The 52714-nt window shown below is 73.2% G+C and carries 45 protein-coding genes; 21 read left to right on the top strand and 24 right to left on the bottom strand.

Annotation, left to right across the window (positions count from 1 at the left end):
• Positions 1-390: 390 nt before the first annotated feature.
• The 5 genes from AH6_RS35200 to wecB form a co-directional block, all read right to left on the bottom strand.
• Positions 391-2319 (bottom strand): glycosyltransferase family 2 protein, encoded by a 1929-nt coding sequence (locus AH6_RS35200; protein WP_067488898.1) that lies wholly within the window; start codon positions 2317-2319, stop codon positions 391-393.
• Between the two features lie 237 nt (positions 2320-2556).
• On the bottom strand, positions 2557-4227 hold the full coding sequence (locus tag AH6_RS35195; RefSeq protein ID WP_067488896.1) for a hypothetical protein: 1671 nt from the start codon (positions 4225-4227) through the stop codon (positions 2557-2559).
• Positions 4228-4302: 75 nt separating this feature from the next.
• Positions 4303-6393, bottom strand: coding sequence for a glycosyltransferase (locus AH6_RS35190; protein ID WP_157431915.1), 2091 nt, complete (start codon positions 6391-6393; stop codon positions 4303-4305).
• A gap of 86 nt (positions 6394-6479) precedes the next feature.
• Positions 6480-7169, bottom strand: coding sequence for a hypothetical protein (locus tag AH6_RS35185; protein WP_067488892.1), 690 nt, complete (start codon positions 7167-7169; stop codon positions 6480-6482).
• On the bottom strand, positions 7162-8265 hold the full coding sequence (gene wecB, locus AH6_RS35180; protein ID WP_067488890.1) for a non-hydrolyzing UDP-N-acetylglucosamine 2-epimerase: 1104 nt from the start codon (positions 8263-8265) through the stop codon (positions 7162-7164). The genes AH6_RS35185 and wecB overlap by 8 nt, the downstream gene beginning before the upstream one ends.
• Positions 8266-8307: 42 nt before the next feature.
• On the opposite strand from wecB, the gene AH6_RS35175 reads away from it, so the two are divergent.
• The 3 genes from AH6_RS35175 (at position 8308) to AH6_RS35165 (ending at position 12332) form a co-directional block, all read left to right on the top strand.
• Positions 8308-9819, top strand: a complete 1512-nt coding sequence (locus AH6_RS35175) for a glycosyltransferase family 4 protein (RefSeq protein WP_245679608.1) — start codon at positions 8308-8310, stop codon at positions 9817-9819.
• Positions 9820-9840: 21 nt separating this feature from the next.
• Complete coding sequence (locus tag AH6_RS35170; RefSeq protein ID WP_067488888.1) at positions 9841-11103, top strand: nucleotide sugar dehydrogenase; 1263 nt, start codon at positions 9841-9843, stop codon at positions 11101-11103.
• Between the two features lie 98 nt (positions 11104-11201).
• Positions 11202-12332: a glycosyltransferase gene (locus tag AH6_RS35165; RefSeq protein WP_067488886.1), complete on the top strand. Its 1131-nt coding sequence runs from the start codon at positions 11202-11204 to the stop codon at positions 12330-12332.
• Between the two features lie 121 nt (positions 12333-12453).
• Here AH6_RS35165 and AH6_RS35160 read toward each other — a convergent pair whose 3' ends face one another.
• From AH6_RS35160 to AH6_RS35135, 6 genes are all read right to left on the bottom strand, one after another.
• Positions 12454-13128 carry a winged helix-turn-helix transcriptional regulator gene (locus tag AH6_RS35160; RefSeq protein ID WP_067488883.1) on the bottom strand — a complete coding sequence of 225 codons (675 nt, stop codon included), beginning with the start codon at positions 13126-13128 and terminating at the stop codon, positions 12454-12456.
• Between the two features lie 16 nt (positions 13129-13144).
• The gene (locus tag AH6_RS35155) at positions 13145-13798 is read right to left on the bottom strand and encodes an alpha/beta fold hydrolase (protein ID WP_067488881.1); all 654 of its coding nucleotides are present in this window, start codon (positions 13796-13798) and stop codon (positions 13145-13147) included.
• On the bottom strand, positions 13795-14703 hold the full coding sequence (locus AH6_RS35150; protein WP_067488879.1) for an LLM class flavin-dependent oxidoreductase: 909 nt from the start codon (positions 14701-14703) through the stop codon (positions 13795-13797). Before AH6_RS35150 ends, AH6_RS35155 begins: the two co-directional genes overlap by 4 nt.
• A 51-nt stretch (positions 14704-14754) precedes the next feature.
• Positions 14755-16125 carry a DUF6297 family protein gene (locus tag AH6_RS35145; RefSeq protein ID WP_067488877.1) on the bottom strand — a complete coding sequence of 457 codons (1371 nt, stop codon included), beginning with the start codon at positions 16123-16125 and terminating at the stop codon, positions 14755-14757.
• Complete coding sequence (locus tag AH6_RS35140; protein ID WP_067488875.1) at positions 16122-16757, bottom strand: ABC transporter ATP-binding protein; 636 nt, start codon at positions 16755-16757, stop codon at positions 16122-16124. The genes AH6_RS35145 and AH6_RS35140 overlap by 4 nt, the downstream gene beginning before the upstream one ends.
• Before the next feature lie 91 nt (positions 16758-16848).
• Positions 16849-17979, bottom strand: coding sequence for a GDSL-type esterase/lipase family protein (locus AH6_RS35135; protein ID WP_067488873.1), 1131 nt, complete (start codon positions 17977-17979; stop codon positions 16849-16851).
• A gap of 157 nt (positions 17980-18136) precedes the next feature.
• Between AH6_RS35135 and AH6_RS35130 the strand changes: the two genes are divergently transcribed.
• On the top strand, positions 18137-18631 hold the full coding sequence (locus tag AH6_RS35130; RefSeq protein ID WP_067488911.1) for a MarR family winged helix-turn-helix transcriptional regulator: 495 nt from the start codon (positions 18137-18139) through the stop codon (positions 18629-18631).
• Between the two features lie 319 nt (positions 18632-18950).
• Here AH6_RS35130 and darG read toward each other — a convergent pair whose 3' ends face one another.
• Genes darG through AH6_RS44380 form a run of 3 tightly spaced genes read right to left on the bottom strand, consistent with a single transcriptional unit; the run spans position 18951 to position 22541 of the window.
• Positions 18951-20003 (bottom strand): type II toxin-antitoxin system antitoxin DNA ADP-ribosyl glycohydrolase DarG, encoded by a 1053-nt coding sequence (gene darG / locus AH6_RS35125; protein WP_067488871.1) that lies wholly within the window; start codon positions 20001-20003, stop codon positions 18951-18953.
• The gene (gene darT / locus AH6_RS44905; protein WP_067488869.1) at positions 19993-20688 is read right to left on the bottom strand and encodes a type II toxin-antitoxin system toxin DNA ADP-ribosyl transferase DarT; all 696 of its coding nucleotides are present in this window, start codon (positions 20686-20688) and stop codon (positions 19993-19995) included. Before darT ends, darG begins: the two co-directional genes overlap by 11 nt.
• 56 nt (positions 20689-20744) lie before the next feature.
• Positions 20745-22541, bottom strand: a complete 1797-nt coding sequence (locus AH6_RS44380; RefSeq protein WP_067488867.1) for an outer membrane protein assembly factor BamB family protein — start codon at positions 22539-22541, stop codon at positions 20745-20747.
• A 93-nt stretch (positions 22542-22634) separates the two neighbouring features.
• Between AH6_RS44380 and AH6_RS35110 the strand changes: the two genes are divergently transcribed.
• From AH6_RS35110 to AH6_RS35070, 8 genes are all read left to right on the top strand, one after another.
• Positions 22635-23225 (top strand): HD domain-containing protein, encoded by a 591-nt coding sequence (locus tag AH6_RS35110; protein WP_245679610.1) that lies wholly within the window; start codon positions 22635-22637, stop codon positions 23223-23225.
• Between the two features lie 180 nt (positions 23226-23405).
• Positions 23406-25055, top strand: coding sequence for a serine/threonine-protein kinase (locus tag AH6_RS45160; protein WP_245679607.1), 1650 nt, complete (start codon positions 23406-23408; stop codon positions 25053-25055).
• Positions 25056-25241: 186 nt separating this feature from the next.
• A complete protein-coding gene (locus AH6_RS46265; protein ID WP_067488861.1) occupies positions 25242-26792 on the top strand; it encodes a serine/threonine-protein kinase in 1551 nt (516 codons plus the stop codon).
• A gap of 31 nt (positions 26793-26823) precedes the next feature.
• Positions 26824-27885, top strand: a complete 1062-nt coding sequence (locus tag AH6_RS43075) for a DUF4352 domain-containing protein (RefSeq protein WP_083983779.1) — start codon at positions 26824-26826, stop codon at positions 27883-27885.
• A gap of 8 nt (positions 27886-27893) precedes the next feature.
• Complete coding sequence (locus AH6_RS35085; RefSeq protein ID WP_067488857.1) at positions 27894-28376, top strand: SRPBCC family protein; 483 nt, start codon at positions 27894-27896, stop codon at positions 28374-28376.
• Between the two features lie 43 nt (positions 28377-28419).
• The gene (locus tag AH6_RS35080) at positions 28420-29145 is read left to right on the top strand and encodes an acetoacetate decarboxylase family protein (RefSeq protein WP_174555153.1); all 726 of its coding nucleotides are present in this window, start codon (positions 28420-28422) and stop codon (positions 29143-29145) included.
• On the top strand, positions 29142-29930 hold the full coding sequence (locus AH6_RS35075; RefSeq protein WP_157431913.1) for an SDR family NAD(P)-dependent oxidoreductase: 789 nt from the start codon (positions 29142-29144) through the stop codon (positions 29928-29930). The genes AH6_RS35080 and AH6_RS35075 overlap by 4 nt, the downstream gene beginning before the upstream one ends.
• 114 nt (positions 29931-30044) lie before the next feature.
• Positions 30045-32489: a HelD family protein gene (locus tag AH6_RS35070; protein ID WP_067488855.1), complete on the top strand. Its 2445-nt coding sequence runs from the start codon at positions 30045-30047 to the stop codon at positions 32487-32489.
• Positions 32490-32599: 110 nt separating this feature from the next.
• Here AH6_RS35070 and AH6_RS35065 read toward each other — a convergent pair whose 3' ends face one another.
• The 6 genes from AH6_RS35065 to AH6_RS46845 all read right to left on the bottom strand — a co-directional run bounded on the left by AH6_RS35065 (position 32600) and on the right by AH6_RS46845 (position 38532).
• A complete protein-coding gene (locus AH6_RS35065; RefSeq protein ID WP_067488853.1) occupies positions 32600-33478 on the bottom strand; it encodes a glycosyltransferase family 2 protein in 879 nt (292 codons plus the stop codon).
• Positions 33479-33480: 2 nt separating this feature from the next.
• Positions 33481-34353, bottom strand: a complete 873-nt coding sequence (locus tag AH6_RS35060; RefSeq protein WP_083983784.1) for a CDP-alcohol phosphatidyltransferase family protein — start codon at positions 34351-34353, stop codon at positions 33481-33483.
• Positions 34343-35398 carry an iron-containing alcohol dehydrogenase family protein gene (locus AH6_RS35055; protein WP_067488903.1) on the bottom strand — a complete coding sequence of 352 codons (1056 nt, stop codon included), beginning with the start codon at positions 35396-35398 and terminating at the stop codon, positions 34343-34345. The genes AH6_RS35060 and AH6_RS35055 overlap by 11 nt, the downstream gene beginning before the upstream one ends.
• Positions 35399-35561: 163 nt before the next feature.
• Positions 35562-36296, bottom strand: a complete 735-nt coding sequence (locus AH6_RS35050) for a phosphocholine cytidylyltransferase family protein (RefSeq protein ID WP_067488851.1) — start codon at positions 36294-36296, stop codon at positions 35562-35564.
• Entirely contained in the window at positions 36293-36928 is a 636-nt protein-coding gene (locus AH6_RS46850; RefSeq protein WP_067488849.1) for a DUF5941 domain-containing protein, read from the bottom strand. The genes AH6_RS35050 and AH6_RS46850 overlap by 4 nt, the downstream gene beginning before the upstream one ends.
• A complete protein-coding gene (locus tag AH6_RS46845; protein WP_067488847.1) occupies positions 36925-38532 on the bottom strand; it encodes a CDP-alcohol phosphatidyltransferase family protein in 1608 nt (535 codons plus the stop codon). The genes AH6_RS46850 and AH6_RS46845 overlap by 4 nt, the downstream gene beginning before the upstream one ends.
• 125 nt (positions 38533-38657) lie before the next feature.
• Between AH6_RS46845 and ispD the strand changes: the two genes are divergently transcribed.
• A complete protein-coding gene (gene ispD, locus AH6_RS35035) occupies positions 38658-39356 on the top strand; it encodes a 2-C-methyl-D-erythritol 4-phosphate cytidylyltransferase (protein ID WP_083983777.1) in 699 nt (232 codons plus the stop codon).
• On the top strand, positions 39353-40123 hold the full coding sequence (locus AH6_RS35030) for a glycerophosphodiester phosphodiesterase (RefSeq protein ID WP_067488843.1): 771 nt from the start codon (positions 39353-39355) through the stop codon (positions 40121-40123). Before ispD ends, AH6_RS35030 begins: the two co-directional genes overlap by 4 nt.
• Before the next feature lie 133 nt (positions 40124-40256).
• On the opposite strand, the gene AH6_RS35025 is transcribed toward AH6_RS35030, so the two are convergent.
• A complete protein-coding gene (locus AH6_RS35025) occupies positions 40257-41069 on the bottom strand; it encodes a hypothetical protein (protein ID WP_067488841.1) in 813 nt (270 codons plus the stop codon).
• Positions 41070-41158: 89 nt separating this feature from the next.
• Entirely contained in the window at positions 41159-42217 is a 1059-nt protein-coding gene (locus tag AH6_RS35020; RefSeq protein WP_083983776.1) for a glycosyltransferase family 2 protein, read from the bottom strand.
• Positions 42218-42546: 329 nt separating this feature from the next.
• Between AH6_RS35020 and AH6_RS35015 the strand changes: the two genes are divergently transcribed.
• From AH6_RS35015 to AH6_RS35000, 4 genes are all read left to right on the top strand, one after another.
• A complete protein-coding gene (locus AH6_RS35015) occupies positions 42547-44211 on the top strand; it encodes an LCP family protein (RefSeq protein ID WP_067488839.1) in 1665 nt (554 codons plus the stop codon).
• A gap of 77 nt (positions 44212-44288) precedes the next feature.
• The gene (locus AH6_RS35010; protein WP_067488837.1) at positions 44289-45248 is read left to right on the top strand and encodes a hypothetical protein; all 960 of its coding nucleotides are present in this window, start codon (positions 44289-44291) and stop codon (positions 45246-45248) included.
• A gap of 1 nt (position 45249) precedes the next feature.
• Positions 45250-46035: a hypothetical protein gene (locus AH6_RS35005; RefSeq protein ID WP_067488835.1), complete on the top strand. Its 786-nt coding sequence runs from the start codon at positions 45250-45252 to the stop codon at positions 46033-46035.
• Positions 46036-46220: 185 nt separating this feature from the next.
• Positions 46221-47933 (top strand): hypothetical protein, encoded by a 1713-nt coding sequence (locus AH6_RS35000; protein ID WP_157431911.1) that lies wholly within the window; start codon positions 46221-46223, stop codon positions 47931-47933.
• A 135-nt stretch (positions 47934-48068) separates the two neighbouring features.
• Here AH6_RS35000 and AH6_RS34995 read toward each other — a convergent pair whose 3' ends face one another.
• Together AH6_RS34995 and AH6_RS34990 are read right to left on the bottom strand one after the other, a co-directional pair.
• Positions 48069-48632, bottom strand: coding sequence for an EF-hand domain-containing protein (locus AH6_RS34995; RefSeq protein WP_067488831.1), 564 nt, complete (start codon positions 48630-48632; stop codon positions 48069-48071).
• 149 nt (positions 48633-48781) lie between these two features.
• Entirely contained in the window at positions 48782-49951 is a 1170-nt protein-coding gene (locus tag AH6_RS34990) for an acyl-CoA dehydrogenase family protein (RefSeq protein WP_067488829.1), read from the bottom strand.
• A gap of 103 nt (positions 49952-50054) precedes the next feature.
• Between AH6_RS34990 and AH6_RS34985 the strand changes: the two genes are divergently transcribed.
• The 3 genes from AH6_RS34985 to AH6_RS34975 all read left to right on the top strand — a co-directional run bounded on the left by AH6_RS34985 (position 50055) and on the right by AH6_RS34975 (position 52550).
• Positions 50055-51389, top strand: a complete 1335-nt coding sequence (locus AH6_RS34985; RefSeq protein ID WP_067488827.1) for a UDP-glucose dehydrogenase family protein — start codon at positions 50055-50057, stop codon at positions 51387-51389.
• A 117-nt stretch (positions 51390-51506) separates the two neighbouring features.
• Positions 51507-52085 (top strand): Uma2 family endonuclease, encoded by a 579-nt coding sequence (locus AH6_RS34980; RefSeq protein WP_067488825.1) that lies wholly within the window; start codon positions 51507-51509, stop codon positions 52083-52085.
• A gap of 51 nt (positions 52086-52136) precedes the next feature.
• Positions 52137-52550 (top strand): CoA-binding protein, encoded by a 414-nt coding sequence (locus AH6_RS34975; RefSeq protein WP_067488900.1) that lies wholly within the window; start codon positions 52137-52139, stop codon positions 52548-52550.
• The last annotated feature ends 164 nt before the right edge of the window (positions 52551-52714 follow it).

Genomic DNA, 52714 nt, shown 5'->3' with positions numbered 1-52714 from the left:
TCTACAGCCAACCGCCCACCTCAGCCCCGCACGGGGTTGGCGCACGTGCCCAACAGCCCCAGCCCGCGCGGGGTTAGGGACACCTCCCCGCCGACCTCACCCCGCGCGGGTTTTCCGCACCAGAACACCCACCCCAGCCCCGCGCTCCGCGCCTGACCAACAATCCCAACCCCGCGCTCCGCGCCCGACCAGCAACCCCAACCCCGTGCCCTACACCCAACCACCAACCCCAGCCCGCCCAGGGTTGATCCAGATACCCAACAACCCCAACCCGTGCGGGTTTCCCGCACCCGAGCACCTACCTCAATCTCGCACCCGCCACCCGACTACCGACCCCAGCCCCGCACCCCGCGCCCGCCCTAAAGCCCCCAAACCCGCCCGAAGGGCGGATCAGCCCTTACGTCGACGCGGTCGGCGCAAGTGGCGCAGCCAGCGGCGGCCCGCGGACACCTCCAGTGACAGGTTCCCCTTGATCGTGCGGAAGAGGCGAGCCGATCGGTCGGTCTTCAGAGCGTCCGGCGCAGGCACCCGCAGCGCACCGCTCCCCCCGTCGCCCCCGTCGACTCCCAGGTCGTACCAGATGTCCCAGATCCCCGAAGCGAGAGCGTCCGTCGCGATCTCGGCCTCCACGGCAAGGCGGTCAGGGGCCGCCTTCACCTCGGCCTCGACGCTCCGCGTCTCCTCCGACTCCCGGTGCCGCAGGCTGAAGCCGATCTCCAACGACTTCTCGGCACCCGGCAGCACAGGCGGCAGCGCTCCCGACAGCCGGAGGTGGCCGGACGCCTGGACCGCCTGCCCCTCCGTCGAGAGGGCATGGCCGCCCAGCCCGCCCACCTGGACGGCCAGCGCCGACATTCCCCTGGTCAGGTAGGGAGTGACCACCGGAAGGCCCGACCCCACAGGCGTGATCCGCGGACCGGGGACGTCCAGCTCCCCCGAGCCCCCGGTCAGGCGGTCCTCGTAGTGCAGGTCCTCGATGTCCAGCGTCCCGTACATGTCCCAGCGTCCCGGCGGCAGCGGTCGGCCGTCCGCGATCGTCCACAGGTCCAGTTCGGCCGACATCTCCTCGTCACCGGTCACCTCCAGCGGGACCCGGTAGGCGCGGTCGCCCTCGCGTTCGCGCAGGATCAGCTCGGCCGTCTGCTGCTCTGCCCGGACCCGTTCCACGTACGCGAAGCAGTGCACCACCAGCCGGTCGCCGCGCCACTCCACGCCCTTCAGGCCGTGCCGCCATGTCAGCGGGCCGTCGATCTCGTACACCGAGTCGGGCACGCCGTCGCGGAAGCCCGGGTACGCCAGGAACGCGCGATCGCCCCTGACCACGATCGGCGGCGGGTCGGTCGCGTGCACGCGGGCCGCCTCGTCCACCAGGTCGTCCAGGTCGTGCCGCAGCGCGTGGTCGAGCAACCGGGAGTAGGGCGACATCGGGGCCAGGATCTCGGCGTTGCCGTGGACGCGCACCAGCTCGCGGACCGCGTCCCTGGTCGCCTCGCGCTCCTCCGCCGAGAAGTGCTGGTAGCGCGGGTCGAAGCGGGAGAAGACCTCGATCGCGAAGTGGCGGCGCAGCAGCCGGTCGCGGACCTGGCCGGGCGCGGTGCGTTCGGCCACGTAGTCCAGGAGCTTCCGGATCTCGGGGAAGTAGGTCTCCGCGGGCGCGCCGCCCTGCTGGAGGGCGCTGGTGCCGTCCTCGCGGTTGACCCAGTAGTAGCAGTCGTAGTCCGCCAGCACCGAGACCCCGGACGCCTCGAAGTAGGCGCGGACGGCGAAGATCTGGTCCTCGCCCGACAGGACCCGCTCGGGGAAGCGGATGCCGTGGGAGTCCAGCAGGCTGCGCCGGTAGAGCTTCAGGGCGGTGATGCTGCCGTAGAGGTTGGGGACGGCGTCGAAGATCGTGGTCTTGGCGACCGTGCGGGCGAACAGTTCGGCGTTCACCTTGCGGCCGACGCCGACGTACTTGGGCACGACGACGTCGGTGCCGTTCTCGTCGGCCATCGCGACGCAACGTTCGAGGGCCTCGGGGCCGAGGTAGTCGTCGGCGTCCAGGAAGAAGACGTACTCGCCGGAGGCGTGGTCCAGGCCGACGTTGCGGGGCCTGCCGGGGCCGCCGGACGCCTCCTGGTGGAGCACGGTGAAGCGGGCGTGCGGGGCGGCCAGGCGGTCCAGCTCCGCGCCGCTGCCGTCGGTGGAGCCGTCGTCCACCGCGATGATCTCGATCCGCTCCGCGGGCAGCGTCTGGTCGAAGATCGACTGGAAGGTGCGCCGCAACGAGTCGCGCCCGTTGTGCACGGGCACGACGACGCTCACCTTCGGCTGTCCCATGTCCCTCCCCCGAGAGCGGCGGACGCCCCGTGTCCCCTGACCGGCCGTCCGGATACTACCGTGCGCATTGTCGGCATCACGGGTCCCTTCGTGATCTTTCCAGAAGAGGACAGGTCATCCGGTCGAAACGGATGTCGTGTCGGGGTACCAATGCGCGGGACGGACATCCGGAGCGTGCGGGCCACACCGCTCCACTACCCGTCCGTCCCGGGCGGATCGATCGGATCTGCGGAGCTTTTACGAAGTGCCGGGGACTTGCTGACGCGTGTCATGTTCCTCGCCGTCGCCGCCCACCAGGGCCTCTTCCTTGGCCGGGCCGTCGGGCTCGTCATCGGGGTCGGGCTCTGGGGCTTCTTCGGGCTCCCGGGCCTCGGGTTCTTGGGCCTCCGCCTTCTGGGCCTCGGGCTCCCGAGTCTCATCGGCTTCCGCCTCCGAGTCCAAACCCCGCTCGTCCTCGCCCCCGGTCTCCGCCCGCTCAGCCCCCTCCCCCACAGCCACCACACGCCGCCGCCCCATCCCCGGAATCAGCGCCAGCGCCGCCGCCAAGCACGCGAACGGCACCGCCGGCGTCACGTACCGGTAGTCGAAGTCGGCCGTCGCCGCCGGGATCACCAGCAGTGCCGCCCCCATCGACCACGGCAGCAGCGCCGACCCGCCCCACCTGCTCCGCGGCCGCAACCGCGCCAGCACCCCGAGCAGCCCCACTCCCAGCAGCACCGCCAACACCGGCCCCGGCACCAGCCAGCGTCCCTGGTACTCGCGGATGGTCGTCGCGTCCGGCTCCACCACGCGCACCCGCGCCGTCGAGCCCCCGTACGGCGAGGCGAGCAGCTCCTGCTCGTCGGACCACTCCTCCCCTTCCGGGAAGCTCAGGTTCTGCACCGTCCACGGTGTCGGGTACGGCTCGCGGCCCGGCTTGAACGCGCGGAGCGTGTCGCGCACCACCACGTCCACGTAGCCGCCGAACTGCGCCTCGATCGCCGCGTCCGCGAACTCGCCCGCCAGCCGGTTCCCCTGCTCGCCGTAGATGCCCCCCGGCATCCACTGGAACGGGTTGTCGTCGCTCCACAACATCTGGAACGCCGGGGCCACGCGCGGGTCCGTCCGCGGGCGCGGGCACATCACGGCCAGCTCGGGCGGCGGCTTGATCTTGGCGCAGTCCGCGAAGTCGGCCGTGCGCCCGTACAGCCAGACGTTGCCCGCCTTGGTGATGCCCGGTTCGCCCCAGTGCTTGCCGAACCAGTTCATGTACGCCAGGAACGGCAGCGTGAACACCACGCCCGCCATCGCCACCGCCGCCAGCGTGCGCTTCCAGCCCGACCAGCGCAGCAACATCGCCAGCACGACCAGCGCCAGCAGCGGCAGCCCGGCCAGCCGGGTCAGCGCCGCGCACGAGATCAGCAGCCCCGCCAGCGCCCCCGTCCACCAGCTCACCCGGGGCCGCCACAGCACCACCGCGACGGCCGCCACCAGCAGGAAGGTGAACAGGCTGTCGGCCAGCAGCATGTGCTCGGACTGGAGCAGGTTCCCGTCGTACAGCACGGGGATCGCGGCGGCGGTCGCGGGCACGCCCGGCAGCAGGATCCAGCGCGGCCACGCCGCACGCGCGTGCCGCCACACCACCCCGTACACCAGCGCCCCGGCCGCCACGCCCAGCGCGGCCTGGACGGCGACGATCGCGCCCATGTCCTGGAACGGCCGCAACACCGCCAGGAACACCGAATACCCGCTCGGCCGCCCGATGTGCGGCCGGAACCTCAGCGCCGCGTCGAGGTAGCCGAAGCTGTCACCGCTCCACAGCGGGGCCGGGTACCCGCGCGCCGCGACGACGCGCACGACGACCGCCCCGGCCAGCGCGACCAGGATCAGCAGATGGGCGGCCAGCAGGCGGCCCGCTCTCGTCACCACGGGCGCACGGCCTTCCGGAGGGCGTACCGAAGAGAGGGGAAGTCTGAGCGGGGCACTCACCAGAGCTTACAGAGATCACGAGGCCAGCAGGCCGATCCAGCGGCGGCACACCTCCTCCAGCGTGTAGACGGCGCGGACCTGGTCGCGGGCCGCGCGGCGCTCGTCCTCCCAGCGGCCCTCGCGGACGGTCGCCGCGATCGACTCCGCCATCGCCGCCGGGTCGGCGTGGATCCAGCGCGGGTCATAGATCGTGTCGGCCCCCGGCCACGGCAGCAGCGCCGGGACCGCGCCCGCCGCCATGCCCTCGGCCGGGGCCAGGTGGAAGCTCTCGTCGTCGCTGGTGGACAGCACGAAGCCGATGCGCCGCAACCATCCGGCCACGTCGCGGCCGTAGGAGTCGAAGACCACGCCCCCCGACAGCAACGGCGAGCGGCGGACGCGGCGGAACGCCCGCTCGTAGTGCTCGCGCTCCTCCGGCTTCTTCCAGATCCACCAGTACTCCCACGGCAGCTTCGACTTCACGAACAGCGTGAAGCGCGGGTCGTCGCGGCGCAGGTCCTCCAGCACGTCGAGCGCCAGGTCGAACCGTTTGCGGGACGGCGCGATCCCGATGATCCCCAGGTGGTGCTGCGCGCCCGGCAGCTTGGGCCGGTCCAGGCCTTGGTCGTCCACCCAGTTGGGGACGACGGTGACCTTGTCGGCGGGCCAGCCGGTCTTCTCGCGGGTCAGGTCGGCGTAGTGCGGGCTCACGCAGATGACCTGGTCCACTGCGTCGATGTCCAGCTTGGCCGGCCAGTCCGCGTACAGCTCGAAGCGGTGCAGGCGCACCAGCAGGCGCTGGCCTGGGCGTTTGTGCTCGGCGTACCAGAGCGCGTTGGGGCCGCACCACTCGCAGATGATGACGTCGGCCCACTCCACCAGGGCCTGGCTGCGTTCGGCGTCGTGCACCTTGAGGGCGGCCCAGTGGTCCAGGCGCACCTCCATGTCGGTGCGCGACTGGAAGAACTCCAGCAGGCGCGTGAAGAACTTCAGGTCGTGCCCGGCGACGCCGACGCGCAGCTTTCGGCCCGCCACCGGGATGCGCTCGTCGGGCGGCGGGAACGCCTGCGCCAGGTAGCGGCCCAGGCGTTCGGCGGCGGCCTCCAGGCTGAACCCGGTGGCCGCGTCGCGGCAGCGCGCGGCGGCCAGCGTGTAGGCGTCGGGGTTCTTGCCGATCAGCGTCAGGGCGTCGGCGACGTCGGTCTCGTCCGCGGCGAACAGCGGGTAGTCCTCGCCGAGCAGCCGCTCGTGCATCGGCGTGCGGTTCAGCACGACCGGGACGCCGAGCGCCCCGCACTCCAGGACCTTGGTGGACAACTCCAGGCTGGCGTCCAGGTCGGGATGCCGCCACGACACGCCGACGTCGCAGCCCGCCGTGATCCGCATGGCCTCGGCGCGCGGGTGGCCGCCGTGCCAGACGACGCCCGGCGCGCTCTCCAGCGCCGCGCGCATCCGGGGCGCGTAGCCGGGGTCGTCCGGGTCGTCGTGCACCTTGTCGCCGACCATGTGCAGCTCGGCGTCCACGCCGCGCCGCGCGAGCACGCCCGGCAGGCCGGTCATCTCCAGGGTGTTCCAGCGGGGCGCGAACTTGCCCGTGTAGACCATGCGCAGCGCGCGGCCCTCGGGCGCGCCGTCGGGGCGCGCCTCCAGGCCGTCGGGCAGCACGACGACGGGCGGGAACAGCACGCTCTTGCCCGCCGTCGCCGGGATCGCGCTCTCCATGAAGTCGCGCAGCTCCTCGGTCTGGCACAGCAGCACCCGGGACGCGTCGGCGATGCGCCGCAGCTCGCCGCGGACCATGCCGGTGAACCCGGCGGCCGACTGCGGGACATCGGTCAGGTAGGTCCACAGGCGGCCGGCGAGCGGGCCGTGCGCCAGCTTCCCGGCCAGGCGGCGGCCCCGGACGACGACCAGGTCGTGCGGGTCGGGCGCGTCGATCGAGGCGAGGACGGCGGCGGCGGTGCGCGGGGGCATGCCCTGGTCGCCGGTGACGAGCCCCTCGGCGTGCGGGCTGCGCACGGTGACGTCCGGCAGGGCGCGCAGCGGGTCGACCAGGCGGCCGGTCCGCACCGGGGCCTTCAGCACCAGGGTCACCGCGCAGCCGGCGCGGGACAGGGCCTGCACCATGCCCTGGGCCCAGATCGCCGAACCGTCGATCAGGTTGAGATCGACGTCGCCGTAGACGAGGGCGCGAGGTCGCACGAGGGTTCCTTTCACGGGGCGGGCTGGGGGATCTCGGTGGCGGTGCGCGCGACGGCGTCCCAGTCCAGGACGGCGAGGCCGGGCGGGACGCGCTCGCCCAGCAGGACGCGCGGCAGGCCGCGGTGGCGGGCCAGGTCGCGCAGCTCGTGCAGGGCGCGCTCGCGGTCGTAGACGCCGGGGACGCCGAGGTAGGCCCACGGGTTGCCGGGGTCGCCGGCGGCGGCGTCCACCACGAACAGGTCGGCGTCGGCGGCGGTCAGCACGGTGCGCGCGTCGTGCGGGTAGAGCGGGACGACGGTGGCGTGCCCGGCGAGCACGGCGGCGGTGTCGCGGGCGAACAGCCCCGTGATCACCAGGCCCTCGACCGGCCCGGCGACCAGCAGCCGGTCCTCGGGGCGGTCGAGGTGGTCGGGCTCGATCCGCTCGTCGGACTCGCGGCCGGTCACCGATCCGGTGGTGGGCGCGTGCCGCCGCTTCCACAGCCGGTACAGCTCGCGCGGCAGCCGGGCGGCGCGGCCGCGCGGGTTGCGGGCCGCGCCCGCGACCAGGCGGCCGAACTGCACCGTGGTGGAGGTCTCCAGCGCGGTGAGGCGGCGCTCCAGCTCGTTGACGCGGGAGCGGCTGTCGCGCAGCGCGGCGCGCAGGCGGGCGGCCTGGCGGTGGGCGCGCTCGGCGGAGCGCGGGTCGTCGGGACTAGTCACCCAGGAACTCCATGATGATGTCGGCGATGCGGGGACCGGCCTGCCCGTCCCACAGCGGGGGGCGGCGGCGTTCGTCGTGCGGGCCCGCCTCCAGGGCCTTGCGGGCCTCGGGCACCAGGTCCTCGAAGGAGACCAGGCGGTTGGTGCCGTGCGTGATGGTGATGGGCCGCTCGGTGTTGGGGCGCACCGTCAGGCACGGCACGCCCAGGATCGTGGTCTCCTCCTGGAGGCCGCCCGAGTCGGTGACGACGGCGGCCGCGCCCCGGACCGCCGCGACGAAGTCGATGTAGCCGAGCGGTTCGAGGACGTGCACGGCCGGGTGGTCGGCGAGCCCGGCGGCCAGCAGGGTGGCGCGGCCGCGCGGGTGGACGGGGATGACGACGTCGGCGAGGTCGGCGACGCCGTGCAGGTGGCCGACCAGGGCGGCGGCGGTGTCGGGGTCGTCCACGTTGGCGGGGCGGTGCAGGGTCGCCAGGACGTAGCGCTCGGGGAGGCCGTGCGTCGCGCGGGCGCGCGCGGTGTCGAAGGCGTCGAGGTTGGCCAGCAACGTGTCGATCATCGGGTTGCCGACCAGGTGCGCGCGGTCCGGGGACACGCCCTCGGCGGCCAGGTGCCCGATCGCCTCGGGGCTGGTGACCAGGCACAGGTCGGCGAGCTGGTCGGTGAGGCGGCGGTTGACCTCCTCGGGCATGGTCATGTCGAACGACCGCAGCCCCGCCTCCACGTGCGCGACGGGGATGTGGAGCTTGGCGGCGGCGAGCGCGGCGGCGATGGTGGAGTTCACGTCGCCGTACACGATGACCAGCGCGGGTGAACGGCGCGTGAACTCGTCCGCCAGCCCGGTGAGCAGCGCGGCCGTCTGCGCGGCGTGGCCGCCGGACCCGACGCCGAGATTGACGTCGGGCTCGGGAAGGCTCAGCTCGCGGAAGAAGATCTCCGACATGCGCTCGTCGTAGTGCTGCCCGGTGTGCACGACGACCTGCTGCACACGGCCGTCGAGGGCCCGGATGACGGGGGCCGCCTTGACGAAGTTGGGCCGCGCCCCGAGGACGTGCAGGACGGGGTTCCCCGCCTGGATGACGTGTGGTGCCGACATGATTTCCCTTCCGTTCATCGGGGGCGCCTACGCTCGCCCGCCGTGCGAATCCTGATCCGCCGCCTGAAAGCGGCCGTCTACCTGCTGGGACTCGCGTGGCGGCAGCTCCGCGACGACCCGGGCCGCGCGCCGCGCCTGGCGGTGCGGCTGCTGGGCAAGGCCATTCCGTCGGCGCGGCTGCGCCGCTCGCGCCTGGCGCTGCCGCGCCCACGCGACGAAAACCGCGAGTCCGCAGACCTGCGCGCCCTGCTGGACGCCACTCCCACGCCGTCCCGCCCAACGCGCGGGCGCGCGCAGCGGGCAGACCCAGCCCCCATCGAGCAAACGCGCGGGCGCGCGGAGCGGTTGGTGCCTGATGCGCCGAGCGTGCTCGCCTTTGTCACCAACGCGATGCCGCTCACCAACGCCGGGTACACCGTCCGCACCCACCGCATCGCCCTCGCGCAACGCGAATTGGGCTTCGACACCCATGTCGTCACCCGGCTCGGCTATCCGCTCAGCCAGGGCCTCGGCGACGTGCGCGCGCGCGTGGACGTGGATGGCGTCCCCTACCACCGGCTGCTGCCCTGGCTCCCCGGCGCGAATCCCACCGCCGACGTCCGCAAGAGCGCCGACCTCGCCGGACGGCTCGTCGAGCGGCTCCGCCCCGACGTCCTGCACGCCGTCAGCAACCACCACAACGCGGCCGTCGCCCTGGAAGTGGGCCGCCGCCACGGGCTGCCCGTCGTCTACGAGGTGCGCGGCTTCCTGGAGGACTCCTGGCTCTCGCGCGACCCCGCCCACAGCGAGCGCGACCCCTTCTACCGGCTGACCCGCGAGCTGGAGACGCGCCGCATGGCCGAGGCCGACGCCGTCGTCACGCTCGGCGCGGCCATGCGCGACGAGATCGCCGGGCGCGGCGTCGACCCCGGCAAGATCTTCGTGGTGCCCAACGGCGTGGACGACGCCTTCCTGCGCCCCCTGCCCGACGGCACCGCGACCCGCGCCCGGCTCGGCATCGCCCCGGACGCCGCCGTCGTCGGCCTGACCTCGTCGTTCTACGGCTACGAGGGCATCGACACGCTCATCGACGCCGCCGCGCTGCTGGCGGCGTCCGGCACCCCGGTCACGCTCCTGCTGGTCGGCGACGGCCCCGAGCGCGGCGCGCTGGAGCGCCGCGCCGCCGCCCGCAGGGTGCGCGCCGTGTTCACCGGGCGGGTGCCGATGACGGCCGTTCGTGACTACCACGCGGTCCTCGATGTGTTCGCGGTCCCCCGGCGGGCGGACCGGGTCTGCCAATTGGTCACGCCCCTCAAACCGGTGGAGGCGATGGCCGGGGGAATCCCAGTGATAGCAAGTGATGTCAAGGCTCTCCGCGAAATCGTGGAACCCGGCGTGACCGGCGCGTTAACAGTTCCCGAAGACGCCGAAGCATGGTCGGAATCCCTGGCCTCCCTCATTTACAGTCCGGAACTGAGACGAAAAATCGGACAGGCCGCCCGGGAATGGACCGGGACGGAACGCACCTGGCGTTCCGCGGCGTCCCGCTACCGGGACGCGTATCGGCGAACGTGAACTCGCGAAGGGAGCCACCGGGTGGATCTGGTGGTCATCGGGCTCGGCTACGTCGGGCTGCCGCTGGTGCGTGAGGCCTGCCGCGCGGGCCTCGCCGTCGGCGGCTTGGACCTGGACGCGCGGGTGGTGGCGGGCCTGGAGGCCGGCCGCTCGCACATCGACGACGTGTCGGACGCCGAGGTGGGCGCGATGCTGGCGGCGGGCTTCACGCCCACCGCCGACGAGGCCGTGCTCGACGGCGCGCGCGCCGTCGTGGTCTGCGTGCCGACGCCGCTGTCGGAGGAGGGCGGGCCGGACCTCGCGGCCGTGCGCGGCGCGGCCCGCACGATCGCCGCGCGGCTCGCGCCCGGCGCGCTGGTGGTGCTGGAGTCCACCACCTACCCGGGCACGACCGAGGAGGTGCTGCGGCCGATCCTGGAGGAGTCCGGGCTGGTCGCGGGGGTGGACTTCCACCTGGCGTTCTCGCCCGAGCGCATCGACCCGGGCAACCCGCACTACGGGCTGCGCAACACGCCCAAGATCGTCGGCGGGCTGACCCCGGCGTGCGCGTCGGCGGCCGCGGCGTTCTACGGCAAGATCGTGGACCGGGTCGTGCAGGCGCGCGGCACCCGCGAGGCCGAGATGGCCAAGCTGCTGGAGAACACCTACCGGCACGTCAACATCGCGCTGGTGAACGAGATGGCGGTGTTCTGCAACGAGCTGGGCATCGACCTGTGGGACGCGATCGACTGCGCGTCCACCAAGCCGTTCGGCTTCCAGGCGTTCCGGCCGGGGCCGGGCGTGGGCGGGCACTGCATCCCGATCGATCCGAACTACCTGTCGTACAAGGTGCGGTCGCTGGGCTACCCGTTCCGGTTCGTGGAGCTGGCGCAGGAGATCAACGACCGGATGCCGCGCTACGTCGCCGAGCGCGCCCAGCAACTGCTGAACCGCGAGGGCCGCGCGCTCAAGGGCGCCCGGGTGCTGCTGCTCGGCGTCACCTACAAGGCCGACATCGCCGACCAGCGCGAGTCGCCGGCGCGGCCGGTCGCGCGGCGGCTGGCGCGGCTCGGCGCGGACCTGTCCTTCCACGACCCGCACGTCGAGGCGTGGCAGGTGGACGGGGCGGCGGTGCCGTCGGCCGGGCCGGACCTGGCGGCGGCGCTGCGCGGGGCCGACCTCGCGATCGTGCTGGCCGACCACGCCTGCTACGACGCCGCGACGTTGTCGGAGCACGCGCCGCTGCTGTTCGACAGCCGGGGCGCGACGCGCAGCCTGCACCGCGAGAACGTAGAACTCCTGTGACCGTCCACCCTCCGGCCACTCGGCATTCATCGGCTTTTTCCACGCGACGCCAAGAATCATCGGCAGACGATTTCCGACGCCTTTCCGGAGTGAGTGGAATGCGGGTCTGCGTTTGCACGGTCGTGCACCACCCAGAGGACGCGAGGATTCTGCACCGGCAGATCCGCGCGCTGCTCGACGCGGGCCACGAGGTCACCTATATCGCGCCTTTCCGGGCGTGCAACGCGACACCGTGGCGGGAGGTCAGCCCGGTGGACGTGCCGCGCGCCACGGGCCGCCACCGGCTGCGCGCGCTGCGGGCGGCGCACCGGGCGCTGGTGGAGCACTCGGCGTACGCCGACGTGGTGCTGCTGCACGACCCGGAGCTGCTGGTGGGCCTGCCGAAGGCCGTGCGCCGCCGCACCGCCGTCTGGGACGTGCACGAGGACACGGCGGCGGCGCTCGCGGCCAAGGGCTGGTTGCCCCGGCCGCTCGCGCCGCTGCTGCGCCCGGCCGTCCGGCGGGTGGAGAAGCGCGCCGAGCGCGACCACCACCTGCTGCTGGCCGAGGACGGCTACCGCGGGCGCTTCGCGGCCGAGCACCCGGTGGTGCCGAACACGACCTACGTCGCGGACACGGCCCCGCCGGTGCCCGACGACCGCCGGGTCGTGTACGTCGGGCACCTGTCGGTGGCGCGCGGCGCGCTCGACATGATCGAGACGGCCCGGCTGCTGGCGCCCGAGGGCGTCCTGGTCGAGCTGATCGGCTCGGCGGACCCCGAGGTGCGGCCCGCGCTGCGCGACGCGCAGCGGGAGGGGGCGCTGCGCTGGTACGGGTTCGTGCCGAACGACCGCGCGCTGCGGATCGCCGAGGGCGCGATGGCGGGGCTGTCGCTGCTGCACGACGAGCCGAACTACCGGCACTCGATGCCGACGAAGGTCGTGGAGTACATGGCGCGCGGCATCCCGGTGATCACGACGCCGCTGCCGCCCGCCGTGCGGATCGTGGAACCGGCGGGCAGCGGGCTGGTGGTGCCGTTCGGCGCGCCGGCGGAGGTCGCGGCCACGGTGCGGCGGCTGCGCGACGACCTGGAGCTGCGGACGGCCCTGGGCGCGCGGGGCTACGAGACGGCGCGCGCCCGCTTCCACTGGCCGACGCACGCGGAGCGCTTCGTCGCCCAGCTGGAGGAGTGGGCGGGCCAGGCGCGGGCGGTGCGGCCGGAGCCGAGCACGCAGGTGAGGACGGCCTGAGCGGGGACCTTCCTCACGACTCGTACGGCCGCACGCTCTGCGGACGGGGCGGGCCGAGCGCAGATCGCGGAGCCGGGTGCGCAGGTGCGGACGGCGTCCGGCCGCACGCTTCAGCCTGGTCTCAAGCTCCCAGCCGGTCCCCCATAGGCGGTCGCACGAACATCTCGCCCAGCTTCCGCAACAGCGCGGCGTCGCCGGACGCGCTCGCGCCGCCGTCCGCCAGCCCGGCCGCCAGGGTCGTGCTCCCCTCGCCGAGCCGGACGAACAGTTCCTCGTCCGCCGTGACGACGACGTCGGGCCGCCGGGCGGGGCCGTGCACGGTGTCGATCGCGCCGTCGTCGACGTCGATGTGGAAGACCTCGTCGCCCACCCGGAACTCGTAGGTGGCGCGCACCCCGGCGGCGGCCTGCGGCACGAAGCACGACCGCAGCCCCAGCACGACCCATCCGGCGTGGAAGGTCTCGTCCGCGCGGCGCTCCCCCATCGCCCACCGCATCCCCCAGCGGGCCAGGGCCAGCACCGCCGGGCCCAGCTCCTCGCCCGCCTCGGTGAGGGCGTAGGCGGGGGTCCGGGCCGGCGGCGGCAGGGTGATCTTGCGGGCGAGGCCCTCACGTTCCAGGTGCTTCAGCCGGGCCGACAGCAGGCCGGTGCCGAGGCCGCGCAGGCTGGCCTGGAGGTCGCCGAAGCGCCGGGGGCCGGTCAGCAGCTCGCGGACCAGGAGCAACGTCCAGCGGTCGCCGACGAGGTCGAGGGTGCGCGCGGTCGCGCAGAACTGGTGGTAGGAGCGCTGGTCCACTTCACCATCCTAGGGTTCACGCTTCCGGTTCCCGAACCGCGCGCAGCGCGGCGGCGAGGGCGGCCGGGTCGGTGACCATCACGTCGTGCGGGCCGTCGAAGGCGACCGTCCGGTACCCGAGGGCGCGGCCGAGGTCGGCGAACGGAAGCTGCGTCGCCTTGCCGTACAGGGCGGTGCCCGGAACGCGGTCGACGGCACCGGTGAGGCGCGTGGGTTCGGTGAAGGTGCGCAGGGCCTGGGGGCGCATCCGTTCCTCGGCCCACCGGGCGTCGGCCGGGTCCTCGATCCCCAGCAGGGCGGCGGGCACGGCCGGGAGGAGCCCGTCCGCCTCGGTGCGGAGCAGCGCCTCGCGGAACCAGTCGGGCGCGAGGTCGAACATGCTCGCCCCGTCCGGGCCCGCCCAGCCTTCCACCAGCACCACCTGGGCGATCCGGTCCGGCAGCCGGTCGGCGGCCTGCCGGACGACCAGCCCGGCGTAGCTGTGCCCGACGAGGATCACTTCGCCGTCCACGTCCTGCACGGCGGCCGCGACCTGGTCGGCGTGGTCCGCCAGCCCGACGTCGCCCCCGGCCAGGTCCAGGACGACGGCGGGCGCGTCCAGCAGGGGGACGACGCGCTCCCAGGCCCAAGCCCCATGCCATGCGCCGTGCACCAGAACGTAGGTGGTCATGCGAACTCTCCTGCGCGTAGTAGCGGTAGAACCTGGTCGGCGAACCCGGCGAGGGCCGTCTCGTGGTCGTCCACGGCGAGCCGCACGACGATGTGCCGGGCCCCGGCGGTGACGTAGCGGCCCAGCCAGGCGGCGGTGTCGGCGGCGGTCCCGGCGAACATGGCCTGGATGGAGGAGACGAACTCCAGCGGGGCGTTGTAGTAGCGCTCGATGCTGGCGCGGAGGCGCTGCTGAGCGCGTTCGGGGTCGGCGTCCACGCTGACCGTCGCGTAGAGGGCGGGCGTGGTGCCGGGGCGGACCGCCGTCGCTTCTTCGGCGTAGAGCTGCGGCGTGGGCGGGTAGGGCAGCCAGCCGTCGGCATCGCCCGGCTTGCCCGCCGCCCAGATCGGCGGCCCCTCGGGGCGGACGGGGCGTGGGGCGATCGCGACGTCATGGAACGCGAAGTGCCGTCCCTCGTACGACACCGCGTCCCCGGACCACAGCAGCCGCATGGCCTGGACGCACTCGCGCATACGGCTGACGCGGGTCTTGTAGTCCACGCCGATGGCGGTGAACTGGGCCTCGGTGGCGGGGGCGGGGAAACCGGCCCCCATCCCGGCGACGAGGCGGCCGTCCGAGAGGCGGTCCAGGGTGGCGAGCTGGTGGGCGAGCGGGATGGGGTGGCGCAGGGCGGGCAGCAGGACCGCCGTGCCGAGCGCGACGCGTTCGGTGCGCGCCGCGACGGCGGCGAGCAGGGTCAGGGGGTCGGCGCGCTGGCGGGTGACGGGGCTGTCACCGGCCCACACCGAGTCGAGGCCCGCCCGCTCGGCGAGGGCGGCGAGCCGCAGGAGGGGTTCGGTCCCGTGGTCGCCGAGCACGACGCGGTCGCGCGTCGGCAGCAGGAAGCCGATCTTGAGGTCGTCCATGCACGGCAGACTAGACCTCTACTTCCTGTTTTTGAAGTAGCAGCTTCTGTTTTAGGTTCTCGCCAGTGCCACCTGCCCGAGCGCGAGGACGGCCAGCAGGGCGGGGCCGCGGAGCAGTTGTGTGATCAGGGTGAGCGGCACGGGACCGAAAAGCCCCAGGTCGATGAGGGCACCTCCGTAGTCGACCGGCGGCCTGGTCGCCGTCCGGTAGGTGACGAGCACCGCGCCGACGGCCGAGAGCGCGGTGGCCGCGACGGAGATGCCGGGGACGAAGGCCGTCGCCGCGCACCACACCGTCGCGCCCGCCGCCGGGACGACCAGGTGCGCGAGCGTGAGGAGCCGGTCCGAGTCGCCCAGGGCTCGGCGGAGGGCGGGCGCGCGGGAGACGATGCGGAGCCCTCCGGCCAGCCGGTCGACGGCCAGGAACGCGACCACCAGGTGGAAGGCGGGCAGCAGGACGGTCATGCCCGCGACGTGCGCGGTGTAGGGGACGGGGATGAGGGCGGCCCAGACGAAGAGGCCGCCGCGCATGCGCAGTACTCGCGCTATGTCGGCCCGCACCAGAGCGGTGAAGCGGTTTCCCCTGATGGGGGCGGGTCGGACGCGGACCATGGCGCGTGCTCGGCGTTCGAGGGCGATGGACCAGAGGAAGGTGAAGTCGAGCGAGAGGGCGGACACCTGGGCCGCCGTGGCGAGTTCGACGCCGGAGGAGAGGGTGCCTCGCGTCATGGAGTCGAGCGCACGGCGGGCTGCGAGGAGGAGCGGGACGGCGGTGAGCAGGAGGGCGGCGGCGTAGGTGGTGGCGTCGATCTGCTCCAGGGGTGCCAGCACGTCAGCTGGGTGGAGGAACGGGATGGCGATCGCCGCACCGACGAGTGTGCAGGTCAGGACGTCGAGCGTGCGACGTATTGAGGCGCGCCCGGCTTGGAGCAGGACGCATGCGCACGCCTCGATGACGCCGATGGCGGCCCACAGCGCGAGCCACGGCGGGAGCGGCACCGCTAGGCCGGACACGAGCGAGAAGGCGAGCCCGAGCGCGGCCGACGCGCCTGCCGCCGTCGCGATGACGGCGGCGAGGTTGCGGGCGAGGAGGCGTCCCCGGTCGACGGGGGTGCTGAGCAGCCAGGTGCGGGCGGGGGCGCTCACGTGCAGCGGGCCGAACGCGAGGAGCGCTTTGGCCAGCAGGACCAGGCACAGGAGCGCGGCGACGGCGGCCGTCAGCCGGATCACCGGGGTGCCGTCGGGCTCGACGGGGCCGGTGCGGTCGCGGACGGCCTCGAACGTCATGCCGCCGAGGACGCCGAGGTAGAGGGCGCGCTCGAACAGGGTCGTCAGGAGCGGGCGGCGGGGTCGGGCGGCGCGGATCCTGCGGCGGAGGGCATGGGCTTGGGGGACGGCTGCGCGGGTGGGGGCGAGCGTCATGCGACCTGGAGGGTGCGGTCGGCGGTCGCGTCGATGAGGTCGGGGTCGTGGGAGGCGTAGAGGACGGCGACGCCGGCGGCCTTCTCGGCGTTGAGGCGGGTGGCGAGCCAGGTTCGGCCGGCCGCGTCGAGGCGCTGCTCGGGTTCGTCCAGGACGAGGAGGCGGCGGGGGCGGACGAGGCAGGCGGCGAGACCGAGGCGGTGGCGCTGGCCGCTGGAGAGGGTGGCGGGGAGGCGGTCGGCCAGGGCCGCGAGCCCGACCTCGTCCAGCAGGCGTTCGGCCGTGCGATCGGGGTCGGGAGTGCCGTGGGACCAGGCGTAGAGCTTGAGGTGGTCGATGAGGGAGAGGTCGGGGAAGTGGTCGGCGTCGTCGAGCAGGCAGGCCATGGCGGCGCGGGCGGCGGGGTCGGACTCGCGGAGGCGGCGGCCGTCCAGCTCGACGGTGCCCTCGTCGGGGTCCTCGATCCCGGCGACGCACTTGAGGAGGGTGGTCTTGCCGGAGCCGTTGGGGCCGACGAGGGCGACGGCCTCGCCGGGGGCGAGGGAGAGGGCGACGTCCTTGAGGACGGGGACGCCGAAGTAGGACTTGCTCACTCCGGAGAGGTGGAGGAGCGGGGAGAGATGGGAGCTCATGGGGGCGTTTCGTCGGGGGCGCGTTGCGCTTGCAGGCTAGGGCACCCGGCCCCGTGGGGATGATCGTTTCCGGCGGGACCGGGGCTGCCTGTTAGCGCAGGGTGGTGAGGTCGATGGACTCGGCCATCGCGCGCGCTCCGGTGTCGTTGAGGTGCATGCCGTCGCCGGCGTCGAGGTCGGGGCGGATGAAGTCGGGAGCGTCGGGGTTCTCCACGGCGCGGGCGATGTCGAAGACGGCGTCGAAGGTGCCGCTGGTGCGGATCCAGTCGTTGACGCGCCGTCGCGCGGCCAGCCCTTCGGGGGTGCTGACGCCGGGGTAGACGGCACCGGCGAAGGGGCCGATGGTGGCGGCGAGGATCGGCAGGCCCGCGTCGTGGGCGAGCCCGGCCAGGGTGGTGAAGCCGTCGATCAGGTCCTCGGCCGTCGCGGGCGGGAGGCCGTCCATGCCGGGCAGGCCGAGGTCGTTGATGCCGAAGTGGACCAGGACGTGGGTCGCGCCGGGGACCGTCAGGACGTCGCGCTCGAAGCGGGCCAGGGCGTGCTCGCCGATCTCGTCGGCGAGGAGGCGGTTTCCGGCGATGCCCTGGTTGACGACCCAGCCTTCCGGCAGGCGCGCGTTGAGGACGTCCACGGATCGCCGGTTGGCGCCGAGGGTGCTGCCCACGCCCTCGAACCAGGAGTCGCCGAACGCGACGGCGATGGGGGCGCTTTCGGACGTGAGGACGTCGACGCCGGAGACGTAGAAGCGGCCCTCGGTTTGCTCTGCGCCGGGCAGCGTCTCGGCTGAGACGAGGTTGCCGTCGGCCACGTAGGCGGTTTCGGCGGGCATGTGGGAGAAGGTCGCCGGTTCGGTGGCCTGCGGCAGGTAGAGGCTGAGGACGAGGTCGGTTCCGGCGGCGACGGGCATGTCCAGCGGGTCGCTGACGGCGTCGCCGCCGGGAGGAATCGTGACCTGCTCGGAGCCGTCGAAGCGCAGGGCGGTGTCGGTCTCGCCGAGGATGGCGTCGTCCGCTTTGCGCTGGGCGATATGGGCGGCCCCGACCGCCAGGGGCTCACGGCCGTACCGGTTGGTCAGCAGGACGCGCACTTGCTGGCCGCCACCGGCGAGGCGGAGCGGCTGGCGCACCGTCTGGCCGTCGAAGCCGCGGGGCTCGGCGAGGCGGAGCCGCTCGTAGGGGCTGATCACGGCGGTACGGAAGCCCGCTGCCCAACGTTGCGTCATCGTCGATCACACCTTCCGCTGGGACGGGCGCACCCGCCCCACTTAGTTGACGCGAGGAATACTTGCTAAGCAAATAACTACACTCGCAATGTTCCTCACGTCAACTACTCGCTTTGCAACAATCCGCACGTCAAGCTTCTGGGCTAGGCTGACCTGCATGGACGACCAGGACCTGTTCACCGACCCCCGCCTGACCGCGATGGGCCTGCTCTTCGAGGCCCACGAGGGGTTGGTCGCCAAGCTGCAACCCACGTGGAAGGCGCGGGGCCTGTCACCGCTGGACCTGAACGCCCTCTTGCGCCTGAGCCGGTCCGCGGAACAGCGGCTGCGCCTGGGTGACCTGGCGGCCCAGACGTGGCTGTCCACGAGCGGCGTCACGCGGTTGGTGGACCGCCTGGAACGCGCGGGCCTGGCACGCCGCGAGTCGAGCCCGAACGACCGCCGCAGCACCTACGCGGTCCTGACGGAGGCCGGAGCGCAACGCCTCCAGGACGCGCTGCCCGACTACATAGAGGCCGTCGACCGCTGGTTCACCAGCCTGCTCACGCCGGAGCAGTTGGACGGCTTGCTGACGGGCCTACGCATCATCCGCGACGCCGTCCACCCCGAGGCAGATGCTCAGACACACACGACACCAAAGCCGGGCGTTTGAGCACACCTGCGCCGAAAGATTTCCCCTGGCCATGTAGGACGACTGCTCGTCGCCAATGGGCCGCAGCCGTAGTCCGACCCGCGACGCCTCACACAGAAGGACCGCCCCGGGCTCACCCTTCCCGCCACTTCGCGCCATCAAAGACAGATGACTGCCAGTCTGCCCCTTTGACCGAAACGCCCGGAGCTCAACAAGTACTCTAAATTCATATACTCACCAGTAGACCTGCAGGTCAGCCAGTCTACTCTTCGCGCACGCGGGGATGGTCCTATCTTCTAGCCGTCCTTTACGAGACCGCCATCTGCTTCCCGCGCGCGGTTCAGTGGCCGGAAACGAGAAGTGATGTCCGGTGAAGCTGCTCCCATGCCGCAAGAACATCCTCGACGGAGAAGAGTCGGCGTTTTCGTTCACTCCATCGGGCGACCTCTTCCGCCACCGCGCCTGGAGTGGCGGCGGAGTCATTCCGAACAGCGATAAAATGGACTGTGCTCAGCAACTCCATTCCATCGGGATACTCATAACCGAAGGCAGCCCTGGCAACGCGTCGCCAAGCACTCTGAAACTCGGCGTCATCGGCGACGTGCTCCTCGGCCCGCCGTACGGCCGGCAGCATATGAAGCGTCGCCCGTGACCCTCCAGTACCGTCCCCGTACCCGATGAGGTAGTGGCCTTCCATTGCAGAGATATCGCGGTTGAGATCATTGGAAAAGGGGCCGTAATGGCCTCGCTCGAATCGGTAACCGAGATCCAACCCGGCACCTTGTAGAAGGTAGACGACTTTCTGCGCTTCCAAAAGAGACGTGTTGGTGTCCACCGCGACGCCCGCCTCGTGGGCGGTGACGGCGTACCGGTTCAGCGCGGCGAGCAGCCGGGCGCGGTCGCGGTTCAGCGGTGGGCGCGCCGACCGCACCGGCATTTCCTCAGGAGCTGGGGTACCCAGCCCGTACAGCCTGATCTCGGCATCGAGGCCGCCAAGCTTCTCGATGATCAGCGACCGGACCACATTCCAGTCGAGACCACCGTTTCCGCAGCCCAGAGGAGGAACAGCCACGCTTTGGAGATCCATCTCGACGATCACACGGACCAGTGCGTCCAGGCCCGAGCGCACATCGTCGAGGCGGGACGGTTGGCGCCAGTGCCGCTTGGTGGGGAAGTTGAGAATCCAGCGATCGCCGTCTATGGAGGTGGCGAAGATCTCCCCCACCCGCACCCTGCCCTGCGCGCAGGCGAGTGCATAGGCATCAAAATTCTCGGGAAAGGCCCGCTTGAACTGGAGCGCCAGCCCCTTCCCCATGACGCCAACCGTGTTGACGGTGTTCACCAGGGCTTGGGCGTCGTCCAGCAACAGATTCCCAGACTCCTCAACGATCATCCACTTCACCTCCGCCCCAACTCCACAGTCCCTGACAAGGGCAACCACTGGGAACATCAAAGTACCAATCGGGTTTCACGATCACGCCTCGGGGAGGGGGTGCGGCACGAACCTGTTCGCCCACTTCACCTCGGCGTTGCTCGCAACAGACCGCCACATGGCTGAAGACCTGCCACGGCACCGCTCCGTGTACCAGTAACTCGGCCATCCGCCGTTCGCGCCTGGAACCGTCTTCAGCCGTGTTGCCCCAGTAGCGACCGTCCATGACCTCCCAGTCCACATGTCCGGCCAGAGCCGCCACGTCCGTGGTGAAGCGCGCTGTCCTCAGCACGGCGTTGCGATCGGCCGCCGTCCAGTGCAGTCCGGCCCTGAGGACATGTGACAGTCGAGTGACCAGGTAGATCAACTGTGTCTGGTCGCCGTCGTACTGGCGCACCTGGCCCTTCACGATGCTGTACAACATCGGAGAGCGCGGGGCGAAGTAGAAGGGGGCGTAGTCCGCGACCACCCCTCCGGGCGGCACCGGCACGCCGCGGCCTCGACGGCGCTCCTTGATACTCGGCTGGCCGCATTCATGGACACCCTGATGACGCCGGTTATCGGACAGCAGCCCGAAACGCACGATCTCGGGCAGGTTGTCGAGGTGCGTGAAGTGCAGCAACCAGGGATCGGTGGAGTCCATCATGAGGCGGTCATCGTAACGACCGGTACCGACAGCAGGAGTCTGATCGGTAGAAGGGGCTACGAGCGCAGCGTGGTTGCTACCGCGCGGGCCAGTCTTGGGGCCGCCGCTGGTGGGGCCACGTTCACCACCACGATGACGCGGTCTACCCGTAGGGCCACTGTGCCCGCTGTCGGGCCCAGTTCGTACGCCTCGTCGCCGCCCAGGTCTGTGCGTTGGCGCGCTTGGGATTGGGTCGCTTGTAGCGCGTCCAGCAGGGCTGATGCCGATGCCGCTGTTGGAGCCGTCCAGCGCACCGTCACCGTCAGGTCCCGTGTTCCCCATTCCGGGTTTTCTCGGTCGCGTTCGTCTGGGTCGGCGGTAGGTGGTGGTGTTTTTAGCGTGTACGCGCATGACACTGCTCGCGGCAATTTCACCGAGCCCACCTGCGTATGACGTGGGCGCGCCGTGTGGTTCTCCAGGCCCACCGCCGCCAGGTCCTCCTTCGTCAGCAGGCCGCACGCGTCCGGCCAGTCCTGCGGGCGCGTCCCGCCCAGCTCGTTCGGGCCCGCGCCCGGCGGGCCGCCCCGCAGCGCCACCAGGCGGCCCGCCCCGTCCGGTCTCGGGGCCGCCTCCGGCACCGCCACGAACAGCAGGCCGCCCGCCGCCGTCAGCCACGGCCGCACGCCCCGCAGGTCCGGGTCCAGCGCGAACGGCGCGGGCACCGTCGTCGTGGCCCCGTCGGCGGGCGTGATCACGTCCACCCCGGCCGGGAGCAGGCGGTCCGCCAGGCGCGGGCGCAGCGCGTACACCTGGTCGGCCGCCCGCGCCAGCGCCGCGTAGTCCGGCACGTCCCGCCGCCACGCCACGCGCCCCTTGCCGATCTCGACGGCCTCCATCCGCGCCGTCCCGGGCCGCGCTCCCTCCGGCCGGTGCATGACGATCAGGCGGCCCCCGCCGGCCAGCACCCCGGGGCACATCGTGTCGCCGCACACGTCCCCGTTCCAGTGCGCGAACCGCGTCCCGTCCTGGTCGTAGGCGCGCAGCGCGGACGCGTCGGCCACCAGCGTCACCCCGTCCAGCACCGCCACCTCGGGCGACTCGTCCGACCCCAGCGGCTCCGACCAGCGGACCTTTCCGGTCGCCGGGTCCAGCGCCATCAGCCGCGTCGGGCCGTCGCAGTCCAGCGCCAGCGCCGACAGGTTCTCCGCCCCGTCGGCCGGGTGCGGCGCGTCCTCGTACAGGCGGCACCCCGCCGGGAGGCGCAACTTCCACAACTTCGCCCCCGTCGTCGCCGAACGCCCGAAGACCGCCTCCCGGTGCGCGCTCGTCGTCAGCACCACGCCCGACCCGGCGGGCCAGCGCAGCGTCGTGCGCCCGAGGGCGGCGGGCCGCTCCCCCGACCGCCGCCACAACAACCCGCCCGACAACGCGTCGAACGCCACCATCTGCCGCTCGTCGCGGTGCCCGTCCCGCTCGAAGTAGCCCAGCAGGCGATCGCCCGTGGCGGCCCAGCCGAGCAGCGTCCAGCCCTTCCGGCGGTAGCTCCAGCGGTCGCCGCCGGTCCGCGCGTCGCGCACCTCCAGGCCACGGCCGGTGGCCGTCACCACCTGCCCCTGCGCGACGGCGTAGGCGACGTTGTCGTACCCCGCCACCGGCCCCCGGTGCACCCGCGCCGACCGCTGCCAGGTCACCGTCAGCGGGCCCGGCGGCGGGCCGAGTTCGGCGAGCCGGACGGCCGGTTCGCCGGTCACCTCGTGCTTGACCTGCCACCACTCGGCCCCCAGCACGAAGCGGCCGACCAGCACGGCGCAGACCGCGGCGGCCAGCGCCCCCGCGACCGCCCCGAGCAGCAGTCGCCACCGGCCCCCGCCCACCTGGCCTCCCCCCACGCCTACTGTGGTCCCACGATGCCGTGTGTCGGCGTCCGGCGCGACATGGGCGGAGAAGAACGGGGACGGCGCGTGCAGATGTTCACCGAGTGGCGCACCTGGGAGCAGGCGCGTACCGGCCTGGCCGGGCGCCTCGACGCCGACGCGCTCGACCTGCTGGACCGGGCGGCCGAGGCCGCGCGGCGCTGGCACGGCGACCAGCGGCGGCCCACCGGAGCCCCCTACATGGAGCACCTGGTGGAGGCCGTGGAGGTGCTCGTGCGGGGCGCGGGCGTCACCGACCCGCACGTGCTGGCCGCCGCCCTGCTGCACGACGCCGTCGAGGACACCGGCGCGACGGTCCCCGACGTCGAGGCCGCGTTCGGCCCGGACGTCGCCGAGCTCGTCGACTGGGTCACCAAGCCCCCGGCGACCGGCGCGGGGCGGCAGGCCAAGCGCGCCGCCAAGTCCGCCTACCTGCGCCGCCTCGGCGACGCCCCCGACCGCGCCGTGCTGGTCAAGCTCGCCGACCGCGCCAGCAACGTGCAGACCCTCGACCTGATGCCGCCGGACTTCCAGCGCCGCTACCACGCCGAGACCGTCACCTACATCCTGCCGCTGGCGCAGCGGCACCCGTGGTTCGCGGCCTGGTACGCGTCCTGGCGCGAGCGATTCTCACATCTTCGTTGAACTTTCCATCACGTTCCGGGTTCCATCCGTTACCTTGAGCTTTCGGGGTCGCGGAGGCCGATGGGCCCTCCACAACGTTGGGAGTCGGCGGGCACGATCGGGGACACTGGTACACACTCGGAACGGCGGAACGGACGCGGCGGCCCACCAGGGAGCGCGGTCCGGCCGGAGGAGCACCCGGTGCGGGAAGACGCAGAGAGCGGGGAAGGTCCGCGGGGCACACGGCCCCTCGCGGACGACGATCCCTCCTCGGTGGGCCCGTACGCGCTGGCGGCGCGGCTCGGCCAGGGCGGCATGGGCGTGGTCTACCTCGGCCGCGGCCCGGACGGGCGGCGCGTCGCCATCAAGGTGATCCAGCCCGACCTGGCCGCCGACGCCGGGTACCGCGCCCGTTTCCACGACGAGGTGCGGCACGCCCGGCAGGTCGCCTCGTTCTGCACGGCGGCCGTGCTCGACCACGGCGAGGCCGACGGCCGTCCGTACCTGGTCACCGAGTACGTCGAGGGCACGCCGCTGTCCCGGCAGATCAAGCGGCACGGCGCGCTGCCGCCCGACACCCTGCACGGGGTGGCGCTGGGCGTGGCGGCGGCGCTCGCCACCATCCACGCCGCCGGGCTGGTGCACCGCGACCTCAAGCCCGCCAACGTCATCCTGTCCATCTCCGGCCCGCGCGTGATCGACTTCGGGATCGCGCGGGGCGTGGGCGAGCGGGGCGGGCACACCAAGTCGGGCCTGGTCATGGGGTCGCCGGGGTGGATCGCGCCCGAGCAGGTGCAGCACGGGGAGGTGTCGCCCGCCAGCGACGTGTTCACGTGGGGCTGCCTGGTGGCGTTCGCGGGCATGGCGCGGCACCCGTTCGTGGGAACCGACGCGGGCGCCACCAACGACCTGATGGTGCTGACCTACCGGGCGCAGCAGCACATGCACGACCTGGCGGGGCTGGCCGAGCCGCTGCGGTCGCTGGTGGAGCAGGCGCTGTCGCCCGAGCCCGAGCTGCGGCCGACGGCCCGGGACCTGCTGCTGGCGCTGGTCGGCGGCACGGAGGGGGCGGCGCTGCCGGTCGCCGGGACGCCCCCCGCCGGGGAGCCGCGCGGACCGTCCGGCGAACAGCACGCGCAAGGCGGCTCAGGCGGCGGCTCAGGCGGCGGCTCAGGCGGCCGGTCCCGCGAGCTCGCGCCCGCCGGGACGCCGCTCGCGCCCGACGACCCCGTCCTGTCCGCCGCCGGGCAGACCCTCGACCGGCACTGGCGGCTGGAGGAGCTGCCGCTCTGGTCGCCGCCCGAAGGACCGCCGCCCCCGCCCCCGGCCATCGACCTCGGCGAACGCCGCCGCCCCCCGTGGACCTGGCGACGCCGCACGCTCACGATCCTGCTGGTCATCGGGGCCGCCGCCGCGATCGTGGTCTACCGCGAGGCCCGCGCCCCCGCCGAGGGCGAGTTCGGCAAGCCCGCCCGCGACGGCGACTTCTCCTTCGAGGCGTCGCCGCCCGAATGCGACCGCGAGGTCAAGGGCGTGGTCGCCGACGACGGCAAGCTCTGCCAGGTCCGCTTCACCGTGACCAACACCGGCGTCGCCGCGCACGTGCTCGACCCCGTCCACCAGCGGCTGCACGGCCGCACCGACCCCGACGAGACCGCCGTCATGGTGTTCCGGGGCGAGGAGGCCGAACTCGACGACCGGGTCGACGCACCGTCGGTCGCGACCTCGACGTCCTTCACCGGCGTGCTGCTGTACGACGTGCCGCCCGGGTTCTCGCCGGTCGAACTGGAGCTGCACGTGGACGCCGCCAGCCCCGGCGTGCGCCTCCGCCTGGCCTCCACGCCGCGCTGACACGCGCCGACCCCGGATAGCGGTCAGGTCACAGGACCGCAACCGGTCTGTCCGAGATGCGGGGGGAGCCTCCCCCGCAATCCGCGCATCCGGTACTTTGACCCCTCCTGCGCCCTGGCAGGAACGCGGTCGGGGGACCGCGCGGTCGAGCGGCCGGGGGACGGCCGACCCGGAGGAGCGCGCCCGGTGCACGAACACAGCAGCCGCGACGGCCTGCCCGCCGGCGTCCACCCCCTCGTTCCCGGCTCCCCGGCGTCCATCGGCCCCTACCCGCTGCTCGGCAAGCTGGGCGAGGGCGGCATGGGCTCGGTCTACCTCGGCCGCGGCCCGGACGGGCGGCACGTCGCCATCAAGGTCATCCAGCCCGGCCTGGCCGCCGACGAGCGCTACCGGGCGCGCTTCCACGACGAGGTGCGGCACGCGCGGCAGGTCGCCTCGTTCTGCACGGCGGCGGTGCTCGACCACGGCGAGGACGGCGGCCGTCCCTACCTGGTCACCGAGTACGTGGCGGGCGAGCCGCTGTCGGAGCACATCCGGCGGCACGGCGCGCTGCCGCCCGGCACGCTGCACGGCGTCGCGGTCGGGGTCGCGGCGGCGCTGACCGCGATCCACTCGGCGGGCCTGGTGCACCGCGACCTCAAGCCCGCCAACGTCATCCTGTCCATCTCCGGCCCGCGTGTGATCGACTTCGGGATCGCGCGGGGCGTGGACCAGGCGGGCGGGCACACCAAGGCCGGGTTCGTGGTGGGGTCGCCGGGATGGATCGCGCCCGAGCAGGTGCGGACCGGGCAGGTGTCGCCCGCCGGGGACGTGTTCGCGTGGGGCTGCCTGGTCGCGTTCGCCGGGACGGGACGGCACCCGTTCGGCGTGGCCGACTCGCGCGCCACCAGCGACCCGCTCGTCCTGGCCTACCGCGCCCACCAGCACGACTACGACCTGGGCGGGCTGACCGACCCGCTGCGCTCCCTGGTGCGCCGCGCCCTGGCCCCCGAGCCGGAGGACCGGCCCACGGCGCAGCAGCTGCTGCTGGCGCTGGTCGGCGGGTCCGACCCGGCGGTGGCGGTCGCGGGCGGGGCGGTCGCGCCGGCGGCCCCGGCCGGGCACGACATCCAGGCGATCGCGAGCCACACCGTCGAGTCGACGTGGCGCACCGAGGACCTGCCGCTGTGGTCGCCGCCGACCTCGCCGCTCGCGCCGGTGCGTCCCGCCCCGCCCGTGGACCCCGGGCTGCTGCGGCGGGCCCGGGTCCGCACGTGGGTGGGGCGGACGGTCGGGCTCACCGTGCTCGCGGGGCTCGGTGTGGGCGGGTTCCTGCTGTACCGGGCGGACAAGGCGCCCGCCGCCGCGCAGTTCGACCAGCCCGCCAAGGACGGCGACTTCACCTTCCAGGCGTCCCGCCCCGAGTGCGACCGCACGGTCAAGGGCGTGACGGCCGAGGACGGCAAGTTGTGCCAGGTGCGGTTCAGCGTGGCCAACGTCGCGTCGTCGGCGCGGGTGCTGGACCCGGCGGTGCAGCGGCTGCACGGCGCGGCCGACTCCGAGGAGCCCGCGATCATGTTGTTCAAGGGCTCGACGCCGGGGCCGAAGAGCAGGGTGGGCGCGCAGACGCTGGCGTCCGGCACCCGCTTCTCCGGGGTGCTGCTGTACGACGTGCCGCCCGGCTTCACGCCCCGGGAGCTGGAACTGCACGCCGACGGCACCAGCAAGGGCATCCGGCTGCCGCTGGCCCCGTCTTGATCAACTCATCGGCGGCCTCTACCTTGAGCCGGTGACCAGCTCCCCCGGCACCCGCCCGACCCGGCCCGACGCGGCCCGGGTCGCGGCGCCCGCGCCGCCGCCGAAGCCCGCCGGGCCGGTGGCGCGCCTGGCGCGCACGGCGGGGGCGCTGGTGGGGGTGCAGGCGGTCGCGGCGTTCGTGATCGCGCTGACGCTGACCTCGTACCGGCGCGCGGCGGCGGACTGGATCGTCCCGGCGGTGGTCGTGGTGGACGTGCTGGTGTCGTTGCAGATCGTGGCCCTGGCCGTACGGGACCACCGCCTGCTGCGCGCCCGCCCGAAAACCCCGGCTGTACCGCCTCCGGGCGCGATCCCCTTCAAGCCACCTTCGGAGTCCCTCCCCGACGCGTCGCCACGCCTGGGCTCCCCAGCCCACCCAGAAACCCCGACCCGAGCAGAAACCCCTCTCCGCAAGGACCCGCGCCCGCGCGTAGGTACGCCGTCGCATGCGGGTGCGTTGCCGCCTTCGGACGTGCCCCGGCGGCCTGGGGCGGTTCCTCTCGTGGACGCGTCGTCTCTGCCCCATGCGGACCCCGCGCCGCAGCTCAGCCCGCCCCCTTACGCGCCTCCCTCCAAGTTCCGCGTCTGGTTGCGTCGTCTCATCGTTCTCGCCGTGCTCGGCGGCCTCGCCGCCACCGCCTTCGCCGTCTACCAGGTGCGCAGCCAGCCCCTCCCCGGTGTCTTCGGCAAGCCCGTCAAGGACGGCGACCTCACCTTCACCGCCGCCGCGCCCCAGTGCGGCGTCCGCGTCAAGGGCGTCACCGCGCTCAGGGGCCGCCTCTGCCAGGTCCGCGTCACCGTCACCAACACCGGGTCCGCACCGCTCGTGCTCGACGCCACCGTCCAGCGGCTGCGCGCCGGGAAGGCCGAGTACACCGCCGTCGCCCTGCACCGTGGCCGCGCCACCAAGGACCTCGCCTTCTCCTTGCGCAGCGCCGCCTCCTTCCAGGGCGCCATCGTGTTCGACGTGCCCGACGGCTTCGCCCCCACCGCTCTCCACCTGCACGCGCGCGGCGACAGCCAGGGCGTCCGCTTCCCGGTCGGTGCGGGATGATCGGGGGCATGGAACGCGAATGGGTCGCCGAGGAGAGCGTCGTCATCGACGCGGAGCCCGGCGCGGTCTACGCCGCGGTCGCCGATCCGCGCCGCATGAAGCAGTGGAGCCCGGAGCTGTTCGCCGTCCGGGTGCGCGGGCGCGACGTCGAGGAGGGCACCCGCTTCGTCGGGTTCAACCGCATCGGCCCCCGCGTCTGGTTCACCAACTGCCGGGTCTCGACGGCCGTGCCCGGCGAGGTGTTCGCCTTCCGCGTGTCCAGCTTCGGCATGGAGGTCGCGCTCTGGGGCTACCGCGTCGAGGGCATCGGCGACGGCCGCACGCGGCTCACCGAGTACTGGCAGGACCTGCGCCGCGACGCGCGCGGCGCGGCGTTCGTCTCCCTGCTCGGCAAGGTCTTCACCGGCGTCCCCGCCGAGCGCCGCGCCGCCGTCAACCGCGAGGGCATGCGCGTCACCCTCGGCCGGATCAAGGCGGCCGTCGAACCATAAGCACATGGTGACAGGAAAACAAGAACCTGTTCTACTTGTGCGCATGGGGAGCACCGCCGACAAGCACGTGATCCAGGGCGAGCATGTGACGCTGCCGGTCCGCATCCGCGACGCGGCCGTGGCGTCGGCGATGTTCGCCGTGCCCGCCGCGCCCGCCCGGGCCGTCATCGCCTACGCCGGCCTGGAGGTCGCCGAGCCGCTGCCCGGCCGCGCGATCTGCTCGCTGGCCTTCGTCCGCTACGCCGACGGCGACCTCGGGCCCTACCACGAGTTCGCCGTCGCCTTCCTGGTGCGGCGGCCGGGAGCGCCGCCCACGCGGCGGATGAAGGGCGTCGGCGCGTTCATCCACTGGCTGCCGGTCAACCAGGAGTTCACGCTGGAGGCCGGGCGCACGATCTGGGGTTTCCCCAAGGAGCTGGCCGACATCCCCATGGACCTGTCCGGCCGCGTCAAGCGGTGCGCGGTCCGGATCGGCGGGCGGACGGTCATCGAACTGGCGGTCCGGCCGGGGCTGCCGCTGCCGTCCGGCACCGGCGCGCCCAAGATCGACGCGTACTCGTGCATGGACGGCGTCACCCGCCGCACCGGCTGGACGATGGCCCCCTCGGGCGTCCGGATGCGGCCCGGCGGGGCCACGCTGCGGCTGGGCGACCACCCCGTCGCCGCCGAGCTGCGCGGCCTCGGGCTCGACCGGGCGCGGGCGCTCAGCAGCACCGCCGTCCGGCACCTGACGATGGAGTTCGACGCCGCCGAGGAGGTCGGGCCGTGACGCGGGAGGTGCGGACGGCGCTGGTCACCGGGGCCGCCGGCGGGCTCGGCGCGCTCGCCGCGCAGCGCCTGGCCGCCGCCGCGTGGGACGTCGTCGCGGTGGACCTGGACGCCGCCGGGCTCGCCCGCACCGCCGCCCGCTCCCCCAACCTGCACACCCGCGTGTGCGACGTCACCGACCCCGCCGCCGTCGAGCGCGTCGCGGCCGAGGCCGGGCCGGTGCAGCGCGTCGTGCACGCCGCCGCGATCAGCCCGCTGGGCGCGGCGCTGGAGCAGCCGCTCGCCGACGTCGAGCGGGTGCTGCGGGTCGACTACCTGGGCACCGTGCACGTCGCGCGCGCCACGATGCCGGGGATGCTGGACCGGGGCCGGGGCGAGCTGATCCTGTTCTCGTCGCTGGCGGCGTGGGTGCCGGGGTACCTGACGGCCGCGTACGCGTCGGCGAAGGCGGCCGTCAACGCGTTCGCCGAGGCGCTCTACCAGGAGACGGCGGGCCGGGGCGTGACGATCCGCTGCGTGTGCCCGCGCCAGGTGGACACCCCCATGTACCGCCGGATCGCCGCCGAGCACCCCGCCGCGACCGGCGGCATGCAAGGGATGCCGCCCGGCCTGGTGCTGGACGCGGTGGACCGGTCGCTGGCCCGGCCCGCCGCCGACCTGTTCGTCTTCCCCGACCGCCTGACCCGCACGACGGTCACTGCCAAGCGCCTGCTGCCCGCCGCGACACGGCGCGTGATCGGCCTGCGGACCGCGCCCCCGGACGGCCGCGCCGACCGCTCCCCCTGACCGGCCGCACCGAGCCGGGCCCGGCCGGTCACGGGGAGCGTCACCCCGACCGCATAAGCTGTCTCTTTCCCGGGAGAAGCACCCCGGGCGCACGCGTCGCGAGGAGCAGCCCGTATGTCGTCGTCCCCGGTCACCGGCCGGTCCGGCACGGTCAAGGACCAGGAGATCGCCGCCGAGCAGCGGTACGTGGACGTGGCCTACGAGCGCCTCGAACAGATGCGCGAGGACGCCCAGGCCATGATCCGCGAGGGGTACCGGCAGGCGCAGGCCGGCACCAAGGCGTCCCTGGTCGACCGGGACGCCATGGTCCACCAGGCCGCCCTGCGCGCCCAGGCCCTGGACATCGCCGACGACGGCCTGGTCTTCGGCCGCCTCGACCTGCACCCGCGCGAGCAGCAGCCCGGCACCCCGCCCGTCCGCCTGGTGGACGGCCGCGAGGTGCGCTACATCGGCCGCATCGGCGTGCGCACCAGCGAGCACGACTCCCTGGTGATCGACTGGCGCGCCCCCGCCGCCGAGGACTTCTACCAGGCCACCCCGGAAGCGCCGCGCGGCGTGGTCCGCCGCCGCGTGCTGCACTCGCGCGGCCACGCCGTCGTCGACCTTGAGGACGACCTGCTCGACCCCGACGCCGCCGACGGGCTGACCGTCATCGGCGACGGCGCGTTCCTGGCGTCCCTCGCGCGCACGCGCGAGGGCGCGATGCGCGACATCGTCGCCACCATCCAGCGCGAGCAGGACGAGGTCATCCGCGCGCCCGCCGACGGCACCGTGCTCGTGCGCGGCGCCCCCGGCACCGGCAAGACGGCCGTGGCGCTGCACCGCGTCGCCTACCTGCTGTTCCGGCACCGCCGCCGCTTCGGGTCGCGCGGCGTGCTGGTGGTCGGCCCGAACCGCCGCTTCACCGCCTACATCGAGCGTGTCCTGCCGTCGCTGGGCGAGGGCTCGGCGGCGCTGCGCTCCCTCGGCGACCTGGTCGAGGGCGTGCGCGCCACCGCCCACGACACCCCGGAGCTGGCCCGCGTGAAGGGCTCGGGGGCCATGACGACGCTGCTGCGCCGCGCCGTCGCCGACCAGGCCCCCGGCGCGCCCGACGACCTGCGCGTGGTCTACCGCGGCGTCGTCGTCGCGCTGGACCGCCAGGCCCTCGACCGGCTCCGCAACGACCTGCACCGCCGCAGCCGGGGCAGCGTGAACGCCGCGCGCGGCCGCGCCGCCGAGGCGCTGCTCGACGCCCTGTGGCGGCGCTTCACCGACCTCGGCGGCCCCGAGGCCGCCGCGCAGGCCGCCGACGGCCAGACCGAACTGTGGTCGCAGATCCTCGCCGCCGACGGCCTGGCCGCGCTCGACGGCGGCGACGCGCCCCAGGGCGGCCGTCCCGGCGAGCGCGGCGACTTCGACACCCGCGTCCGCGAGCAGCGCCCGTTCACCGACTTCCTCGTCGCCTGGTGGCCGATGCGCCGCCCGCTGGAGGTCCTGACCGCCCTCGGCGACGCCGACCGCCTGCGCCGCGCCGCCGGACGCGACCTCGACGCGGGCACCGCCACCGCGCTGGCCGCGTCCTGGGCGCGGGCCCTGCCCGGCACCCTCACCTACCAGGACGTCGCGCTGCTCGACGAGATCGACTCCCTGCTGGGCCCGCCGCCGCGCCCCGCGCGCCGCAAGGCCCGCGAGGACGACCCGTTCGTGGTCGACGGCGTCAACATCCTCACCGGCGAGGAGGTGGCCGACGAGTCCTGGGAACCGGAGATGCAGGAGCTCACCACCTCCATGGAACGGCTGGAGCGGTCCCGCCGCGTGGACGACGGCGTGGCCGAGGAGCGCCCCGAGTACGCGCACATCGTCGTGGACGAGGCCCAGGACCTGTCGCCGATGCAGTGGCGGATGCTGGGCCGCCGGGGCCGCCAGGCGAGCTGGACGATCGTGGAGGACCCGGCCCAGAGCGCCTGGGAGGACCTCGACGCCGCCCGCGAGGCGATGGACGCGGCGCTCGGCGGCGAGGAGACCAAGGCGCGCTCGCGCGGAGGCCGGGGCCGCCGCCCGCGCAAGCCGAAACCGCCGACGCGCCGCGTCCGCCACGAGTACGAGCTGACCACCAACTACCGCAACTCGACCGAGATCGCGGCGGTGTCGGCCCGCGTGCTGGCGATGGCCCTGCCCGACGCCCGCCCGGCCCGCGCCGTCCGCACCTCGGGCATCGAGCCGGAGATCCGCGTCGTCGCCCCGGACGCCCTGGCCGACGCCGCCCGCGCCGCCACCGAGGAGCTGCTCGACCGGGTGGACGGCACGATCGGCCTGATCGTCCCGCTGGCCTCGCCCGACGCCTGGACGGCCGCCGAGCGCGACCGCCTGGCCGAGGGGCTGCCCGAGCGCGTCCAGGTGCTGGACGTGCTGGAGGCGAAGGGCCTGGAGTTCGACGCGGCCGTGATCGCGGCGCCGGAGACGATCGCGGCCCAGTCGCCGCGCGGCCTGCGGGTGCTGTACGTGGCGGTGTCCCGCGCGACCCAGCGCCTGACGGTGCTGACCGCCGACCCGACCTGGCGCGAGAACCTGACGTAACCGGAAACGCCGAGGCCCCCGCGCGGATCGCACGGGGCCTCGACGTCAGAGCCTCAGCGTCAGACGCCAGAGACTTCGGCGTCGAATGCCGGGGCCTCGGCCTCGCTACGTCAGATGATCGGCGGACGCCCGGTACGCGTCATGCGCCAAGCCGTCCGCCACGAGATCGGGCGGCGCGGACCGGCGGGCTTCCGCCAGCCCTCCGTGAACCCCTTGAACCACGGCTTCAGCGCGGCGGGCTTCCGCTCGCGCAGCAGCGTCATCCCCACCCACACGCCCAGGTAGGTCAGCGCCAGCGGCCACGGCAGGTTGCGGCGGGCCAGCCACACCCGGTTGCGGGCGTTGTAGCGGTAGAACATCTCGTGCCGCGTCGGCAGCACCGCCGGGTGGAACATCACCGCCGACGCGTCGTACACGATGCGGTAGCCCGCGTTCAGGATCTGCCAGGCGAGGTCGGTCTCCTCGTGGGCGTAGAAGAAGTCCTCCGGCAGGCCGCCGCCCGCGTCCCAGGCGGCGCGGCGGATCGCGCAGGCCCCGCCCAGGAACGTGGTGACCTCCGAGGAGCGCTCCGGATCGCCCGCGCGCAGCCGCGGCACGTGGCGGCGCTCGCCGCGCCCGCCCTCGGGGTCGCGGACGCGGAACGAGACCACGCCGAGGTCGGGGTCGGCGGTGAACCGGTCGCGCAGGTGCGCGCCCAGCCGCGTGGAGCGGTACCAGCCGTCGTCGTCCAGGAACAGCAGGATCTCGCCGCAGGACGCCTCGACGCCGCGGTTGCGGCCCGCCGGGATGCCCACGTTCTTCGGCAGCGCGATCGTCGTGACCCGCTCGTCGTCGAACGGGGCCGCCGCCGCGCCGCCGACCGGGTCCACACCATTGCCGACCAGGACGACCTCGACGTCCACGTGCTCCTGGTCCAGGGCGCTGCGCACCGAGCGGGCCAGCTCCTCGGGCCGGTTGCCCATGGTCAGGACGATGACGCTCAGTTTCATCTTTACTTGAGTCTCCGGGAGGCCAGGATGCTGATCAGGTGCAGCAGGGTCTGGAGGGCCGCCACGACCGCGACCGCGACCGCCAGCACGCGCATCGCGGCCGGGGTCTCGGTGCCCAGCAGCACGTCCAGCGCCGCCGCCGCCACGATCAGCAGCGACAGCTCCACCGCGCCGATGATCCGGTGGAAGCGCAACATGGACGCCGCCTGGCGGGCCAGCGCGATCCGGGTGGAGCGGGGCCGCAGCGCGCGGTCGCCGCCGGTCGGGTCGGCGGGCAGGCCCGACTTGGCGCGGGCCACCACCACGTTGTCGGTCTCGGCCTTGATCAGGGCCGCGCCCAGCGCCGCCAGCATGCCGAGCTCGACGTAGCCGCCGGTCGTCCAGCCGCCCTGGGCGGCGAAGCCGAGGCCGACCAGCAGCGCGACCTCCGACAGGTAGTGGCCGATGCGGTCGAGGAAGACCCCGCCGACCGAGGTCTGCCGCAGGTAGCGGGCGACCTCGCCGTCCACGCAGTCCAGCAGCAGGTAGACCTGGATCAGGACGGCGCCGCCGAGCGCGGTCCACAACGCGCCGGTGCCGGTGGCCGGCAGCGACACCACCAGGCCCGCCAGCACGCCGCTGATCATCATGAGGTAGGTGAGCTGGTTGGGGCTGAAGCCCAGCCGCAGCGCCAGCCACGAGAAGTACGGCGACAGGGACCGCATGTAGAGCCGGCCCGCCCAGTGCTCCTCGTTGCGGCGGTCCTTCAGGCCGGGCGGCTGCCCGTGCCGCCGCACGTCGGCGACCGCCGCCTGCTTGCGGGAGGGGCGCAGGTCGTCGCCGGGCCGGATGCCGCCGCCGGGGGGCGGGCCCTGCTCGGGACGGTCAGTCGCCATGGGCCCGGACATACTCTTCCACCGCCTTGCGCGTCGCGTCCTCGGCCAGGCCGAGATGCTCCAAGATCGTATAGCGGCCGGGGCGCGTCTGCGGGGCGAACAGCACGGCCTGGGTGAACTGTTCCACACTCAGGCCGACGTCGCCGGGCAGGCGCGGCAACCCGTGCCGCTCCAGGCAGTGCAGGATCTGCTCCAGCCGCTCGGCGCCCTCGCCGAGGTGGGTGGCGCGCAGGTGGTAGCAGAACGCCGCGCCGATCCCGGCCAGCTCGCCGTGGTTGCCGGTGCCGGGGTAGAGCTGGTCGATGGCGTGCAGGATCTCGTGGTCGCCGCCGCTGGCCGGGCGTGAGTCGCCCGCGAACGCCATCGCCATGCCCGACAACACCAGGCCCTCGGCCAGCACGGTCAGGAAGCCGTCGGACTCGATCGTGCCGGGCTGATGCAGCAGCGCCTCGGCGGCGGTGCGCGCCACCGTCAGCGCCATGCGGTCGACGCGCTCGCCGACCGCGTCGGCGGCCAGCAGCCAGTCGTCGACGGCGGAGAAGTTGCTGACCACGTCGCCGATCCCGGCGCGCACCAGGCGCGGCGGCGCGGCCCGGACGTAGTCCAGGTCCACGACCATGGCGAGCGGCATGACGACGCCGAACGAGCCCTTGCCCTTCTCGTGGGTCAGCGAGGCGACCGGCGAGCAGATGCCGTCGTGCGACAGGTTGGTGGCCACCGACACCATCGGGATGCCCGACAGCGTGGCGGCGTACTTGGTGGCGTCGATGGTGCGGCCGCCGCCGATGCCGACGACCGCCTCGTAGGACCCGGCGCGCAGCTTGGAGCCCAGGCTGACGGCCGCGTCCACGGTGCCGCCGTCCACGTGGAACACCTCGCAGGCGCTCAGCGACGGCCGGACGTGCTCGGCGATCTGGTCGCCCTGGCCGGGGCCGACCGCGATGGCGACCCGGCCCTCGGTGGCGATGCGGCGGTCGGCCAGCAGCTCGCCGAGGCCCGCGACCGCGCCGCGGCGTACGTCGATGGACAGCGGAGCGTTCAGCATCCGCGACAGCAGGGGCATGTGCCTTCCTCGGTCGGGTCGTAGGTCGGCGGCTGCGGGGAGGCGGCGGCCGGTGCGGGCCGGGCGGCGAGGGGGGGTGGCGGGCCCGCGAACGGCGGAGCCGCCGTGCCGGGCCCGTCGGGGTCCCGGCGCGGCGGCCCGGTGCCTAGTAGGTGTGCGCGATCTCGCGTGCCTTGGCCAGGTCGTCGTGGTTGTCGACCTCGACCCAGGCGACCTCGCCGATCGGCGCGACGGAGATCTTGGCGCCCCGGTTGACCAGCTCCTGGTAGCCGTCCTCGTAGTACTGGTCGGGGTTCGCCTCCCAGGTCGCCTTGAGGGCGTCGGCCAGCGGCTCGGCGGCGGCGGGCTCGATCAGGGTGGCGCCGATGTACTCGCCGGCGGCCTCGGCCGGGTCCATCAGCTTGGTGATGCGCGACAGGTGGCCGTCGGCGTCGAGGATGACCTTCATCTCCTCGTCGGCGAGCTTCTTCACGTCGTCCACGGCGAGCAGGATGTCGGACGTGCCGCGCCCGGCCAGCAGCGTCTTCTCGACGCCGACGGGGTGCACGGTGTCGCCGTTGACCATCAGGACGCCCTTGGCGAAGTGCTCGCGGGCCAGCCACATGGAGTAGGCGTTGTTCCACTCCTCGGCCTTGTCGTTGTGCACGAGGGTGATGGAGACGCCGTACTTCTCCTCCAGCGCCGCCTTGCGCTCCTCGACCGCGCCGGCGCAGTAGCCGACGACGATCACGACGTCGGTCAGGCCGACCTCGGCGAGGTTGCCCAGCGCGATGTCCAGGATGGTCGTGTCGCCGTCAACAGGCACCAGGGCCTTGGGCAGCGTGTCGGTGTAGGGGCGCAGCCTTCGGCCCGCACCCGCCGCGAGCACCATCCCGATCATGCGTTCTCTTCCTCCAGATCGACCATCTCGCCACTGCCGAGACCGGTCCGCGCCCACGTGGTGACGCTCTCGCTCACGAACAACACGCCAAGGTAGGCCGCGAGCGCAGCGTACGCGAACGGCAGGAGCCCGGAGAGGCCCAGGAAGGCCACAATGAGCATCCGCCCCTCCCAGCCGAGCCCGGCGCGGAAGAGCCACGCCGGCGGCCGGAGCCCCTGGCGGGTGCGGTACACGGTGTCGTAGTGGTGGTACGCCAGGACGGCGATCAGCACGTAGACGAGCGGTGCCGATACTCCCTGCGCGAACCCCAGTACAGCGAGGTAACCATACTCGATCGCGCGGATGATGGGCGGGACGAGCCAGTCAAGCCGCCCCGTATGGGGATGGGTCGCCGCCGGTCCGGTCAGCAGCAGCGCCACGACCGGCGCGAACAGCGCGGGGGTCTGCTGCTCGCCCACACCGGCCGCGAGCAGCACGGTCGTGGCGACGAGCGCGACCAGCGCGCCGGGCAGCGGCGGGAGCTGGCCGCGCGCGAGGGCGCCGAGGGCCAGGCAGACGGGTCCGTCGTCGCGGAAGTCGCGCAGCGGCGCGGGCTCGGCGACGGGCGGGGCGGCGGGGAGGGCGGTGGTCATCGGGCGGTCGACCTCATCACTCGTCCGGTCAGGGTGTAGACGGCGGCGATCCAGCCCCAGGCGAGCAGGGCGGCGAAGGTGATCCGGGCGTTGCCGAGCGCGGCGGTCACCGCGATCAGCGCGAAGCGCTCGCCGATCGGCAGGATGATGATCTTCTTGGCCCAGTGCAGCACGCGGATCTTGCTGGTGGCGGCGGACAGCCGGGCCGCCGCGCCGCCCGCCGGGGCCTTGTGGGACGGCGCGGCCGCGCCGTCGCCGGGCAGGGTGAGCGGCGTCACCGGCGGCGCGGCGGGGCCCGCGACGTTCGCCCGCGCGGCGTACGAGAAGTCGACCATGTGGCGGACGGTCTGGAGCGCCAGCGCCGCCACCGCGAGCGGCCACACGTTCCCGGCGTGCACCGGGCTGTCGGGGGGCGCGGCGGTCGCGCCGACGGCGAGCCCGGCGAAGACCACGTACTCCTTGGCCCGGTCGAACACCGCGTCCAGCCAGGCCCCGAGGGTGCTGCGGCAGCGGGTGTAGCGGGCGAGCTGGCCGTCCACGCAGTCGAACACGAACGACAGGTAGAACAGCAGGGCCCCGGCGACCATCCCGGTGCGCGTCCCGGCCGCGAACCAGATCGCGGCGAGGACGGCGACGCCCATGGAGATGCAGGTGACGGCGTTGGGCGTCAGCCCGCGCCCGGCGGCCCAGCGCACGAGGAACGGCGAGTAGCTGCTGACGGCGTAGGTGGCGAAGAAGCCGTCCTCGCTCTTGACGGCGGCGGCGAGACGGACGCGGTCCTCGTCCACGGCGGCGACGGCCTCGTGCGCGGCGGCGGCGCTCGCGGCGGCGTCGGGCCCGGCTGCGCGGCGGCAGACGAGCGCGGGATCGGCGCAGGAGGCGACCGGGACGCCGGAGCGGACGAGCCCGACGAGCAGGAGCTGGGCGGGGTCGTCGTCCGGGGACATGGCGGCCCCGTCGCCCGTGCCCGCGACGGGCGCGGGGAGGGTGCCGGGGACCTCCAGGAGCATGGCGAGCTTGTCGGCGATCTCGGCGAACTCGGCCGTCCGGGCGCGGGAGACGTGCAGCACGCCGGGAAAGGCGGCGTTGGGCGAGGTGACACGATGCCGGGAAGACCCGGCGGAGGCGACCCGCCCCCCGGCCACCCGAACGGGCCGGGGCACATCGAGCCGAGCCGTGTCCAGGCGAGCCGTCCCCGAACGGGCCGCGTTCAGGCAGTCCTCGTCGGCCGGGACCGTGATGGCGGTCGCCGGGTCCCGGGCGTCGCGGACCAGGCGGGCCAGCAGTTCGGTGCTGATCACCAGGTCGCCGGGCAGCAGCAGGACCGGGCCGCCCGCGCGGCGGGCCAGCAGCGCGATCTCGGCCAGGTCGGCGGCCGGGTCGGCGCACTCCAGCACGTCGTGGCCGTCCTTGCGCAGCAGCGGGGCCAGTTCGGGCCGGGTGACGATCTGCACGTCCGGTACGTTGAGCGTGCCGAGCTGCTCGCACAAGCGGGTCAGCAGGGTGGGCGCGTCCGGATCGTCCCCCCAGGGCGACGCCGCCGTGGGAACCGGGTCGGGTTCCCCGCCGGTCACCCCGGTCGCGATGATTACCGCTACGGTCATCGGCGCCTCCGCCACGTCGGGACAGGGATCAGGACTGGGCCCGCGCCGTGGGGCAGGGCCGCCGGGCGCAGGTGACTGCACAGCGTAGCGGCTCGATGACTTTACGCGACGAAGGAAGGGCGAGGATGCGGACGATCGCGGTCGTGCTGGCCGGGGGCATCGGGCAGCGGGTGGGCGCGGCCCGCCCCAAACAGCTCATCGAGGTCGGCGGCCGGCCCATCCTGGCGTTGTCGATCGCCGCCTTCGACGGCCATCCCGGCGTCGACGAGGTGCTGGTCGTGATGGCCGCCGGGCACCTGCGCGAGGCCGCGGTGATCGCCGCGCCGTTCGGGAAGGTCGCGCAGGTCGTCGAGGGCGGCGACACCCGCACCGCCTCCACCGCCGCCGCGCTGCGCGCCCTGGCCGGGCACGCCGACGACGACCGGGTGTTGTTCCACGACGCGGCGCGCCCCTTCGTGGACGCCGCCACGATCGACCGGACGCTCGCGGCGCTGGACACCGCCGAGGCCGTCGCCGTCGGGACGCCCGCCTCCGACACGATCGTGGAGATCTCCGGCGGCGTGGTGACCGCGATGCCGCCCCGCGAGAGCCTGCTGCGCTTCCAGACCCCGCAGGGCTTCCGGCTCGGCACCGTCCGCAAGGCGTACGAGCTGGCGCTCGCCGACCCCGCGCTGCGCGCCACCGACGACTGCGGCATCGTGCACCGCTACCTGCCGGACGTGCCGATCCGCGTCGTCGCGGGCGACGAGCGCAACCTCAAGGTCACCCACCCGCTGGACGTCGTGCTCGCCGAGCACCTCGCCGCCCCCTCGGAGGAACCGTGATCTTCCAGAACCCGCCCGCCGTCGTCGGCCACCGCGGCTCCGGCTCGGGCGAGGTCCCGCTGCCCGGCGGCGGGACCGCCGCCGAGAACACGCTGCCGTCGATGCTGGCCGCGCTGGAGTCCGGGGCCTCCTGGATCGAGATCGACGTGACCCGCACCGCCGACGACGACCTGGTGCTGCGGCACGACCCGACCGGCGCCGACGGCGGCTTCCTGGTGGAGGCCACCGCCGCCGCCAGCGGCCTGCCCCGGCTGGCGGAGGTGTTCGACGCGCTGCCGCCGGAGGTACCGCTGGACGTGGACGTCAAGACGGTGCTGGAGGACGCGGTGGACGCCCCGTCGCGCCGCACCGGGGCGCTGCTGGCGCCGTTGTTGCGGCGCGAGGCGCGGCGACGGCCGCTGCTGGTGACCTCGTTCGACCCGTCGCTGCTGGCGTTCCTGCGCGAGGAGGTCCCGGCCGTGCCGCTGGGACTGCTGACGTGGTTGCGGTTCCCGCTGTGGCACGGCGTCCCGGCGGCGGCGGGCCTGGATTTGCAGGCGGTGGGGGTGCACACGGCGTCCTGCGGCTTCGAGCACCCGGACACGCGGTTGCGCCCGCTGGACCACGTCGTGGACGTGGCGCACAAGGCGGGCCTGGAGGTGCTGGTGTGGTGTCCGAAGGCCGACGCCGCCGCCGACTACGCGGCCGCCGGGGTGGACGCCCTGGTCGTCAACGACGTGCCGGGCGTGGTGGCGGCGCTGTCCGACAGCCCAGGGCCGCTCGCCTAGCGGCTCGCCCCCTGACCGTGCCTTGGCGAGTGCCACATCGCTTCGCGATCTGTCCCGGCGGGGCTCGCCTTCGGCTTTGCCCCGCCGGGTCAGTTAGGCACTCGCGCGACGGCTGGGATCTTTGGAACAGGCCTTAGCGGCGGCCGCCGTACATCTGGGTCCACTCGCCGGGGTCGTCGTCATCGTCGCCCTTGCGCGGCTTGGGCTCCTCCCCGAACGGAACCGCGCCCAAGGGCGGCCGGTCCCCCGGCCCAGGCGCACCTTGCCCGTATGCCCCCTGGCCGTACGCGCCCTGCCCAGGTGCATCCTGCTCCGGCCCGCCCTGCCCGTAGGGGCCCTGCCCCGGCATATCGTGCCCGGACGCGCCCTGCCCAGCGTGCCCCTGGCCCGGTCCCGGCGGCGGCCCCAGGCGCGGGTTCTGCTCGTACTGCGGGAGCTGCTGCCGCCCGTACTGCGGCGGGCCCGGCGGCGGCCCCAGCGGCTCCGGAGGCCCCGCGGGCGGCCCGGCGTGCCGAGGCTGCGCCGTGGCCTTCGGACGGCCCTTCCAGCGCGACGGCGGCAACGACGCCGCCACCAGCACCACCCCCAGCAGCAGCACGAACCCCGTGCCGCCGCTGAGGTTGAACCCGCGTTCGAACCGGTCCGGCAGCGGGTCGGTCAGGTCGCCGACCCTCTCCAGCGACACCTGCCACAACGTCCCGTAGGCCGTCAGCGCGACGCCCGGGACCAGCGAGGCCAGCGGGGACACCCGCGACCCGGCCAGCAGCCCGGCGAGCAGGCCCACCCCGACCAGCACCAGCACCCACACGGCCCGCTCGGAGAACGGCTGGAACATCTGGTAGGCCCGCAACACCCGTTCCAGCCCGAACGCCAGCCCCAGGGCCAGCACCGGCGTCGCGATCAGGCCCAGCAGGACGCCCAGTCCGTGCCGTGCGCCGTTGGACATGGCCACCTCCTCAGGAGGGTCAGCGGCATGATCCGTCAACCTACTCCTGAGACGCGGCCCGGCCCCCGCCGGTTCGATGTCCTGTCGTGTCAGGGCTTGGCCGGGGCGGGCTGGCCCAGTCCGGGCGGGCTGGTGAGGAAGCCCACGCCCCACGACATGTGCATGGTCGCGTACACCAGCGGCAGCCGCACCCACGCCGCGACCGGCAGGCCCCGGCCCTCCACGCCCGCGCCCACCACGATCGCGGCGGCGTAGCCGGCGGGCAGGATCCAGCCGGGCCAGAACCCGAACGCCCCGGCCACCGCGCCCACCGTGATCGCCACCACGGCGACCGGCGGGGCGAGGTAGCGCAGGTTCAGGGTGCCCTGGTGCTCGCGGCCCACCACGCGCCGCCAGCGGCCGGTGTGGAAGTACTGCCTGGCGAGCGCCCGCAGGTTGGGGCGCGGCCGGTAGGTGACGCGCATCCGGGGGGTGAAGAAGACGCGGCCGCCGGTCTGGCGGATGCGGTGGTTCATCTCCCAGTCCTGGGCGCGCACGAAGGTCTCGTCGTAGCCGCCGACGCGCTCCAGCGCGCTGCGCCGGAAGGTGCCGAGGTAGACGGTCTCGACCTCGCCGGCCTCGCCGCCGGTGTGGAACCGGGCGTTGCCGACGCCGATCTTGGAGGTCATGGCGCGGGCGACCGCCTGCTCGAAGGGGGTGACGCCCTCGGCGGCCATGATGCCGCCGACGTTGTCGGCGCCGGTCTCCTCCATCGTCTCCACCGCGGCGCGCACGTAGTCGGCCGGCAGCAGCGAGTGGCCGTCCACCCGCACGATGATCGAGTACTGCGACGCCTTGATGGCGATGTTGAGGCCCTGCGGGGTGCGGCCGGTGGGATTGGCCACCACCACGATGCGCGGGTCCTCGGTGGCGAGCCGGGCGGCGATCTCCTCGGTGCGGTCCCGGGACGGGCCGATGGCCAGCACCAGTTCCAGCTCGCCCGGATAGTCCTGGGTGAGGATGCGGCGGACGGCGTCGGTGAGGTGGCGTTCCTCGTTCAGGACGGGCATGACCACCGACACGGCGGGCCAGGTGCGTTCGCCGGGGGCGGCCTGGCGCCCGAGGTCGGTGCCGGAGTGGGCGCTGTGCGCTTGGGGAGACGGATTCATTCAGGTCCCTCGGGCCGAACCCCGGCCGATCAAGCCGGAGAGAGCCCCCCTTCCTCTCTCTCGCTCGCTCGTCTGTGACGTGACCCGGGATGCGGGGCGCCTGGGCGGAGGCCAAGACGGCGCAACGTTACCAGGGTCCCGCCCCCGTTCCCGGCGCTTCGGCCGGGCCGCGGGGCCCGCGGGGCCGGGGTCCCCGTTCCCCGCCGGCGGCGGGTAATGCCGGGACACGGGCCCCGGATGCCGAACGGACCGGCGTTCCTCACTTTAAGGTGGTGGGCACTCGCGTCAGAAGACGCCGGACATCGGACGACACGGGAGGCGGCGGCGGGATGACAGACGGGCCCGACTCAGATCCGGTGGAGCGGTACTTCCGCCCGCGTCCCGGGGGCGGCGCCCCGGACGGCGGCCGGTCCGGTGACGGCGACATCGAGGGCGTGACCGTCGACGGCGTCCCGGCCCCCCGGGTGGCGGTGGACACCCCGCGCGGGCCCCGGCGTCCCCCGCCGTCGCTGAGCCCGCGGGCGGCGCTGAGCGCCCGGCGGCAGCGCCGGTTCCTGGCGGTCACCGGCGGGATGTCGGCGTTCGTGCTGCTGACGTCAGGCGGCGCGTGGGCGTTCCAGAACTACGTGACCGGCGCGCTGGACAAGGTGTCGGTGAGCGGCCTCGGCCGGGGCAAGGACTCCCCCAAGGGCGCGATGACGATCCTGGTGGCCGGGGTGGACCGGCGCGAGGGGCTGACCCGCGAGCAGCAGAAGGCCGCCAAGCTGGGCCACGAGCCGGGCGAGCGGTCCGACACGATGTTGCTGGTGCACATCTCGCGCGACCACGACCGGGTCACGGTGGTGAACCTGCCGCGCGACTCCTACGTGACGATCCCCGCGCACCGCTCCAACGGCAGCGAGGGCCAGAAGGGCGCGCACGTCCCGGCCCGCTTCGGCAAGCTGACCTGGGCCTACCAGTTCGGCGGGCGCGACCTGACCGTCGACACGATCAAGCGGTCCACCGGCGTGGCGATCGACCACTACGTCGAGGTCAACTTCTACGGCTTCGTGAACATGGTGGACGCGCTGGGCGGCGTGGAGGTCTGCACCGAGGTCCCGATCGACGACAAGAAGAGCGGCCTGCGGCTGGACAAGGGCAAGACGCGCGTGGACGGCCTGAAGGCGCTGGCGTTCGCGCGCGCCCGCTACTCGCTGACCGGCGGCAGCGACCTCGGCCGCATCGACCGGCAGCAGCAGTTCATGGCCTCGATGATGAAGCAGGCCCTGTCGTCGCAGACGCTGAGCGACCCGGTGAAGTCCACCCGGTTCCTCCAGGCGGCGCTGAAGTCGCTGACGGTGGACAAGAAGCTGGCCGACAGCCTGCCCAAGCTGGCCGACCAGATGAAGAACCTGTCCACCGACCGCCTCACCTTCGCGAAGGTGCCGCTGGCCAACCCGGGCTACAACGCGATGTTGTGGAACAGCGCGCAGCCGCAGTCCACGGTGTTGTGGGACCAGAGCCGGGCCAACGCCCTGTTCCAGAAGATCGACCGCGACCAGCCGGTCACCAAGGAGCCCAAGGCCCCCGCCTCGCCGAAGCCGACCGCGAGCAAGCCCGCCGGCGACGAGCCGACCGTGCCGCCGTCGGACATCCAGGTGAACGTGCGCAACGCCGTGGGCACGCGCGGCCTGGCGCGCAAGGCGGGCGAGGACCTCAAGGAGGCGGGGTTCGGGGTGTACGTGGTGCCGGGCGTCGCGCGGCGCGGCCTGGAGAAGACCACGATCCAGTACGGGCCGGGCCGCGAGGACTCCGCCAAGACCCTCGCCGCCGCGATCCCGGGCGCCAAGCTCAAGAAGATCTCCGGACTGGGCTCGCGCATCCAGGTGATGGTGGGCGCGGACTGGGACGGCGCGGAGAAGCCCAAGATCGCCAAGAGCCCGGAGCCGGAACGCTCGGAGGCGGCGGGCGAGGGCCTGGAGACCGACACCGCAACCGGAAAGCTCTGCAAGTAGCCGCTCGGGCGGGCATTGCCGCCCCTTCGGGGATCATGCATGATTCACCGCATGATCCCCTTCGCGGACCGCGCGGCATGACGGGCCCTGAGTCGTCACTGCTGTTCGATCCCGAGGTGCCGTTCGAGGACCAGAGGCTCCTCAGGCGGAATTGGCGCTGGATCAAGCCGTTGGGGGGCGAACGGCTGCCCGAGAAGCCCCGATCCCGGCTCCGCCATCCCCAGCACATGCTGACCGCGCTGTTCCAGGCGCCGCTGTGGGTGTTCCTGCCCGTCGTTCTGTGCTGGCTGTACCCGGTGCGGGTGCGGTGGGCGGCGGTGGCGGCGCAGGTCGGGGTCGCGGTGGCGCTGGTGCTGGTGCCGTGGCGGGGGTTGGGCATCGCCGCGCTCGTGCTCCAGGCGATCGTCTTCGCAGTGCTGGCGGCGGGGCCCGTGGAGCCGTACGGCCAGCGGATGCTCCGCCGCCACCAGGACCGCTACCTGCGGTTCGCCGCTCTCGACGAGCCGTCCCGGGAGCTGGTGGAGCGTGCCGGACAGGCCGTGAACGCCGTCCTGTCCTCGCTGGCCAACTGCGAGGGCCTGCTGGACGACGTCCACAACGAGGTGACCCTGCCCTGGCAGCATTGGGACATCGCGCAGACCGCGCACAAGATGAGCACGCTGCGCGCCGAGCAGGAACGCGCGTCGGCCGGGCTCAGGACGGTACGGATCGAGGCCGCCCGCAAGCCGCAGCTCAAGGCGCTGGAAGTGGCCACCGAGTCACTGGAACGCCGGGTGGCGGCACTGGAGGAGTATGCCGAGCGCGCTGCGTCGGTGGACGAAGTCCTGTTGGAACTGCGAGCCTTGCAAGAACTGGCCGACGACGCCGACGACTACCGGGACCTGCTGGCCCGCGTCGTCCGCGACGACCTGGCCACGGCCCAGATCAAGGGGTTGACCGAGCAGGCCCGCCAGGTGGAGGAGATGTTGCGCGCCAGCGTCGAGGAGGCCCGCCGGGCCGGGTTCACGCTGGCCGCCGAGATGGCGGAGGCGGGCTGAGATGGGCCGGCTCGACGACGCCACCTTCCTGGAGACCTGGCAGTCGCGCGTTCCGTGGGGGCTGAACGTCCTGGGCGTGGTGCTGCTGCTGAATCAGGCGCTGCTGTGGTGGTGGCAGCCGTTCGCCGGGGACGCCGAGGCGCGGCCGGTGACACTCCAGGAGCCCCGGGCCGCGGCGGCGCTGCGCGGCGCCCCGGCCAAGGCCCAGCTCGGCAAGGTCGTCAAGTTGCCCCGCTACAAGGGCACGCCTTCGCCGGTGCTGGGCCAGGCGGTGGACCGCTACGCACGCATTTCCTACGCAGAGCTGGGCGGCCTGTGGAATCCCGGCAAGCCGCTGGGCGCGGACCAGGGAACCTACTTCAACCGGACCCAGGAGTTCGTCACCGAAGAGCACAACGGCGGACGCAGCTGGATCGCCCAGCTCGGCTCGGGCCGCCTGCCGACGCCGTTGCAGGGCTTTTTCACCGGACCCGACCGGCTGTTCAAGACGGCACTGGCGTTCGAGGACCGCCACACGGCTGACGTCTGGCCGAAGGGCACGGTGGCGCGCGATGTGGCGTCCCAGCCGTTCCGGGTACAGGGCCGCCCCGCCTGGATCATCGCCCGGGAGCTGAACTTCACAGGCCTGAAGGAGGGCGTGAAGACGACCACCGAGCTGTCGGTCACCGTCATGGTCGACGTGGACGGCTACCGCCCCTCCTTCGTGAACCTCTGCCTGCCCGACACCCACCGCATGTTGCGGCCGGACGTCAACCGGGTGATCTCCTCGATCAGGGTGCTTCCGTAGCCTCGCACAGCGCCTGAGCCCACCGCCCCCTCGCCGCGTGGCTCCGAGACCCGCGCCTCGCCCTCCTCACCCAAAGACCCCAAGGCATGACGTCCCGAGTCCGGCGGCCACCGAGACCTGCAGGGAACCCGTCCGCGCGTCGCGGCCGAGTAGGGGGTGGATCATGAGAGACGGGAGTGCTGTTCGTGAAGAGGACAGTCGCATTGCTGGCCGTACTGACGACCACCGGCGTGCTCGTCGCGCCTCCCTCCGGAACGCGGGCCGATGCCGCGCCGGAACCGCGCGGGAAGATCGGGCAGCGGGCGGACGGCGGGTTCCGCGAGGACGCGGCGGCGACCGCCCGTCCGGGGCTCCGCCACCGGTACCGGCCCCTGGAGCAGGCCAGGATCGCCGGGGAGAGCCACCGCGTCACCTTCAACGTGCTGGACCGGCACGGCCGCGCCCCGGCCACCGACGACGCCCCGGAGGTGTATCTCACCTCCCTGGACGGGCACGACTGGCTCAGCGTCCCGCTGGTCGACGGCGTCGCGACCGGCGAGCTGCCCGCGGGCGACTACGTCGTGCAGGTCTACGTCGTGACGCCGGACGACGGCGGCGCGCCCTCCACCACGCTGGTGTACCTGTCGCGGTACTCGGTGCGGCAGGACGGCGTGCTGTCCCTCGACGCCCGCGCGGCCCGGCCGGTGTCGGCCGTGGTCGCCGACCGTCCCGACGCCCGGCTGCTGGGCGGCACGCTCAGCATCGGCCAGCGGATCGGCGACGAGGTCATCGACGACCTCTCCGGGCTCCGGCTCCCGAACGCCTACCTCACCCCGGTCGCGGACGCGCCGGGGCTGGGCGTGCGGACCCAGGCGAAGCTGCTGCAGGACGGCCCCGGAGGCGACCTGTTCAACCTCGCCCGCCAGGCCAAGGGAGCGGTGACCGACCCGGCGCTGCGGACCCGCACCCCGGAGCTGGCGGCCGTGCGGACCCGCCACACCGCGCCCGGCCCCGGCACGTGCGCGGGGGGCCACAGCGGCGTGAGCTGGGGCACGGGCGTGATCTTCTCCGACTACACGCCCGTGGGCGACCTGCCGGTCACCCGCACCGAGTACTTCACCCCCGGGCTGAGCTGGATGCTGGACGAGGGGGTCACGGCCAAGGGGTGCGACTGGACGGACCAGGAGCCGGAGGTCACCACCCGGACGCGGACCTTCGCCAAGCCCGGCGCGTACACCGCCACCTGGAACAACGCGCCGTTCGGCCCCGCCCCGGGCCGCTTCCGCTGGAATCCGGACGGCGATGGGAGCGGCGAGCCCGACATCACGGTGCCGATGCTGGCGTCCCCGGGGACCAGGGCCGACCTGGCGCGCTACGTCCCGTACCTGACCGGCGGGACGACCCTGTACGACGCCCGCGGCGAGGTCGTGGCCGCCACCAACCTCGCCGGGGACGGCAGCGTGCTCAACGAACCGCGTTCCGGCCGGCACCGCCTGGTGGTGACCGCCCGGCACCGCGCGCCGTGGACGGAGCTGTCCTCGTTCCAGCGGGCGGAGTGGTCCTTCGAAGCGCCGGGCACCGCGATGGCGCTCGCCGCGCTGCCGGCGATCCGGTACGCCACGGGCCTGGACGACCACAACCGGGCCCGCGCGGGCGCGTCCCAGACCGTCGTGCTCACCGTCGAGCAGCCGGGCCCGGGCGAAGCGGACGTTCCCGTGGCGGCCGACGCTCTCACGCTGAGCTTCTCCACCGACGACGGCGCGACGTGGCGCAAGATCGCACCGCGCCGCGACGGCGGCCGCTGGCTGGCGCGGGTGCCCTCCCCGGCCTCGGGCTTCGTGTCGCTGCGCGCCACGGCCCGGACCGCCGGGGGCACGACGGTCGACCAGACCCTCATCCACGCCTACGGCGTGCACTGACCGGCCCGCTCGCCCCTCAGGCCGGGGGCGGCGGCACGCTCAGACCAGGGATGGCGGCACGCTCAGGCCGGGCGCGGCCCACTCAGGCCAGGAGCGGCGGCCCGCTCAGACCAGAGGCGGCGGATCGCTCAATCCTCAGGCCGGGGGCGGCGGCCCGAACAGCCAGTTGCCGGGGGCGGTGGGGTCGGGGCTGGTGTAGTAGTCCAGCACGCAGCAGGTGAGCTCGCCGTGGTCGATGGCACCGTCGCCGTCCCGATCCAGGCGCTCGAAGGCGCTGCGGATGTCGTCGTCGGGCAGGCCCGGGGCGTGGCCGTGGACGAAGGCGGTGTACTCGGCGAGGTCGATGGTGCCGCTGCCGTCGCGGTCGGCGACCTGCATGACGGAGTCGGCCAGCGCGCCCAGCGTATGCCGCGCCAGCTCGGGGTCGTTCACCACGGCGCCGGTGGCGGCGATGAACTCGGCGCGCGTGATGCGGCCGTCGCCGTCGGCGTCCATCGGGGCGTGCAGGCGCCGCCAGATCCGCACGTACGCCTCGATCATCTCCCGCTCGCCCGGCCCGCCCGGCGGATGGCCGAGGCTGGCGGCCGCGCGCCGGCCCATCTCGACGTGGTCGTCCTCGGTGAACGCGCCGTCACCGTCACTGTCCAGCCAGCCGAAGCTCGCCTCGATCTTCGCCGCCACGAATGGATCGACGTCCATCACTCGCCCTCCCGGCACCGCTCGTCCCGCACTCGGACTACCAGAAGTACACGAAGAGTCACTTACCGTGGCGACCGTCCTTCGTCACCCCCGGACACGCGAAAACGCCCCGGCCGCAGGCAACCGGGGCGTTCACGCACGTCAGCGACCTACTTGAGGAGCTGGCGGGCCATCACCATGCGCTGGATCTGGTTGGTGCCCTCGTAGATCTGGGTGATCTTGGCGTCGCGCATCATGCGCTCGACCGGGAACTCGCGGGTGTAGCCGTAGCCGCCCAGCAGCTGGACCGCGTCGGTGGTGACGTCCATCGCCACGTCCGAGGCCAGCGCCTTGCAGGCCGAGGAGACGAAGGTCAGGTCGGGGACCTTCGCGCCGTGGAAGGCGCGCTCGGACTTGATCGCGGCGTGGTAGGTCAGCTGGCGGGCGCCCTCCAGGCGCATCGCCATGTCGGCCACCATGAACTGCACGCCCTGGAAGTCGCTGATCGACTTCCCGAACTGCTTGCGCTCCTTGATGTAGCCGATCGCGTAGTCCAGCGCGCCCTGGGCGAGGCCGAGGGCCTGGGCCGCGATCGTGATGCGCGTGTGGTCCAGGGTGGCCAGCGCGGTCTTGAAGCCGGTGCCCTCGGCGCCGATGATGCGGTCGGCCGGGATGCGGACGTCCTCCAGGATCACCGTGCGGGTCGGCGAGCCCTTGATGCCGAGCTTCTTCTCCTTCTCGCCGAAGGAGACGCCCTCGTCGGCCTTCTCGACCACGAACGCCGAGATGCCGCGCGCGCCGACGCCCTGCTCGGTGACCGCCATCACGGTGTAGTAGTCCGACACGCCCGCGTTGGTGATCCACATCTTGGTGCCGTTGAGCACCCAGTGGTCGCCGTCCCTGACCGCGCGGGTCTTCATGCCCGCCGCGTCGGAGCCGGCGTCGGCCTCCGACAGGGCGTAGGAGAACATGGCTTCGCCCCGGGCCACCGGAGTCAGATACTTTTTCTTCAGCTCTTCGGAGCCCGACAGCAGGACCGGCACGGTGCCGAGCTTGTTGACCGCCGGGATCAGCGAGGAGGAACCGCAGGCGCGGGCGACCTCCTCGATCACGATCACGGTGGCCAGCGCGTCGGCGCCCGCGCCCCCGTAGGACTCGGGGACGTGCACCGCGTGCAGGTCGTTCTGCACGAGGGCGTCGAGTGCCTCCTGAGGGAAGCGGGACTCCTCGTCGACCGCCGCCGCGTACGGTGCGATCTTGGCGTCGGCGAGTTCGCGCACCGTCTGCCGCAGGAGTTCGTGCTCCTCGGACGGGGCGTAGGTCGGAAAGTCGGGACTCATAGCCGAATGCTACCCGCCAGTACACTGCGCCGGTCGAGGGCAGGTGCCCGTCCCGCTGGGGCAGGTCTGCCTGGAGACCGTACGGATTTGAGAGGAAGACGCCGTGTCGCACCGCCTGACGGTGATCGGTACCGGGTATCTCGGCGCCACCCACGCCGCCTGCATGGCCGACCTGGGCTTCGAGGTCCTGGGCCTCGACATCGACGAGTCCAAGATCGCCCGGCTGTCCGCCGGCGAGGTGCCGTTCTACGAGCCGGGGCTGGAACCGGTGCTGCGGCGCGGCCTGGACAGCGGGCGGCTGCGCTTCACCACCTCGATGGAGGAGGTGGCCGAGTTCGGCGACGTGCACTTCCTGTGCGTCGGCACCCCGCAGAAGAGCGGCGAGTACGCCGCCGACCTCAGCTACGTCGACCACGCCGTCGACACGCTGGCGCCGCTGCTGCGCCGCCCCTGCCTGGTGGTGGGCAAGTCGACGGTGCCGGTGGGCACGGCGGCCCGGCTGGCCGACCGGCTGTCGCGGCTGGCCCCGGCCGACGGGGACGTGGTGCTGGCCTGGAACCCCGAGTTCCTGCGCGAGGGCTTCGCCGTGCAGGACACCCTGCACCCCGACCGGATCGTGGTGGGCCTGCCGGACGACGCGGACACGGCTGGGCACGCCGAGAAGGCGCTGCGCGAGGTGTACGCGTCGATGCTGGCCGAGCAGACCCCGTTCATCACCGCCGACTACCCGACCGCCGAGCTGGTGAAGGTGTCGGCCAACGCGTTCCTGGCCACCAAGATCTCCTTCATCAACGCGATGGCCGAGGTCTGCGAGGCCGCGCACGCCGACGTCACCAAGCTGTCGGAGGCGCTGTCGCACGACGACCGGATCGGCGGCAAGTTCCTGGGCCCCGGCCTCGGCTTCGGCGGCGGCTGCCTGCCGAAGGACATCCGCGCGTTCATGGCCCGCGCGGGCGAACTGGGCGCCGACCAGGCCCTGACGTTCCTGCGCGAGGTCGACGAGATCAACATCCGCCGCCGCATCCGGATGGTGGACCTGGCCCGCCACCTGCTGGGCGGCTCGTTCATCGGCCGGACGGTGGGCGTGCTGGGCGCGGCGTTCAAACCGAACTCCGACGACGTGCGCGACTCCCCGGCGCTGGACGTGGCCGCGACGATCCGGGCGCAGGGCGCGAAGGTGACGGTGTACGACCCGCGCGCGATGGAGAACGCGCGCCGGGTGCACCCGGCGCTGGCGTTCGGCGAGTCGGCGGCGGACGCGGCGCGCGGCGCGCACGTGGTGCTGCTGCTGACGGAGTGGGCGGAGTTCCGGGACATGGACCCGGACGTGCTGGCGGAGGGCGTGGCGGAGAAGAACATCGTGGACGGCCGGAACGCGCTGGACCCGGAGCAGTGGCGGGCGGCGGGCTGGAACTACCGGGCGCTGGGCCGTCCCTGAGAAGGGGCCCCTGCCGAGCGGATGCCCCGCCTGTTCGGCAGGGGACATGTAGCCTTGGCCTCAGTAGCAAGACCGCCTCATACTGCTAATTGTGACGGATTGTGAAAAGGCAGGGCTATGAGCGTAGCCAGTGACTACAGTTCCGACCGTGGCCCCAACAGCATCGAAGATCTCGACGCCCTGCCGGACGAAGGCAAGGGTTACGAGCTCGTCCACGGCTGGTTGATCCCCATGTCCCCCAGCATGCGGCACGACCATGTCGCCGAACGGCTCAAGGACTTGTTGCAGCCGCACGTACCCGAGGGTTACCTGGTGCGCGGTCCTTGGGACGTGCAGATGCCGGACGGTTCGATCTACAAGCCGGACGTGGCCGTTCTCGACGCCGCGGCTTACCACGCGGGTCTGGCTGAAGACCGGCGGGCTCTGCTGGGCAGCGATGTCCTGTTGGCGGCGGAGGTCCAGCGCCCGGGCAGCGGCAGTTGGAAGGTCGTCCACGGCAGCAAGGTCCGCGACTACGCCGTCGCCGGAATCCCGCACTACTGGATCATCGATCTCGATGAGGCGCCGGCCCTCACCGTGTACCAGTCTGGTCGGAGCCTGGAGTACTCCGCACCTCGAAGGTTCGTCGGCGACGAGATCGCCGAACTGAGCGAACCTTTCCCCATCGCTCTGTCCCCGGCCCACATCGTCGGCTAGGAGCCTTTCTTCGCTGGGAAGCAACCCGCTGGAAGCGGAGTTGTTGTGGACATGGCTGATGACTTCGCAGACCAAGGCGTGATCCGGCGACTGCTGAACGAGTCGCGGACGTGGGCGTTCGTGGGCCTGGGCGACAACCCGGACCGCGAGGTGTACAACCAGGCCCGCCTGCTCCAGCAGCGCGGCAAGCGGATCTTCCCGGTCCACCCGTCGGGCGCGGAGGTGCTGGGTGAATCCGGCTACGCGTCTCTGGCTGACCTGCCGGAGAAGGTGGACGTGGTGGGCGTGTACCGGCGCGCGGAGCATGCGGGGGCGGCGGTGGACGAGGCGATCGCGGCGGGGGCGCGTGCGGTGTGGCTGCCGCTGAACGTGATCGACGAGGCGGCCGCTCGACGTGCGAAGGATGCGGGTTTGGACGTGGTGATGGATCGGTGTCCGGCGGTGGAGTGGGCTTTGCGGCGCTGATTGGGCGCTGATTGAGCGCTGATTGGTGGGTGAAGAGGCGCTGGTTAGAGGCGCGTGGGTGGCGTGAGGTGGGGTGGTGTTGGCTGCTGCCTGCCTGGCCTGCGCACCCAACCATCAACCCTAGCCCCGTGCCCGAACCTGACCAGCGACCCCGGCCACCGGGG

It is taken from the genome of Actinomadura hibisca NBRC 15177, from assembly GCF_001552635.1.
In the GTDB taxonomy this organism is placed as follows: Bacteria; Actinomycetota; Actinomycetes; order Streptosporangiales; family Streptosporangiaceae; genus Spirillospora; species Spirillospora hibisca.
Note: the sequence above shows the minus strand (reverse complement) of the source record. Positions and strands in the feature narration are given on the sequence as shown.

Bases quoted from the DNA above. Each gene is read 5' to 3' on its own strand.
- AH6_RS35200 (WP_067488898.1), bottom strand. From the start codon at position 2,319: ATGGGACAGCCGAAGGTGAGCGTCGTCGTGCCCGTGCACAACGGGCGC.
- AH6_RS35190 (WP_157431915.1), bottom strand. From the start codon at position 6,393: ATGGTGCAGGCCCTGTCCCGCGCCGGCTGCGCGGTGACCCTGGTGCTG.
- wecB (WP_067488890.1), bottom strand. From the start codon at position 8,265: ATGTCGGCACCACACGTCATCCAGGCGGGGAACCCCGTCCTGCACGTC.
- AH6_RS35165 (WP_067488886.1), top strand. From the start codon at position 11,202: ATGCGGGTCTGCGTTTGCACGGTCGTGCACCACCCAGAGGACGCGAGG.
- AH6_RS35155 (WP_067488881.1), bottom strand. From the start codon at position 13,798: ATGACCACCTACGTTCTGGTGCACGGCGCATGGCATGGGGCTTGGGCC.
- AH6_RS35150 (WP_067488879.1), bottom strand. From the start codon at position 14,703: ATGGACGACCTCAAGATCGGCTTCCTGCTGCCGACGCGCGACCGCGTC.
- AH6_RS35145 (WP_067488877.1), bottom strand. From the start codon at position 16,125: ATGACGCTCGCCCCCACCCGCGCAGCCGTCCCCCAAGCCCATGCCCTC.
- AH6_RS35140 (WP_067488875.1), bottom strand. From the start codon at position 16,757: ATGAGCTCCCATCTCTCCCCGCTCCTCCACCTCTCCGGAGTGAGCAAG.
- AH6_RS35135 (WP_067488873.1), bottom strand. From the start codon at position 17,979: ATGACGCAACGTTGGGCAGCGGGCTTCCGTACCGCCGTGATCAGCCCC.
- AH6_RS35130 (WP_067488911.1), top strand. From the start codon at position 18,137: ATGGACGACCAGGACCTGTTCACCGACCCCCGCCTGACCGCGATGGGC.
- darG (WP_067488871.1), bottom strand. From the start codon at position 20,003: ATGATCGTTGAGGAGTCTGGGAATCTGTTGCTGGACGACGCCCAAGCC.
- darT (WP_067488869.1), bottom strand. From the start codon at position 20,688: ATGATGGACTCCACCGATCCCTGGTTGCTGCACTTCACGCACCTCGAC.
- AH6_RS35110 (WP_245679610.1), top strand. From the start codon at position 22,635: ATGTTCACCGAGTGGCGCACCTGGGAGCAGGCGCGTACCGGCCTGGCC.
- AH6_RS35085 (WP_067488857.1), top strand. From the start codon at position 27,894: ATGGAACGCGAATGGGTCGCCGAGGAGAGCGTCGTCATCGACGCGGAG.
- AH6_RS35080 (WP_174555153.1), top strand. From the start codon at position 28,420: ATGGGGAGCACCGCCGACAAGCACGTGATCCAGGGCGAGCATGTGACG.
- AH6_RS35070 (WP_067488855.1), top strand. From the start codon at position 30,045: ATGTCGTCGTCCCCGGTCACCGGCCGGTCCGGCACGGTCAAGGACCAG.
- AH6_RS35065 (WP_067488853.1), bottom strand. From the start codon at position 33,478: ATGAAACTGAGCGTCATCGTCCTGACCATGGGCAACCGGCCCGAGGAG.
- AH6_RS35060 (WP_083983784.1), bottom strand. From the start codon at position 34,353: ATGGCGACTGACCGTCCCGAGCAGGGCCCGCCCCCCGGCGGCGGCATC.
- AH6_RS35055 (WP_067488903.1), bottom strand. From the start codon at position 35,398: ATGCTGAACGCTCCGCTGTCCATCGACGTACGCCGCGGCGCGGTCGCG.
- AH6_RS35050 (WP_067488851.1), bottom strand. From the start codon at position 36,296: ATGATCGGGATGGTGCTCGCGGCGGGTGCGGGCCGAAGGCTGCGCCCC.
- AH6_RS46850 (WP_067488849.1), bottom strand. From the start codon at position 36,928: ATGACCACCGCCCTCCCCGCCGCCCCGCCCGTCGCCGAGCCCGCGCCG.
- AH6_RS46845 (WP_067488847.1), bottom strand. From the start codon at position 38,532: ATGACCGTAGCGGTAATCATCGCGACCGGGGTGACCGGCGGGGAACCC.
- ispD (WP_083983777.1), top strand. From the start codon at position 38,658: ATGCGGACGATCGCGGTCGTGCTGGCCGGGGGCATCGGGCAGCGGGTG.
- AH6_RS35025 (WP_067488841.1), bottom strand. From the start codon at position 41,069: ATGTCCAACGGCGCACGGCACGGACTGGGCGTCCTGCTGGGCCTGATC.
- AH6_RS35020 (WP_083983776.1), bottom strand. From the start codon at position 42,217: ATGAATCCGTCTCCCCAAGCGCACAGCGCCCACTCCGGCACCGACCTC.
- AH6_RS35015 (WP_067488839.1), top strand. From the start codon at position 42,547: ATGACAGACGGGCCCGACTCAGATCCGGTGGAGCGGTACTTCCGCCCG.
- AH6_RS35010 (WP_067488837.1), top strand. From the start codon at position 44,289: ATGACGGGCCCTGAGTCGTCACTGCTGTTCGATCCCGAGGTGCCGTTC.
- AH6_RS35005 (WP_067488835.1), top strand. From the start codon at position 45,250: ATGGGCCGGCTCGACGACGCCACCTTCCTGGAGACCTGGCAGTCGCGC.
- AH6_RS34995 (WP_067488831.1), bottom strand. From the start codon at position 48,632: ATGGACGTCGATCCATTCGTGGCGGCGAAGATCGAGGCGAGCTTCGGC.
- AH6_RS34990 (WP_067488829.1), bottom strand. From the start codon at position 49,951: ATGAGTCCCGACTTTCCGACCTACGCCCCGTCCGAGGAGCACGAACTC.
- AH6_RS34980 (WP_067488825.1), top strand. From the start codon at position 51,507: ATGAGCGTAGCCAGTGACTACAGTTCCGACCGTGGCCCCAACAGCATC.
- AH6_RS34975 (WP_067488900.1), top strand. From the start codon at position 52,137: ATGGCTGATGACTTCGCAGACCAAGGCGTGATCCGGCGACTGCTGAAC.